Source organism: Pseudomonas sp. PA-5-4B (assembly GCF_021606215.1).
In the GTDB taxonomy this organism is placed as follows: domain Bacteria; phylum Pseudomonadota; class Gammaproteobacteria; order Pseudomonadales; family Pseudomonadaceae; genus Aquipseudomonas; species Aquipseudomonas edaphica.
In genome coordinates, this window is the sequence record NZ_WKDB01000052.1 from 1 (window position 1) to 48,454 (window position 48,454).

The following is a 48,454-nucleotide window of genomic DNA, read 5'->3' on the forward strand; positions in this document are numbered from 1 at the left end:
TCCCGTTTCCACATTCCTCGCCCTTCTACATTGCGCCTCCCTTCCCATCCCGCACGCCTCCTTGATCTCTAATCCTGCTGCTCCCACATCCAATGCCAACCCCACATAAGTGCCCTTCCCCAACCACTTCGACACCTGCGCCACGTCCCCGACCCGCTGCGCATACCCCGCAATCTCACCCTTATGCAGAAAGCTTTTGGTCGATATCCCTAGCACCTTCTTCAACGACTGTTTGCCCCGCAACCCCGTGCCAAACCGCGCCGCGCCTTGCAGTTGCGCGTCCAACTGCCGAAACAGCCCTTGGCGCTGACGAGCAAATTCTCCCCGCTCCAACCCACCGCCCTTCAACCGCTGATGCAAGCGCTCAATCGCTTCCAGGGTCTGCGCCACCTCATCCAGATGCCGTGCCCACGCCGACGTGGCGCTGCCGATACCAATCGACCCGTTCGCCAGCAAGCTCTGCAGCAAATCGTAGTTATTGAATACCGCTGAACCGGCCGATGGCTCCAGCCCCCAGCGAATCTGCTCGCCATAACGCATCAACCAAGCTTCTTCACTGCGACAGCTGAAGCTGAAGTCGTCAGGGATAATTACCAGTTGCCCCGGTGTTACCAGGCCAGTACGTAAGTGCCGGTTCAACACGTCAAAGTGATCAGAACGCTGACGATTTGGCGCCCCGCCCATCGCCCTGGATTTCAAACTGCCGTAGTCCGTTGTGCGGTCATTGATGAACCCCTGCGCCATGCCTTCCATCCCGGATGCAATGAAGATGGCGTCGGAATATAGGCAAGCACAGGCGGCCCGCACACAAGGGCGGGCGCGGGAAATCACATTTAGGAAGTTGCCTACTCGGCAGAGAAAAATCGCCTACAAAAACCCGCGATTAATACCCGGTCATCTCCAGATACCCCACACCACCGTCAAACTGCACCGGCCCTTCCCAGTACGGGATACTCAGGTTCATCCATGCCTTCGGGTTGACGGCCTGGGGCGTGATATCCAGTTGCTTGCCGGGAATTTTCAGTGACCAGCGCGTAGGAACAGTGCGCCCGTCAACCTAGGTGGTGGCCAGCGGTGTGAGTTGAATATCGGCGTTATGCAGGGTCTGGGTGTGCCCTTGCTGGTCGATCCAGGTGCCGGTCAGGTAACCCGCGCCGTCTTTTTGCCGCACGCGAAACAGCATCAATTGCTCGCCACGGTCCAGGTGCAGGGAGAACCAGTCCCAGCCGGTCTGGCTCGCGGCCAGGGGCTGGCTGCTCCATTCGCGGTCGAGCCAGGCCGGGCCGCTGACCTGGTAGGTGGTGCCGTCGAGCGTGACATTGCCTGCTGCGGTAAAAAACGGCTGGCTGTAGTAGTAGGACGCCTGGCCTTGATCGGATTTGCGGCTGTAGCCGTTATCACCTTGCAGCACCAGCGGGCGGCTGGAAGTCAGGTGCAAGTCGTAGGCAAACTGTGGGCCTGTGGCCTTGAGTTGCATATCGGCCAAGGCGCTGGCGGCATCGGGCCGGGTGGCAAAACTCCAATCGTCGAGCCAGGCAGTGAATGGCGCTGCCTGGGCGCCGGCCTGGCCAACACCGCCACGGGCGTAGCGCTCGGCGGCGTAATGCCGGGTGGCGGAGGTGACGGCGGCGTGGCCCAGCCAGATCGTCGAGTCACGCCAGCCCGCATGTACCGGCCCGGCCTTGAGCGCGTTGCGAAACAACGTCCATTGCACGCCGAACACATGGCCTTGGGCATCCTTGAGGTTGGCGGTGACGTACCACCATTCGATGCGAAAGCCGGGGTGCGGGCCGTGGTCTTCGGGAAAGCTGAAGACCTTGCCAGGCACCACCTGGGCGAAATCCGCCGCTTCACTGCCAAGGCCGGCGAAGCTTTCCTGCGGCGCGGGGGCTTTGTCGCAGGCGGTCAATAGCAACACGGCGGCCCAGCACCAGGGGTTAATCTTCATGGGCAAAGGTCCTCAGCAAATCCGCCGGGCGGCTGCGGTACAACTGCCACAGCGGCCAGGCCGAGGCCAGCAGCGTGGCAAGCATCGCCAGCCCCAGCAATTGCGCCAGCTGCCACGGGAACACTTGCAATGGCAGGCGCCAGCCGAACGCCTGCACATTGATCACCGCGTCCAGGCACCAGGCCAGCAGCAGGCCCAAGGGTAAGGCCAACACCAGCGTCAACACCGCCAGCAGCCAGGTTTGGCCGAGGTTGAGCAGCATCAGTTGCCGGCGCGTCACGCCCAGCGCCCACAGCGGTGCGAGTTGGCCAAGGCGGCTTTGGCTCTGGGTCAGCAGGCTGATAAACAGCGCCACACCGGCGACACCCAGGGTCAGGCTGTTGAGTGCCGCGGTGGCGGCGAAGGTGCGTTCGAACACCTGGCTCGACCAGCCTTTGAGCTGCTGCTGATCGACGATGCGGCTGTCCTCCAGGGCAAAGGCGCGCCGCACCTCCTGCACCAGCGCCGGCACATTGCCGGGCAGTACGCGCAGGTTGAAGCGCGCCGGTGCCAGGCCCGGCCAGTGCGCCAGCAGGTGTTGCGAATTGACCAGCAGATGGCCCTTGGGGTTGCCGTAGTCGGCGTAAACCCCCACCACTTTTGGCGACCACACGCCTTGCGGCGTGGGGAGCTTGATGGCGTCGCCCAGGCCCACCTTCAAGCGGCGCGCCAATTGCTCGCTGAGCATCACGCTATCGCCCTCCAACAGTTGATCCCACGGTGCGCTGACGGCTTGCAGCAGCGGCCAGTGCTGGCGATAGGTCGGATCGTCGACCACCCCGAACACATCCGCCGGCCAGCCCTGCAATTGCACCGCCACCTGCCAGGTGGGCAGCACCGCCTGCACCAGCGGTTGCCGCGCCAACCAGGTGGAAAGCTGCTCGGCCTGGGCCGGGTTTTGCGGGTTGAGGTACAGCTCGGCGGTAAGGCGTTGTTCCAGCCAGTTATTGAACGTCTGGCGAAACCCCGAAGTCATGGAGCCCGCACCAATGTTCGCCGCCAGGGCCAACAGCAACGCCATCAGCGCCAGGCTCAAGGCCGGCAACTGCTGGCGGCAGTCGGCAAGAAACCACTGGCCCAACACCGAACGGCTACGTCCAAGCACCGCCGTCAACAGGCCATTGAGCACCACCGGCAGGCCGAGCGCCGCGCCCAGCAGCAAGGCTGCCATCAGCACAAACCCGGCGGCGAGGCTGTTACCCCACCACAGCGCCAGCACTGCAATCGCCAACGCAGTAGCCGCCACCCAACCCTGACGTCGCAGCCAGCGCCCGTGTGCCTCATGCCAGGCCTGGGCATTGGCCAGCGCCAGCAAGGGCAAACGCGACGCGCGCCACAGGCTGCTGGCGCCCGCCAGCAGCGCGCCGAGCAGGCTCAAGCCCAAGCCGGCCAGCCACCACCACGGGCTGAGGTTTAATTGGCCCGCCACCTCGGCGCCATACAGCCCGCGCAGGCTGGCGGCCACATCCGGGAGCAACAGGCTGGCCAGCAGGTAACCACTGATCACACCCAACACGCCACCCAGCAACGACAACACGCCCAGCTCAACCGCCAGGCTGACGATCAGCAGGCGCGCGCTGACCCCGCAGGCACGCAAGGTACGCAGCAAGCCACGGCGTTGCTCCAGGGCCAGGCCGATGGCGGCGTGGACAATAAACAGGCCGACTACAAAGGATAAAAAACCCAAGGCATCGAGGTTCAGGTGAAAGCTCTCGGTGAGGCGCGAGAGGTTGTTGTCCTCGCCTTGCTTGAGTTGCAGCGCGGCGGGAGGCGTCGGGTGGGTGGCGGCAAAGGCCTTGTCCACCAGCAGGCGCGATAGACGCCCCGGCATGTCCAATAACGGTTGGGCGAAGCCGATATCGGTCAGCAACAGGCCGGGAGCCATGTCAGGCTGAACCTGCAATGGTGGCAACCGTTGGCCGTTCGCCGTCAACGGTCGCGCACCGGCCTGCAACCCCAAAGCCTGCAAGGTTTGCGCGGCGATCCAGGTTTGCCCAGGCGGGTTGAAAAACCCGAGCATCTGCGCCTGGCTCAAGCGCTGCCCCGCCACCGCACCGCCACCGGGCAAGGAAAACGGCTCGATGCCCATCAATTGCAGGCGCAGATCTTCATGCCCCTTGAGCTGCAGCCGCCCCTGCACCACCGGCGACACCGGCCAGCCGGCGCGGCGCAGTTCGGCAAACAGCGCTTGCGGGAAGCTCGCGCTGTCCGGCGCAGTCAGGCTGGCTTGGGGCTCACCGCCGATCAATTGGCTGGCACGTGCATAGCTGTCGCGCGCCTGGCTGTTAAGGGCTTGCACGCCGGTCAACAACGCGGTGGCCAGCCACAAGCCGGTGAGCACGCTGAAGAACTGCACCGGGTGTCGTCGCCAATGGCTCAACAATGCGCGCAGCGCCCAATAAAATACCCTCATCTCATGCGACCACACGACCACGCCGCAACACCACCTGGCGGTCCAGGCGCGCGGCGATGCGCGGGCTGTGGGTGACCATCAACAGGCTGGTGGGGCTGTCTCGCAGCAGGTCCAGCAGCAATTGCAGCACGTCATCGCTGGTGGCCTCGTCGAGATTGCCGGTGGGTTCATCCGCCAGCAACAAGCCGGGGCGCGAGGCCAACGCACGGCCCACCGCAACCCGCTGCTGTTGGCCGCCGGAGAGTTGTTCGGGATAACGCTTGAGCAAATCGCCCAGGCCCAGGCGCTCAACCAGTTGCGCCTGCCATTGCGGGTCGAAGCGCCCGGCCAGACGTGCCTGGAACGCCAGGTTGTCGTCGACACGCAAACTGCCGATCAGGTTGAACTGCTGGAACACCAGGCCGATTTCGGTACGCCGCCAATGCGCCAGTTGCGCCTCGCTCAGTTGGTCCAGGCGCTGCTCGCCCACCTGAACAGTGCCACTGTCCACACGGTCGAGCCCGGCGACCAGATGCAGCAACGTACTTTTTCCGCTGCCGGACTCGCCCATCAGCGCCAGGCTGCTACGCTCTCCCAGGTACAGGTCGACACCCGCCAGCACCGGCAGTGGACCTTGCGGGGTGGCGTAGCTTTTAACAACACCTTGCACCTGCAACATAAACACGCTCGTTTAAAGGACTGCAAACGAGCATAACGGCTGGTTGACGGCCCCACGCAAATTTTTCACATGGATTTCACCGCTTGCCCACCCTCGCCCCTCTAAATTGCCCGCCATGCGTCGCTAGACGGCAACTTGTTAGTTACCGCCCACGGCAACTTTTAACCGTCGGATGTTCAGCCAAAAGACAGCAGCGCTATGACACGCTCCGCTTCAACTACGGGCATCCGTCAGTGCGTTGCGCCTATTTGAATAAAACACTGAAGACAGTGCCCATGGTGAATGATGTGGTTGACCTTACCCTGACCAAACCGCGCTCACGCCGGGGCTATCTCAAGCGCCTGCGAAAGTGGTGGGCGGGCCTTGCCGTTATCGGCTTGCTGCTCGCCGGTTTCCTGGTGTGGCCGTTCTCGCCGCGCGACCTGAGCGTCGGCAATCGCCTGCTGACCTCGCAAGTGCTGCCGGCCTGGCGTAATGGCGACCTGATCGTGCTGGTGCGTCACGAAGAGCGCTGCGACCGCTCGCCCAATGCCTGCTTCGGCGCACCTGAAGGCCTGACGACCGTCGGCACCCAACGCGCTGAAGAAGTGGGCAAGGCCTTCAAACTACTGGGCCTGGAAAACAGCGACATCGTTGCCAGCCCGGCCTTGCGCACGGTACAGACCTCGCACTTCATGTTCGGCAAAGCCGAGCTGACCGCTGGGGAAAAGACCATCTGTGGCGAGGACATCGATGAAGAACTGCTCAGCCGCAAACGACCTGGTCGTAACCTCGTTTTTGTCACCCACAGCGGCTGTATTGCCGACTTCGAAAGCGCCCTGGGCTACCCCCATGCGACGTTCTCCGAGTACGGCAGTGCCCTGTTCGTGCGCGTACTGGCCAACGGCAAATTCGAGACGCTTGGCATCATGAAAGGCCCCGCCTGGGCCGCCGTACTTAAAAAGCTATAGACACTTTTTTACCTATAACTTTCTTCATGTTCAGCAAAACGACAGCCCTGTTCTGGCATGTTCAACTGCGCCCGCTACTATTGGACGTCATGAATACTTTCATCGACTTAGTGAACTTAGTGATTCTTCCTACAAACTTTTACACATCTGCTTACTTCGCCATTAAACGTCAAGGAGCGACGTTTTCATGACTCGACTGCTTAAACCCTTACCTCTATTGCTATTGGCCTTCGCGGTATTCTATCTACTGCCCATGGGCCTGCACGGTTTGTGGATCCCGGATGAAACCCGCTACGCCCAGATCAGCCAGGAAATGCTCCAGAGCGGCAACTGGGTCGCACCGCACTTCATGGGTGTACGCTATTTCGAAAAACCTGCCGCCGGCTATTGGCTGATCGCCCTCGGGCAGGCGGTGTTCGGCGAAAACCTGTTCGGTGTGCGTGTGGCTTCGGCCTTGACCACCGGCCTGAGCGTGGTGCTGGCCTACCTTATCGCCCGCCGCCTGTGGAACGACCCACGCAAAAGCTTCGCCTGCGCCCTGCTCTACATGAGCTTCGGGCTGGTGGCTGGGCAAGCAGGTTATTCCAACCTCGATCCGCAATTCACCTTCTGGGTCAACCTCAGCCTGGTAGCGCTGTGGTTTGCCCTCGACAGCCGCACGCCGCGTAGCCGCCTGGGTGCCTGGGCAGTGTTGGGCGTGGCCTGCGGCATGGGCTTTATGACCAAGGGCTTTCTGGCCTGGCTGTTGCCCGTGCTGATCGCCGTGCCCTATATCCTCTGGCAGCGCCGCCTGGGCGAATTGTTGCGCTACGGCCCGCTGGCCATTGTGGTCGCCGCGATCATGTGTGTGCCGTGGGCCTTGGCCATTCACTTGCAGGAGCCTGACTACTGGCGTTTCTTCTTCTGGCACGAGCATATCCGTCGCTTCTCTGCCGACAATGCCCAGCATGCGCGGGCCTGGTGGTTCTTCCTGCCGATCATGGTGGTCGCCTGCCTGCCCTGGGCGGCGTTGCTGCCGGCCACACTGATCAAGACCTGGAAAGACAAAGCCCAGCCGGCCATCGTGTTCCTGGCCCTGTGGTTGCTGTTGCCCCTGGCCTTCTTCAGCATGAGCCGCGGCAAATTGCCGACCTACATCATGCCGTGCCTGCTGCCACTGGCCTTGTTGATGGGCCACGCGCTGATCGACTTGATCCAGCAAGGCAAGGCCCGCGCGATCCTGATCAACGGGCTGGTAAACGCCGTGATTGGCCTGGCGGCGATGGTGGCGTTGATCTACCTGCAAATCAGCAACCCGATGTACGGCAACAGCCACGCGGAGATGTTCAGCCTGTCCCTGGCGTTTATCGTATTGCTGGCCTGGATCCTCGCCAACCTGCTGCAAGCGCTGCGCCCGCTGACCCTGTGGGCAATGCCGGCACTGGGCATCGGTTTGCTGGTGGCGTTGCTGCCGGCGGGCATGCCGGAAATGATCACCGATACCGAAATGCCCGACCAGTTCGTGCTTGAGCATCTGGACGAATTGCAACAAACCCATGCTTTGATCAGCAACGAGTTGGGCTCGGCGTCGGCCTTGTCCTGGCGCCTGGGTCGCACGGAAGTGGCGTTTTACGACACCGAAGGCGAGCTGCGTTATGGCCTCAAGTACGCCGACTCGGTGCACCGCAAGGTCGACCTGGACAGCGTGCAGACCTGGCTTGCGCAGGCGCGCCAGCAAGGTTCGGTCGGTGTGCTGATGCGCGTGCGCAGCACCAGCGAACACCGCGAAGAAGGGCAACTGCCACCGGGTGGCAAGCGCTATCGCAAAGGCGCCCTGCTCTTGATTATTTATCCGCAGCTTCCTTAACGTTACGCCTGCCTTGAGAGCCGCCCATGAGTGTCTTCAAAACCGAACGCGGCGCCCTGGTGCTGCTGCTGGGCGTCTCGGCGCTGCTCCTGCTGCTGGGCCTGGGCAGTCGCGACTTGTGGGGGCCGGAAACCCGCTGGGCCAATATTGCGTTGCAGATGCTGCAAAGCGGTGATTACTTCGACCCCTACCTCAAGGGCGCGCCCTACTACGACAAACCCCTGCCCTCCTACTGGCTGATCACCGGCTTCGCCAACCTGATGGGCGGGCTTGGCCCCTGGTCGCTGCGCTTGTCGTCGGTGATTGCGGCGTGGCTGAGCATCTGGCTGGTGTACCTGATCGGCGAACGCCTGTTTCGCAAAGGCACCGGGCTGATTGCCGGTTGGATGCTCGCCACCACCTTCTACTTTCTGTTCTGGGCGCGCGTGGCCACGGCCGATATCCTCACCGTGTGCGGCGTGCTGGCGGCGGTGTGGTGGTATTGGCGCGGGCCGGACGACACGCGGCTGGGGCGCTACACGGTGTTTTTCCTGCTGCTGGCGGCCACCTCGCTGTTCAAAGGCTTGATCGGTTTTGTGCTGCCGGGCCTGGTGCTACTGCCGCACCTGCTCAGCGAGCACCGCTACAAGCGCCACCTCAACCTGCGCCTGCTGCTGGCCATGCTGATTGCAGCGGCGTTTTATGCGATTCCCTTCGTGCTGTCCCACCTCTACGGCGCGCCGACTTACGGCGAGAGTGGCCTTGAACTGGTGTTCAAGGAAAACGTCGTGCGTTTCTTCGACCCGTTCGACCACATGGGGCCGATCTACACCTACCTGATCTACCTGCCTGCCTACACCTTGCCCTGGGCACCATGCTGGTTGCTGGGCCTGTGGCTGGCGCTGCGCAACTGGCGCCACACGCCACCGAACGTGCGCTGGCTGGTGTGGGGTCTGGGCCTGCTGTTTGTGTTCTTCACCGCCAGTGGCAGCCGGCGCAGCTACTACGTGCTGCCGCTGGTGCCTTTTGCCCAGTTGTTGGCGGCCTGGTGGTTGAGTGAACGCCTGGAGCAAAAAACCGCCAGCTGGCCGCGTTGGCAAAAAGGCTTCGGCTTCACTGCAGGCCTGCTGTTGCTGGTGCTCGGAGGGATCTATCCCTGGGTCAACGGCAATGGCGGCGTGACCCGCTTCGCCGACGACGTACAGGCCGAGGCGGTCAAAAGTGCGCCGTGGGCTCACTGGCAGATGGTGATGGTAGAAGTCGACAACAAAGTGCCGATGTACCTGCAAAATGGCGGCAAACCGTTCTACTACGTCAGCGAAACCCAGGACTTCCCGCGCCAGGGCGACAGCGCCGCCTTGATGGCCTGGCTGGAAAAAACCAGCGGCCAGGGCTTCGACCCGCAGCACACCATTATCGTCGCGCAGTATTCCAAGGAAGACCCGACGCCGCTGGCCTACCTGGGCGCGGATCACACGGTGATCACCACGCAGCCGGATAATGGCGAGCGGTTGTTCCAGAAGCGCTCGGGTGGCAGCGTGGCGTTTGTTCCAACGCCACGCTGACGGCATTATCGGCGTCACCCTGCCTGGAACGCCGCTAGCGCTTCTCAAACACGGCATAACCGACATAAGCAAAATCCGACAGCCGCCGCGCTTCAGAACCGGGGTAAGTGAAATGCTCACGTGTCAGGTAAGACGCAGGAAGGTCAGGAACGTCCTCCACCCTTCCGTCTATTTCGCCGTTACTGGCCGTGGAATGGGCGCCGCCTTGCTGATCAATGAATTCAAGGAGGTGTTCAGCATTCGCGGCACTGGCTGCGCGAACATCGGCGGGTAACCGGGGGTCGTTCCAGTCACCGCCTACGAGCACTTTGAAGGCGAGCCGTTCGTTCGCGTCGAGCACGTTATCAAGTGCCTTGAACAAGGGATTCACCGTGATTGCCTGCACCGCGCGTCGGTCACCTGCTGCGCGGCCGTGGGGGGCAGGCTTTGGCCAGACGACCCCACGACCGCCCTCCCCCAGTACGCGGTAGCCTTGCTCGGCGAACTGAGTCAGGCGGTCCACCTCGGACGCAAACCCCTTTATACCCTGCACGTCCAGGCGCCCATCCCCTGGATAACTGCCTTTGACCCGGCGCAGACAGGGGTCGTTGTCGATGTGGTGGATCACCCGCGCCAGGCGATACATGGCGTCGGCGCGCGACACGGGGTCTGGGTTGGCGGCGGTAAAGTCGCCCACCTGTCGCTTCAAGTGGGTGATCAGTCTGGTTTGGCGCTCACGCCTTTGTGGGTTCCAGCCATAGGCTCGCGACATGATGCCCGTGCCCAGCATGGGGTTGTCCTTGTAGATCTGCGTCGCTGAGCGTTGATCATCCGCCGGCCGTGTTTGCCCGCGCGTCGGCAGGCTGCAGGTGTCGGCCTCAGTGAGAGGGGCTGGCAACATCGGCGCGCGCGTCTGTATGAAAGGCTGAAAGTGTCCAAGCGTTGGGGTCATGAGCCAGGTTGTCCATCAAAATCCAACGGCGTCGAAACGCTGACGCCGACGTTTCAGGCGAAACTGCACAATGTGTTGGTGGTGACGGCAAAAAAGGTTCCATCGGAACCTGCGGTTGATGGCGATCGTTCCCACGCGCAGCAAAGGAACGCCTCTTGGGACGCGCTGCGTCTCTCCACCATTGCGCACTTGCGACGCGGAGCGTCGCGGGCTGCATTCCCACGCGGAGCGTGGGAACGATCAAATCGGAACCTGCGGTTGATGGCGTTTGGTCATGGTTTGTAAAGGGCCAGCAAGGCGTGTCCCTTTTAATTGCAGGACGTTTCCTAGACAATCCCTGCCGCCTTGTGCCTGTTGGAATCGATGGCTAGTCTGCGATCCGTCACTGCTCATCAGTGATCGGGTTTAGTCGCCCGCTAACATCACGCGCACGGTCTTCCGCCGATTTTTATGGTGGCTGTGCGTGGGGCGCCTTCGGGTGCGCCGGGTTTCGTGATGACCGGTCGACTAACCTGCGCACAGTCGCCACCCATTCGTTTAGTCGCGACGGGTGTCGACTCCTAATCATCACGGAGTTACACCATGAAAAAAGTCGTCCCCGACCCACCCCGCAACGCCAACAAAGACCGCGCCGCCTTCAATCGCGCCATCGACCATTACCTGCCCTCCAAAGGTGTTCAAATCGAAGACCTGAGCTTCGAAGATGCCCTGCTCTACACCGCCAGCTTGCTCGACAGCGCTTCAGCGACCGCGCTCAATTGCGGTGATCTGCTGGCCAGCCCCCAGCGGGCGAAGATTCTGGCGGTGTGGCATTTGCTTGAGATGGCCAAGACCACGGTGGACCGCTCTATCGAGTGCCTGAACCCGCCAAAACATCGCTCTGAATAAACTCGATTAACCCTGTGGGAGCGGGCTTGCTCGCGAATGCGGTGGGTCAGTCAACTTATCTGTAACTGATGCACCGCATTCGCGAGCAAGCCCGCTCCCACATTTGTCCGCATTTGCCCTTTTGAGATCGGTCCCATGCGTGGGCACGATCAGATCCGGCGGCGGCGGTTGAGTTGGGGGATGGCGGTTTGCGGCACTTCCACGCGCTGTACCTGGGCGGTGGTGCAGGCGGCCAATTGCGCCAACGTCGGCTGGCTGAACAGGGTGCGCGCATCCACTTCCAACCCTGCCTTGCGCATCCGCGCCACCAGGGTCACCGCCAACAATGAATGCCCGCCCAATTCGAAGAAGTGGTCGTGACGCCCTACCCGAGCAAGTTTCAACACGTCGGCCCAGATGCCCGCCATCAGGGTTTCAATCTCACCCACCGGCGGCTCATACGCGCGACTCACAACCGCCTCCAACCCAGGCTCCGGCAAGGCTCTGCGGTCGAGTTTGCCAGCCGGGTTAAGCGGCCATTCATCAAGCTGCACAAAGGCCGCCGGCACCATGTATTCAGGCAACTGTTCCAACACGTACGCACGCAAGGCTTCCAGGCTTGGCGCTTGCCCGCGCAGGGTAAAGTACGCCACCAAACGCTCATCACGAATCAGCACCGCCACGTCCCGCAGCGCCGGGTGCGCGGCCAGGCGCGATTCGATTTCGCCCAGCTCCAGGCGTACGCCCCGCAGCTTGACCTGAAAGTCATTGCGCCCCAGGAACTCAAGGTTGCCATCGGGCAAGTAACGCACCAGATCGCCGGTGCGATACAGCCGATCACCGGGCACAAACGGGCTGTCGATAAAGCGCTCGGCGGTCATCTGTTCCAGGCCCAGATAGCCCCGCGCAACGCCGACGCCGCCGATATGCAGTTGGCCGCTGACGCCCATGGGCACCGGCGTATCATGTTCATCCAGCACATACAGGCGGGTGTTGTTGATCGCCCGACCAATCGGCAGTTGCAGGGCCGGCACGGCGGCGCCGGGTTCCAGGGTCCAGGCGCTGCTGTCCACTGTGGCTTCGGTGGGGCCGTAGACGTTATGCAAGCGCACGTTGGGCAAGCGTGCCTGCACGCCTCGGGCCAGGGCTTCAGTGAGCTCACCGCCGCCGCAGAGCACGTCGGTGAGGCTGGTGCACAGCGCGGATTCTTCCAGTTCCAGAAACTGCTGCAACATCGCCGGCACGAACTTGATCACGCTGATCTGTTGCTCGCGGATCACCTGGGCCAGGTACGCCGGTTCACGGTGCCCATCGGGCCGTGCGAGCACCAGGCGCATGCCATTGGTCAGCGGCCAGAACAGCTCCCACACCGAGCCATCGAAGCTGAACGGCGCACGTTGCAACAAGGCGCCGCCCTGGGCATTCGGGCACAACCGGGAGCCCCAGTGCATCAGGTTGCTTAAGCCCCGATGCTCGATCATCACGCCTTTGGGCGTGCCGGTGGAACCGGAGGTGTACATCACGTAGGCCAGGTTGGCGACGCTCAAACCGGGCACCAACGGGTTGCCGATAGGTGCCTGGTTCCAGGCGCAGCGGTCGAAGTCGATTACCGGCATCGACACCTCGCCGGGCAAGTCACGGGTGGCCGCGTGTACCAGTAACGCCACGGGCTGGCTGTCGCTGAGCATGTAGGCCAGGCGTTCGCGCGGGTAGCCAGGGTCCAGCGGCACATAGGCGCCACCCGCCTTGAGGATCGCCAACAACCCCACCACCAGCTCCAGCCCGCGCTCGACGCACAGGGCCACACGCGAATCCGGCTGGACGCCGCGCTCGCGCAGGTGAAAGGCAAGCTGGTTGGCACGCTCGTTGAGCTCGCGGTAGGTCAACTGCCGTTCGCCGGCCTGCACCGCAATGGCATTGGGAATCTGCCGCGCATGGGCTTCGAACAGGGCTTGGACGGTGAGGGTTTCGGGGTAGTCGGTGTGGGTCGCATTAAAGTCCAGCAACTGCGTTTTCAGTTCGCTGGCCGGCAGCACCTGTACCTCGCGCAGGGGTGTGGTCGGCGCGTGTTCAAGGGCTTCCGCCAGGCCGCACAACACCGTCTCGATATAATCCAGCAAGCGCTCGGCACCGACCTTGCGCGGCGCCTTGGCCGTGAGGCGAAAGCCGCTGGCGACGTCGTCGACCGTCAGCATCAGCGGGTAGCTGAGGATGTCTTCGCTGCTGAGCAGCGCAATGCCCGGCACCAGGTTCAGGTCCCTGTCCGCCGCCGTGTGCCGATAGTTGAGCAGGCTGTTGAACAGCGGCGATGCACCGCTGCAACGCTGGGCCAGGGCCAGCGATGCCTGTTCATGGGCGACCAGCGCGCTCAGTTGCGCATGGGTGTCTGCCAGCGCAGCGACCACGCTTTGCCCGGCCAGGCGCACGCGCAGCGGCAAGGTGTTGATGAACATGCCCAAGGCACGGTCGGCGCCCTCGCCGGCTTGCAAACGGCCGAGCAACACGGTGCCGAATACCACATCATCGCGGCCCGCGACCCGGCTGAGTACCTGGGCCCAGGCCAGGTGAAACAGGCTCGCGGCACTCACCCCAAGCGCTCGCGCCTGGGCGCGCAGGCGCAGGTTGAGGGCGTCTGCCAGGGGCCGTTCGGCCGCTTCGATGTCGGCGCGATTGGCCTGGCGCTCCTGCAAGCCGAACGCCAGGGTCGGCTCGTCAACGTCGGCCAGGCGCTCGCGAAAGAACGCCTCATGGGCCGCCTGGCGCGCTGCCGAGCGGGCCTGCGCGACCACGTTGCGGTAAGGCACCGGTTCCGGCAATTGCGCCTGCTGGCCCAGCAAGTGGGCGCGAATTTCATCCACCAGCACAGTGGTCGAAGTGGCGTCATTGACCAGGTGATGGAAGCGCAACTTGGCGACCCAGCGCTGGTTGTGCGGCTCCTCGGCGTAATCCAGTGCCATCAGCGGCGCCTGGCGCAGATCCAGCGGTGCGTGCTGATCCTGCAGCGGTTCGACGCGCAACTGCGCCTGGCGCCACACCACTTGCATCGGTTGTTCAAGCGCATCCCACACCAGGCTGGTGCGCAGAATATCGTGACGGTTGATCACCTGCTGCAACGCTTGGGCAAACGCCTCCAACTGGTCGCGACGGACAAAACTGAACAGCGCATGTTGCTGGTAGGGGTCGCGCGCGTCCGTGAGGTGGTGGTACAGCAAGCCCTCCTGCAACGGCGCCAGCGGGTAGATTTCCTGCACATTGGCAGCCCCACCGGGGATGCCGGCGACGATACGATCCAGGCTCGGCTGGTCGAGTTCGGCCAGTGCGAGCATGTCCGGCGTGATGTGGCTGCAACCTGGCGCAATACGATTGCCCGGCACCTGTACCTCACTGCCTCCACTGACCGCCGCCAGCGCGGCGAGCGTCGGCTGGCCGAACAACACCTGCACATCGGCATGCAAGCCGGCCTGGCGCATGCGCTGCACCAACTGCACCGCCAACAGCGAATGGCCGCCCAGTTCAAAGAAATGGTCATGGCGCCCCACTTGCTGCACCTGCAATAGTTCAGCCCAGATCTGCGCCAGCAGGGTTTCCGCGCCTTCGTACGGTGCTTCGAACTGGCGCGTGACAAAGGCTTGCTGGGTGGGCGCAGGAAGCGCCTTGCGGTCGAGCTTGCCGTTGGCGGTCAGCGGCATCGCCTCCAACTGCACATAGGCTGCCGGCAGCATGTAATCGGGCAGCGAGGCTTGCAAATGGGCGCGCAACGCTTCGATTTCGACGTTGTGCCGGGCCACAAACCAGGCCAGCAGTTGGCCTTCGCGACACTGCACCACGGCTTCCTGGACCGCCGGATGGCTGGCCAGCGCGGACTCGATTTCCCCCAGTTCGATGCGCACGCCACGGATTTTCACCTGGTCGTCATTGCGGCCCAGGTACTCAAGGTTGCCGTCGGGCAGCCAGCGCACCAGATCACCGGTGCGGTACATCCGGCCCGCGGTGAACGGGTCATCCACAAAGCGCTCGGCGCTCAGTTCAGGCTGGTTCAGGTAACCCCGCGCCACACCCTTGCCGCCGATATACAGCTCCCCCGCCACGCCAATCGGCACCGGGCGCCGCTGTTCATCCAGCACGTACACCGTGGCATTGTCGATCGGCGCGCCGATGTGCAGCGCATGGCCCGCCTCGACGCGCCCGGAGGTGGCGACCACCGTGGCTTCAGTGGGGCCATAGTTGTTGATCACGTCATAGGTTTGTGCGCGGCTGAAGCTGCGCAGGCGGTCGCCGCCGATCAGCAGGGTGCGCAGGGTCGGGTGTTGCAGGCGCTGGCTGAAGGCGTACTCGGCCACCGGCGTCGGCAAAAAGCACACGTCCAACGGCTGCGCACGCCACCAGTTGAGCAGCGCATCAATGTCCTGGGCGTCGTCCTGTGCCGGCGGCAAGTGCAAGGTCGCGCCCACGCACAACGCCGGCCACACTTCCCAGGCCATCGCGTCAAAACCGAAGCCGGCCACGCTGGCCGTCTGGCTGCCCGCGTGCAGGTTGAAGGCGCGGCAGTGCCAGTCCACCAGGTTCGACACGGTGTGGTGCTCAACCATCACGCCTTTGGGCAAACCGGTGGAGCCTGAGGTGTAGATCACATACGCGAGGTTCGACGGCGTGACCGCCACCGGTGGGCTGTCGCTGCGGCCATGCGTCGGCAGGTCCAAACGGATTATCGGCACGTCGAGCATCGGCAGGCGCGCCAGCACGTTGTGCTGGGCCAGCACCGCCACCGGGGAACTGTCGTGCAGCAGGTAGCTCAGGCGCTCGGCCGGGTGAGCCGGGTCCACCGGTACGTAGCAGGCGCCGGCCTTGAGGATCGCCAGCAACCCGGCCACGGTGTCCAGCCCGCGCCGCGCCACAATCGCCACACGGTCATCCGGCTGCACGCCATGTTCGAGCAATTGGTGGGCCAGGGCATTGGCCTGTTGATCGAGCTGGGCGTAGGTCAATTGCCGGTCCTGATGCACCGCCGCAATGGCGTCAGGCGTGCGCGCTGCTTGCGCCTCGATGCGCCGATGCAGGGTTTGCGCGCTGGCAGGCGCTTGTGCGGTGGCATTCCACTGCTGCAACCGGAGCTGTTCGGCCGGCGTCACCAAGGCAAACTCAGCCAGCGTCAACGCGGTATTCGCCAACCCCTGTTCCAGCAGCCAGGTAAAGCGCTGCGCCAACGCCTGCACCTCGTCCTCGCGAAACCACGCCTCGTTATACACGCAGTGCAGGCAAGCAGTGTCCTGGTAACGGTTGCTGCGCAGGTGGAAGGCAATCGGCAGCGGCTCGTGGTAGTTGGATACCTTGACCGCGCGGGCCTGGACCTGGCCGAAGCGCAGGTCGTGATCGTCCTGCTCAAAGGACACCGACAAATCAAACAACTGGCCACGATCGGTACGTCGCAGGCCCAGTTCACGGTTCATCTCGCTCAGGGGAAAACGCTGGTGGCGAAAGTCCTGCTTGAGCTGGTCACGCACACCGCGCACTACCGCGCTGAACGGCAATTGCGCATCGAACTGGAAACGCACTGCACTGACCTGGGTGAACAAGCCCACGGTGGAACGAAAACGTGCGTTGGAACGGTTGAGAATCGGCAGCCCCACCACCCACTCTTCACGCTGGCTGGTGCGGGTGAAATACACGTACAGCGCCGCCAGCAACACATGGAAGGCCGAGGCCTGGTAACGGTTGGCGACTTGCTCCATGCGGTTGAGCAGCGCCACCGGGAACGGCTCCACCCAGGTGTTGCTCGACGCCGGGGCATTGTGGCGCGGCGTCAGCAGCGGCTCGGGCAGCACCTGGTATTTGTCCAGCCAGTAGGCGCGGTCACGGGCGTAACGGGCCGATGCCTGGTAACGCAGGTCCGTGTCGATAAAGTCGATATAGGACGGGGCGTACGGCTCCGGTTGCCGCCCCTGTTCAAGGTCGGTGTACAGCCGGGCCAGGGATTGCAGCACCTGGCCAAAGCCCCAGCCATCGAGAATCAGGTGATGGGCCTGGATGCCGAGGCGGTAGTGGTCGTCATCGAGCTTGACCAGGACAAACCGCAATAACGGTTCACCACTCATCGCATAGGGCCGGGCCATTTGCGCTTGCATCAGCGCCTGGCTCGCGGCCTGCGGGTTGTGCAGCGCGCAGAAGTCGTGCCGTTGTACCTGCACCGTCAGCGCAGCGTCGAAGGTCTGTCGAGGCAAGCCGTCGGTATCGGTGTGCAACTGGGTGCGCAAGGCATCGTGCTTGGCCACCAGCAACTCGACGGCGCGCTGGATCAGTTCCGGCACCAAGGGGCCGGCGAAATCCATATAGCCGCCAATGTTGTACAACGGCGAGTCGCCTGCTCGCAGTTGGTCGAGCCAGATGTCCTGCTGGGCGGCAGTCAGGGGGAAGCTTGGGGAATGCTTCATAAGATCCTTCTCAATAGGAGTCCGGCACGGCCGCACACGGGCCCATTTCGCCAAAATTGCCGGATTTGAGCATGGCGACCCGAAGGTGTCTGTCACCCGAAACCCGGACATTCATATGGATGGAAACGGGCTTGGCTGATGGTTGACTGCTGGAACGATTAAAGCGCTGTAGGAAATTGACTACACATGGCCGCAGTCAGTTTTTCTCAACACGCCCCAATTACTTATTTTTACTATAAATATCAATTGGTTAATCAGCTCTAATTTTTAGCCATGGTTTTTCGTTGGCGGAATTCTCCGTCTGAAACGTCGAATTAATGACGTAGTTTTTATGGCAGCTTGTGTCCCTCGTTTCCGCTACATACGTAGGACAAATCGCTATGGCTAAATAAAATCTCGAACGCCGAATGACGCTGAAGAAGAGTCACGTTCAAGGAGTACGGGCCGCCCCACACAGACCCAGGGCACCCGTTGACGGTTTTCGACATCAAGGATGAGATGGCTATGAGTCTGACTTCTAGTATTGGCGGCGCCCACAGCCCGCAGTTCTACGCCGAAATGGGTGAATTGATTTCAAACAGCGGCCAGGAAAATTTCGCCGCCAACATGCTGCATCTGGTGGATAAATGGGTGCCGATTCACTTGGTCGACCTGAGTGAATGGACCCTCGACGAACTGCGTGACAGCGCGATCGATATTCAGCTGCTGGGCAGCGCCGGGTTGAAAAAACACCTGCTGGCGCCCCAGCCCGTACATGCGTTGAACGACCACCCGCTGCTACGGGAAATGCTGCGCATGCAAGACCCGTTGCTGATCCAGATGAAGGCCAAGGCCAACAGCGCACACCCACGTGGCACCTCGCACCAGTGCAACCTGGTCTCGCGCCAGGGCAACCGACGCTGCGTGATTTCGTTCTACCGCCCGCCGACCCAGCAAGGCTTTTCCCTGGCAGAACTGTCGTTTCTCAAGTGCTTGTCGGACACCCTGTTGCCGTTGATGGAACGGCATGCGCGGATTTTGCGCCAGGCCCCTCACAGCCAGGCCGAACCAGCCCACAGCCAGCTGGAACAGTCACAGTTGCAGCGCGAGTTCTACAAGCGCCTGTCCCTCAGCGATATCACCCTGTCGGCGCGTGAGCAGGAGGTGTGCCTGGGCCTGTTGACCGGCGGCACCGTGCCGCAAATGGCGGAAAAACTCAGCGTGAAAAACAGCTCGATCGAAACCTACCTCAAGCGTGCCGCCGCCAAACTGGGCGTCAGCGGGCGCCATGGCCTGGCCAAATGGATGGTTGGCGCCTGATGAAAAAATTCACCCTCACCACCGTTGGCATGGCCTGGGTGCTCAGCGGTTGCTCGCTGATCCCCGAGTATCAGCGGCCCGCTGTGCCGGTGCCGGCGCAGTACCCACAAGGCGGGGTCTACAGCCTGGCGCAAGCCGGCACTGTGGCGGTCGAGCCGGACTGGCAGCAGCTGTTCCACGACCCGGCGCTGCAACAGCTGATTGGCGCAGCACTGGCCAATAACCGCGACCTGCGGGTAGCGGCGCTGAATGTGCAGGCGTTTCAGGCGCAGTACCGCATCCAGCGAGCGGACCTGTTCCCGGCGATATCGGCCAGCGGCGCCGGCAAACGCCAGAAAGTACCGGGCGATCTGACCGGCACCGGCAAGTCGGCGATCACTTCCAACTATTCGGCCACCCTGGGCCTGAGTGCCTATGAGCTGGATCTGTTCGGACGGGTGCGCAGCCTCAGCGAGCAGGCGATGCTCACGTATCTGGGCACCGAAGAGGCGCGGCGCAGCGCGCAACTGAGCCTGGTGGCCAACGTCGCCAATGCCTACCTGACCTGGCGCGCCGACCAGGAGCTGCTGACCCTGGCGCAACAAACCCTGACCGCCAACGACCACAGCTGGCAGCTCACCAGCCGCAGCAAAACCGCGGGCAAGGCCTCGGCACTGGATGTGGTGCAAGCCCGCACGGCAGTAGAAAGCACCCGCGCCAGCGTGGCCCGCTATGAGCGCCAGGTCGCGCAGGATGTCAACAATCTGGCCCTGCTGGTGGGCGGCCCGGTGGATGAAAACCTGCCGTCGCGCCCGCTCGCTGATGACCTGGTGGCGCGCCTGCCCGCAGGCTTGCCCTCCGACCTGCTGCAACGGCGCCCGGATATCCTCCAGGCCGAATACCAACTGCAAGCCGCCAACGCCAATATCGGCGCGGCGCGGGCAGCATTTTTTCCGTCGGTGACGCTCACCGCCAACGCCGGCAGCACCAGCAAGGAGCTGTCGGGGCTGTTCAAGGGTGGCGCGGGCACCTGGACCTTCCAGCCGCAAATCAACCTGCCGATCTTCAACGCCGGCAGCCTGCGCGCCAGCCTCGACTACGCCAAACTGCAGAAAGACATTACGGTGGCGCAGTACGAAAAATCCATTCAAACGGCGTTTCAGGAAGTCGCCGACGGCCTCGCCGCCCGGCAAACCTTTAACGACCAGTTGGACGCGCAACGGGATTTCGTCGCCGCCAACCAGGCCTATTACGACCTGGCCCAGCACCGCTACCGCAGCGGTGTGGACAGCAACCTGACGTTCCTCGATGCGCAGCGTTCCTTGTTCAGTTCGCAGCAGGCGCTGATTGTCGATCGGCTGGCGCAACTGGTCGCGGAGGTGAACCTGTACACGGCTCTGGGCGGCGCCTGGAGCGTCAACCCATTGATTTCGCTGACTGATCGTTCCCGCGCTCCGCGTGGGAACGCATCCCGTGACGCTCCGCGTCACAGCTCACAAGGCTCACATAAGCGCTGACATCGGGACGCGGAGCGTCCGGGGCGGCATTCCCACGCAGAGCGTGGGAACGATCAGTTCTGCCAGCGCAACGCCAATGCCGCCGGGCGGCGTATGACCTGCTCCACCGTTACTGTCCACAGCCGTTGGGCGCCCTCGAACCTGGCCACTTCAGGCCCGTCGAGGATCAGCGAAGTGCGCCCGGCAACCTGCAACACATCGCCCGACTCAAAATCAATAAACAGCAACCCCGCCACCGGGTTGAGCTGCAAATTGCCCAGGGTATTGAAGAACAGGTTGCCGGCAAAATCCGGGATGGTCAGCACGTCACCCTCAACCCGCACAAACCCCGTATTACCGCCTCTGTGTGAAACGTCCACCGAGCGTGCGCCATCCACGTCGGCGTAGCTGGCGACGAAGAAAGTGTCGGCGCTGCGGATCAACATTTGTGCCGCAGCGTCCAGGCTGTTGAGGCGCTCGACCGTGGTGCCGGGCTTGCGGGCGATGCCGTCGACGGGCCGCAACTGGATGTATTTGGGGCAGTTGCCATAGGTGTGCACCACATCGACCGAAAAACCTTCGTGGTCCAAACCACCGATGCGGCCGTTCATGCGGTTGCGGCGCCGGGTGTTGAGGTCAATGCCGAGCAAACCCACGCTGGCACCTAAGTGCAAGGCGCCAAGCGCCGGGTCGCTTTTGGACGGCAAACTGTCGATCTGCAAGGTGTGTGGGTCGGGTGAATGCGCAAAGCCCGGCGCGCCTTCAAGCATGGTCGCCCAGGGAATGCCCTGGGGATCCACTACGCCGAGCATCAGGTAGGGCAACAGCGGGTAGAAGTCGCGATGCTGCTCCGGCAAGTGATCGCGAATCACCTTGAGCCCGACCACGGCCATGCGCTCAGCCGCACCAGCGCTTGCTTGCAGGTGCCGTTCGCCGGCATGCCAGGGAGATTGTTCGACTGGGTTCATGTTGAGCACCTCAGGTTGGATGCGCCCATGCTGCGCCCCACCTGCCAACGTGAGAATGCCCACACTTGGCAATCCACTATTTCACCGACTGAAATGCCGGATGCTCACGCAGCGCCGCCACACAGTGGTCGACAAAACTGCGTACGCGCATCGGTGCGTTGCGGCCCTCGCGGTACACCACATGCACCGGCAACGGTGGCTGTTCAAAGTCAGGCAACACACGGCGCAACTGGCCGCTCTGCAGGTGCTGGTGCAGCGGGTAACTCACGCAACGAATCACCCCCGCACCCTGCACCGCCGCATTGATTGCACCTTGCACGCTGGCACAGCTCAAGCGCGCGCGGGCCTTGAGCTGCAAGCCTTGAAAATCCCAGGCCACCAGGTCGGCACTGGCAATCAGCCGATGCTTTTTAAGCTCGCTCGGATGTCGGGGTTCGCCATGGGCGGCGAGGTAATCGGGGCTGGCGCAGAGGATATGCCGCACCTGCCCCACCGGCCGAGCGATCAGCGATGAATTGGGCAATTCGCCGACCAGGATCGCCACATCCAGCCCCTCTTCGTGCAGGTTCGGGTAGTAGTCGTGGTAGCGCGCCACCAGGCGGACGTCGGGGTAGTTGTCCATATAGCTGGCCAATACCGGCGCCATCACATAACGGCTGAACAGAAACGGCAAGAACACCTGCAAATTGCCCTGGGCCTGCACGTGCAAGCCCTTGGCTGAAGCCTCGGCGGTCTCGACGGCTGCCAGCAACCGCACGCAATCGGCCAGATAGGCGCTGCCCGCTTCGGTCAGGCTCACGCCGCGTGTGCTGCGTTGCAACAACGGCACCCGCAGGCGGGCTTCCAGGCGAGCAACCGCACGGATCAGGGTCGGGCCGGAAACCTGGGCCTGGCGCGCCGCCGAAGCCAGGCTGGGCTGATCAGCCAGCGCTGCAAACAGCTGCATGTCGCGATAGCGTTCCATCAGCCGCGGCGCTTCATCGCCGGGTTCAGGGCAGCGTCCTGCCCGAGGCGATGGGTGAGGAAGTCCACAAAGGTATGGACCTTGGCCGGTACGCGGCCGCTTTTCTGGAACACCACCTGGATCGGCAGCGGTGGCGGTTCAAAAGCCTCCAGCACAACCTCCAACTCCCCCGCCGCCACCGCTGCCGCGACCTGATAAGACAGCACCCGCGTCATGCCCCAACCCAGGCGCGCCAGGTTGATCGCCGCATTATTTGCCGTGACCACCAGACGCGGCTCGATGGGTACCGTCAACGGCTGCCCGGCGTCGACGAACGCCCATTCACTTACCAGCTGGCTGGAGGATGACGTGACGATCTTGGCTTCACGCAACTGCTCAGGCCGTTGCGGCCGACCGTGCTGGTCGAGGTAACCGGGCGATGCACACACCACCCGGCGCACTTCCCCGACCTTTATGGCCTGCTGTCCAAGTTCTTGCAGATGACCGATACGCACGGCCACATCGACGCCTTCGTCGGTCATGTTAACCACACGGTCGACCAGTAAGGCGGTGATATTTACCAAGGGAAAGCGGTCCAGGTAATCCCCCAGCACCGGCGCCACATACAGCTCGCCGAACAGCACCGGCGCGGTCACCGTCAGGTGGCCGCCGGGGATGGAGTAGCTGCCCGCCGCCGCTTCCTCGGCTTCATCGAGCTCGGCCAGGATGCGTCGGCAATCTTCCAGGTAACGTTGGCCGGCTTCGGTCAGGTGCAGGCTGCGGGTGGTGCGTGCCAGCAACTGCGTGCCGATACGCTGTTCCATGGCGGCAATCGCTCGGGTGACGCTGGGCGGCGAGGTTTTCAGGCGCCGCGCAGCGGCAGCGAAGCCCTCCTCCTCGGCCACCGCCAGGAATACCTGCATCTCATGAAATCGATCCATCGGCACGCCTTCTCATTAGCTGAAAACTACTCACCCGTGGCGAGGGAGCTTGCTCCCGCTGGGGCGCGCAGCGGCCCCCAAAAAAATGACCGCGTATTGCCTGAATTAATGCGCTGCCCTTATTGGGGCTGCTGCGCAGCCCAGCGGGAGCAAGCTCCCTCGCCACAGGGGGTTCACATTACTTTGCTTGCAGACCCACGGCGCTGCGCGGCATGCCGACAAACCCCGGCAACGCCTCGATGCGAGCAAGCCAGGCACGCACTTGAGGGTAGTCGGCCAACGACACATTGCCTTCCGGCGCGTGGGCCACGTAGGTGTAGAACGCCACATCGGCGATGCTCGGCTGCTCACCGACCAAAAAGCGGCTTTGGCTCAGTTGTTCGTCCACCAGCTTGAGCAGCGCATGGGAACGGCTGATGGCCGCGACGGTATCGACTTCGGCACCAAACACCACCGCCAACCGCGCAGCAGCGGGCCCGGCGTGCAGTTGGCCGGCAGCCGCCGACAACCAGCGCTGCACGCGAGCCTGGCCGACAGGGTCGCTCGGCAGCCACTGGCCGTTGCCATATTGGTTGGCGAGGTACACCAGAATCGCGTTGGAGTCGGCCAACACCGTGCCGTTATCGTCAATCACCGGCACCTGGCCAAAGCGGTTGAGGTGGGCGATAAAGTCCGGCGCTTTTTGCGCGCCTTGCTTGAGGTCGACCAGGATAAATTCACTGGGCAAGCCCAGCAACGACAACATCAGCTCGACCCGGTGTGAGTGGCCGGACAAGGGGAAACCATAAAGCTTGATCGCAGGCTGGGACATGAGAGGCTCCAAAAGTGGGGGTGTTGACGCCACACATACTCCACCGCTGCCCTGATCGATGGAATCACCAGACTTTACAATCGAGCATTTCACTCGATGAAACAATCACTCGCCAAACAATTCCACGATCAGGTTGAACAAGGTGGTCTTCACCGCATTGTCCAACTCGGTCCAGGCCAACCCCGTGGTGGCCTGAAACCCACCCAGTTGCAAAGGCCGCGACACGCAATTGACTGGCAACGCCCGCGCCGCCTGCTGCGGCAACACGCCGATGCCCAACCCGGCGGAGACCAGCGCGAGCATGGTGGTGAACTCACCCAGTTCGCTGGCGATGTCCAAGGGCATGCCGACGGCCTGGATAAACTCATCGTAGAACCCCGGCGCGTAACGCCTGGCGAGGATATACACCGGCCACGTGAGCAGGTCGGCAGGCTGGATGGACTCCAGGGCCGCCAAAGGGTGGTCCATCGGCAGCGCCACGCAGAAACTCTCACGCAAGACCGCACGGGTCTGCACGCCGGGGTGGGCGGCCGGCAAGCGCATCAGGCCGAAATCCAGTTGGCCATTCTTTAACGCGGCGGCTTGGTCGGGGCCGGGCATGTCCTTGAGTTCCAGTTCGATACGCGGGTAACGCTGATGCACCGCGCGGATCAGTTGCGGCAGCAATTGCGGCAATACCGAGGACACAAACCCCAGGCGCACCCGGCCGATTTCACCGCGGTGGGATGCCCGCGCCGCCTCTGCCGCCCGAGCGGCCTGGTGCAAGGTGGCCTGGGCCTCAGGCAAGAACGCCCGCCCCGCTTCGGTGAGTGTGACCGAGTGGCGGTTACGATCCAGCAGGCGCACGCCCAAGCCGCTTTCCAGCACCTTGATCTGCATGCTCAGCGCCGGCTGCACGATCGACAACTGCGCCGCTGCCCGACCGAAATGCAGCTCCTGGGCGAGCACCACAAAGGCGCGCAAGTGCTTTAACTCCATTAAATTCTCTCAGCTATCAGAAACGGTTATCACAAACGGTGATCACCCGATCACAAATGAAAATTGGACGCTGCCCAGCGCCTGGGGTGAAGTAAGCCCAATTCATACACGATATGACGGGACGTGGCCTATAACAATCCGAACACGGACCCCACGTATCTGCTGCTGGTCGCGCTGGTCACGATTATTGGATAGATATTGTTGATCACCCACCGCAAGGTCCATCCCTTTGTCGCCCTGGAGTTCATCATGCTGCTGTCGTTGGTAGTGTGAAGCGTTAGGAGAGGTAGCTCATGCAAAGCGTTCTAGACAACTTCCGCCTCGATGGCCGGCTGGCGCTGGTCACCGGCTCCAGTACCGGTATCGGCCTGGCGATTGCCCGCGGCCTGGCCCAGGCCGGGGCGCAGGTGGTGCTCAACGGGCGCAACCGCAGCACCTTGCGCGATGCGGCGGCGCTGCTGGCGGCCGAAGGGTTGACGGTGCACACCCAGGCGTTTGACGTGACCGACAGCACGGCGATCCAGGCCGCCGTGGCGGACATCGAAGCGCGCCTCGGCCCGCTGGAGATCCTGGTGAACAACGCCGGCATGCAACGGCGTGGGCCGCTGGAGGACTACAGCGAGCAGCACTGGCGCGAGTTGATCAGCACCAATCTGGACAGCGCCTTTCTGGTTGGCCAGGCCGTGGCGCGGGCGATGATCCCGCGCAAGCGCGGGCGCATTATCAATATTTGTTCGGTGCAAAGTGAGCTGGGCCGCCCCGGCATCGCGCCGTATGCGGCCAGCAAAGGCGCGCTGAAGATGCTCACCAAGGGCATGGCCATCGATTGGGGCCCGCATGGGTTGACGGTCAATGGCATCGGCCCCGGTTATTTCAAGACGGAGTTGAACGCCAACCTGGTGGCCAACCCCGAGTTCAGCGACTGGCTGGTGCAACGCACACCGAGTCGCCGCTGGGGCGACGTGGCCGAACTGGCCGGTGCCGCCGTGTTCCTTGCCAGTGACGCTGCCAGCTTCGTCAACGGCCATATTCTGTACGTCGACGGTGGTATCACCGCGTCGCTGTAAACCGGAGAACTGTATGCACGCTATCGTTTGTCACGCCTCCAAAGACCTGCGGGTCGACCCCCAGGACGAACCGCAATCCCTGGCCCCCGATCAACTGCGCGTGCGCATTGCGCGTGGCGGCATCTGCGGTTCGGACCTGCATTACTACCAGCACGGCGGCTTCGGCACCGTGCGCCTGCGCGAGCCGATGGTGCTCGGCCACGAAGTGTCAGCGGTGATTGATGCCGTGGGTGCGGACGCCGGGCTGTTCAAGGTCGGCCAGCGCATCAGCGTATCGCCCTCGCGCCCGTGCGGCGGTTGCCGCTACTGCCATCAAGGCCTGCCGAATCACTGCCTGAATATGCGTTTCTACGGCAGTGCGATGCCGTTTCCGCATATTCAGGGCGCGTTTCGCCAGAGCCTGGTGATCGAGACGCATCAGGCACATCGGCTGGCCGACCACGTGAGCCTGGCCGAAGGTGCGCTGGCCGAGCCGTTGTCCGTGGGTTTACACGCGATTCAACGCGCCGGCGCGGTGTTCGGCAAACGCGTGCTGGTGACCGGCTGCGGCCCGATCGGCAACCTGCTGATTGGCAGTTTGCGGGCTGCCGGGGCGGGTGAAATCGTCGCCGTGGACCTGTCTGCCAGCGCCCTCGCCTGCGCCGAAAAAATGGGCGCCACGCGCACCCACAACATTGCCGACGGCGCGGAGGCACTCAAGCGCTACACCGCCGAAAAGGGCTATTTCGAGGTAATGTTCGAAGTCTCCGGAAGCGCCCAGGCCTTGCGCAATGGCCTGGAATGCATCGCGCCACGGGGTGTGCTGGTGACGGTCGGACTCGGCGGCGATGTGTCGTTGCCATTGAACCTGCTGGTGAGCCGCGAGATCGACTTGCGCGGCACCTTCCGCTTTCACAGCGAGTTTGCCCAGGCGGTGGATTTGCTCAATCGCGGGATCATTGATGTGAAGCCAGTGATCTCCCACACGGTGCCGTTTGAACAGGCGGTGCAGGCGTTTGAACTGGCGGCGGACAAGACCCAGGCGATGAAAGTGGTGCTGGATTTTGGTGTGGCTGACTGAGCTTGATTCACCGTTGTGGCGGCCTTCTGGCAGGCCGGGGCCCGGTCAAATGTGGGAGCTGGCTTGCCTGCGATTGCATCACCTACGTGTACCTGATGTACCGAGGTGTCCGTATCGCAGGCAAGCCAGCTCCCACAGAAAAGCGCCATGTGGGTTGAGCAGCGGGCATCAGGTGACGGAACGGCCAGACCAGCACCTGAGGTTCAAGCGCGCTCTTCAAGCCGATCGCGCAAAAACCGATGGCTGTTGGAAAACAACCGACGGTAGGTGAGCAGCACCGCACCTACCGTGCCCAAGGCCGAGGAGGCGGCGATCAGAAACATGATCACGATCTGGTAACGCACCGCGTCCACCGGGCTTTCGCCGGCCAGTACCTGGCCAGTCATCATGCCGGGCAGGCTGACGATGCCGACCACGGTCATCTGGTTCAGCGTCGGGATCATCCCGGCGCGCACGGCCTGGCGGATCGCCTCCTGGGCAGCCTCCCAGCGTGAACCGCCCAGTGCCAGGATCATCTCGATGGTGTTGCGCCCCGAGGTCAGTTCCTGGGTCATGCGCTCAATGCCCAAGGACACGCCGGTGAGGGTATTACCGAGGATCATGCCGAGGATCGGAATCGCATACTGCGGCTCGTACCACGGATGGATACGGATCACCGCAAACAACCCCACCGCCGTGACCAGCCACGAACTGCCCCACACCGACAGAATGCTGTCGACCCGTTGCCCACGGTAAGTGCGGCGCCCACGCCCCGCTGCGGATAACCCGGCGATCAAAGTCATCGCACACATCAGCGGCAGCACCACATACCAGTAGGCAAACTCGAACACCCAACCCAGCAGGTAACCGATGGCCAGCAATTGCACCACGGTACGCACGGCCGCCCACAGCAATTGGCGGCCCAGGCCCAGACGCAGCAACAGCGACAGCGCGCCGTTAATGAGGATCAGCGAGGCGGCGATGCCCATGTCCAATGCCGTGAGGTTTTGATAGTTCATGGCTGGGCGGCTCCGCTCAGGACACCGGCACTCATGTGCAGGTGAATGGCGCTCATGCGCCGGGCCTGGTCGAGGTCGTGGGATACCCAGATATAGGCGCGGGCATTGTCGGCGGCATACCAGGCGCTGATCAGTGCCTCGACATCGCGCGAGGACGTGGGGTCGAGGGCGGCCGTCGGTTCATCCAGCAACAGCACTTCGGGGTTCAGTTGCAAGGTGCGGATCAGTGACACCACCTGGGATTCACCACCGGACAGGTCGCCGGCGTTTTTGCCCAGGAAGTCCGGGCTTTTACCGGCATGTTCCAGCAGTTTGGTCACCGCTTGCAGGTCGAAGCTGCGCGTGTGCAGGGTCTTGAGGCTGAACGGGAAACGCAGGTTGTCCTCCACCGTGCCCGCCAGCAGCGCCGGGCGTTGCGACAGGTAGCTGATGTGGCTGCGATAGTGGGGAATCTGCGCATTTGCGATCGGCTGGTTGTTCCACAGGATCTGCCCCGACGTGGGCGCATCCAGCAACGCCAGCGCGCGCAGGAACACGCTTTTACCGGAGCCGGAGGAGCCGGTGATGGACACACGGTCGGCGCGTTTCAGGCTGAAATCCGTGGGTTGCAGCAACGCCACTTGGCGCCTCTCGTCCCTGCGCGTGAGGGCGCGGGTTTCGATCAATACGGTGTCGGTCATCAACTCGTACTCGGCTTAACGGCTTGCAATCGACTACTCCACTGCCTATATTTCGTGCCTGGCGCACTCCACGCCACCTTCCGCGGAAAGGGCTGCGCCCAGGATCCTGACTGAATATCACATTTCTACGACTCCCAACCTGAAAGCGGAAAAGGTTTGTGCAAGGAGATCGTATGTCGCAACGCCTCTTATCCTCGACTACCGACGGCCGCCTCAACCTTGAGCAACAGCGCAAGCGCGCCAAGGAACTGTTGCCACGCCTGAAAACCCTCGATCCGCACGCCACCTTGTCCCAGGCCCAATGGCAGGTCGCCAGGCAGCTGGGTTTCAGCAGTTGGCCCAAACTCAAGGCGCATGTCGACGCCATCGACTTCGCCGCCCGCCACCCGGACTTTGCTGCCAGCGATGAAGCCCGCACCACCCACTGGCGCTGTGGCAGTGACATTGCCCACAGCCTGCAACTGGCCGGGTTCAAGGGGCAGTTCCGCATGCTCACCGATCCGTTATGCATGGGGCCGGTGCGCGACCTGCCCAGTGAAGATTTCCGCGCGATGCGCAGTGCCTTTATCAGCCAGGCCTTTGCCCTGGACGCTGCTGAAGTAACCCACCGCGTCAATGATGAATACGACCACCTGCAGGCCCTGGCCAGCGCCGCTCACAGCGTGCTGTGGTGCGAAGCGGACGCCTATGATCAGCTGTTTCTGGTCCGCGCGCTGGCCGGTCTTGAGCGCGCGCCGAAAAAGCTCGAGCTGATCGAAGTCGACCGTATTCCGGGTGTCGAACGCTTTATCGGCATCGGCCAGCTGGCGCCCGATGTATTGGCGTGGTTGTGGCCCCAACGACGCTTGATCGATGACGCAGCGGTGCAACTGGCCCGACAGGCCTGGGCGGCTTACTGCGACAGCTCGCCGGTCAAGCTTGCGCAACTGGCCCACGGCAACCACCCGGCCCTGCCCTTTCTAGCCAACGCGTTGCTGCGCCAGTTGCAGGAGTTGCCCGGTATTGAGGATGGCCTGTCACTGACTGAACGCTTGTCGCTGCGCTACATCGCCGAGGCCGGGCCGGTGCCGTTCGGCCGGGTGTTCGCCGAACTGATGGCCAAGCGTGAGCCGCTGCCGTTCCTGGGCGACATGATGTTCCACTCGTTGTTGCGGCCATTGATCGACGGCCCGAACCCCTTGCTGGTCGAAACCGCGACCGAACGCGACTGGCCGCGCCGCGAACTGGCATTGACGCCACTGGCGCACCAAGTGCTGGGCGGCGAGGCTTATTGGTTGGACCACGCCGGGCATGAGCGCTGGGTCGGCGGCGTGTGCCTCAAGCCTGGCCAACCGCATTGGGCACTGGCCCACAACAGCCTGCCGGTGTGGCGCACCTGAGGCCGGCTCAGCGCTTGGGCGATAAACCGACGGCGCACGCCATCACTGCCGGGTCGCCCAGGTAAACGCTACGCGCAGCCGTCGAGGGTGCAGCGACCCGGCTGTCGACAGCGCGCAACATCGGTCGCTCAACCGTCGGCAGACTATGCAGGGGGTCGACAATCTCCATGCAGCGGCGCAGGGAGTTGAAATCCGGCGACTGCGACAGTGACAGGTGCAAGGTCTGGCTCACCGACACCGACACCACCGAGCTCTGTGCGCATTGCCCGTCGTAGATCAGCGTATGGCGAATCAATGGGTTGTCATGGCAGTACTTCAACAGGTTGACCTGCCGCGAACGCACCAGCGCCGTATTGATGACCAACAGGTCGAATGCCACGCAACCGGAGCGCGTCAACGCCTGCAATTCGTCGAACGAACTCAAGGGGGCGATGCGGTGGTAGCCCAGCTGGTTGAGCATTTTCTCCAGCTTGATCCGCTGCAGCAGGTCTGCATCGGCAATCAGAAGGCGTAAGGCTTTATTGGACATAGGGTAAACCTGACAGTTGGGCATCAGCGTCGATCATTCAACGTCGAACACGGTAACTGTCGGGGCTCGAACATGCCTTTAAGGCGATTCTGAAACGGGCGCTGCACGCTTTTAAGAATCGCCTCAAAGCCCTCGCACTCACCCGCCCCTACCATGGCTGCGTTCCCACACGTTGCCATGGAATTTTTGTGTTCATGTTTTTACTCAGAATGATGCTGCTGGCCGGCGGGCTGCTGGTGCTCGCGCCACCGCCAGCCAGCGCGGCGCTGAAGATCGAAGGCACACGCCTGATTTATTACGGCCAGGACAAGGCCGCCGGCATCAGCGTGGTCAACCCGGCCTCACAGCAAGTGGTGGTGCAAACCTGGATCACCAGCGAGGACGAATCAGCCGACAGCCCCGTGCCGTTTGCTGCCACCGAGCCGTTGGTGCAACTGGGCGCCGGCGAGCATCACAGGCTGCGCATCTTGTATGCCGGTGAAGGTCTGCCCGCCGATCGCGAATCGCTGTTCTGGCTCAATATCATGGAGATTCCGCTCAAATCCGCCGACCCCAACAGCGTGCAGTTTGCGATACGCCAACGGCTCAAGCTGTTCTATCGGCCACCGGCGCTCAAGGGTGGCTCGGCCGAGGCGCTGCAGCAGTTGGTGTGGAGCCGCGATGATCACAGCGTCATCGCCCACAACCCAAGCGCATTCCACCTGTCGTTGATCAATGTGCAGACGGACACCCAGCAGCTCAGCGACTACCTGCTGCTCAAACCCCTTGAGAGCAAGCGCCTGAGTACAGCGACTGCTTTACCTACAGGATCCACCCTTCACTTCACCGACATCAACGATATCGGTTTGCAGGCCCGCCATAGCGCGGTGCTCAAGTGATCAATCGCGGGAAACTTGCATTTATGTCTCTCACCAAACGTTTACTGCCCCTTCTACTGTGCGGCTGCGCGGCCCTTCCTGCCACAAGCTATGCACTGTCGTGCGTGGAAGATGGCAGCGGCGCCTATGTCGATATCAACCCGCTTGGCACCTCATTGGCGGTTGCGGCTGATGCACCGGACGGTACGATCATCTGGGAGTCGGGCCCACGCTCCACGAATGTGTTGTGCAAGGACGACCGCAACCACGGCCGCGAAGAAGTGTATTTCTACGTCAACCCGGCCAACGTCAGCATCGGCCAAGGCATCCGCGTAGGCATCCGCTACAACAACGCACCCATCACCCAAAGCACCGGTAAGGTCGGCACCGGTTTTTACTCGGACCGCGGTTGCAACTGGTCCAATTGCACAGGCTGGGACAAAGCGCGCTTTACCCTGAACTTCAGTGTATTCATCGAAAAATACGGCAAGACACCGCCCAGCGGTCAAGCCAGCACCCTGGCTCAATATCGCGTGTTCCAACTCGACGGCGTACGCGGGCTCAACACCAACCCCAACAGCAACCTCAACTACATCGTCACCGGCATGAACGACATCCGCTTCGTGCCCTGCGCGCCCGAACTGACCATTACCCCCAGTGTCGTCAACTTCCCCACCCCATCACGCAAGGCGCAGGTCGGCGCCGTGGCCAGCACCGCGAACTTCAACCTCAGCCTGCGCAAAGTCTGTGACACGCCCTACACCGTCAATGCACGCTTCGCCACCACCCCGGGTGGCGGCAGTGTCATCAACGGCTTGCTGGTGCCGGCCAACAACAGCTCGGTGGGCATCTCATTGTCTCGCGCCGACAGCGATCAGCGCCTGCCCTTCAATGACTGGTTTACGTTGCAGACACTGATGGGCTCCGGCCAGGCACGCAATGATTTTCGCGCCGACCTGAGCTGGCGCACCCTGCCGATTCCGGGGGCTTTCGAAGCCGCAGTGGTGGTGGACATGTTTTACAAGTAGCCGACGACTTTAAGGATCGTCTTATGCCGTTGGCATTGATATGCCACTACTCTGCGCCGATGCGATTGAAAAGTTACCTGCTCCAGATCAACCCCGTCCTCTCCCGACCCGAAGCAGCCAGAAGGCTGCTTCGTATTTTTGCGAGCGTGCTGCTCGTGGGCATCCTGAGCGGGGTCTATACCTTTCTGCTGTCGACCTTCAACAACGACATCTCCCAGCGCCGCGGCTACATGAGCAGCGCCATCGCCGAAGCCCATACTTTTTTCACCAACCGCGAGGCGCTGCTGCAAAGCCTGAGCCTGTCGGCGGTGCGCAAACAGTCCAGGCTCTACCCCTCCTCCGAGGAAGAACAACACCTGGAACTGGGCAACACACCCGGCAACCAGTGGAGCATCTGGCTGACCGCACGCATGCGCGACTACCTCAAGGCCAAGCAGCTCAACCTGCTGTATGTGAACGCCGGCCCCAGCCCACAGGTGACGCGGCTGTACGACGCCACCGCGCAGGTACTGCCGATTTCCAAGTGCATGCTCAACCGCCTCAAGGCCCTGCAGCACAGCGACCCGGCCACACTTAACGAGTTGTGGCTGAGCGACAACACCGAAGGCCATTCGCACCTCTACATTTTCATCCGCCTCGACGAGCGCGACCCTGAGTCCGGCTGGCTGGGCCTTGAGATGGAAAGTCGTGAAGTGTCTTCAACCCTCAGCGACCAAAGTGCCGGTGAGTTCATGATGCTCAACTCCCAGGGCATGTTGGTGTTTACCAACAGCACCGACACCCAGCTCAAGCAACAACATTTGCGGCCCGGCGAAGAAAGCTTTTTCGGCTTTGTCGGCAACGGTTTGCTGCCCGACCACCTGGTGATTCGCAAGCACTTGAAGTCTTCGGAATGGCAACTGATGTATTCCATCGACCTGCGCGCGGTGGTCACCGGCCTGTGGAAACAGCTGCTCGGCTCGCTGCTGTTCTGCCTGATGAGCCTCACGCTGATCTGGCTGGTGATGCGCCGCGTCGACCAGCGTTTCATTATTCCGTCGATCCATCGCATCCAGGCGTTGATCGAAAGCGAAGCCTTTGGCCGCGATGTGATTCAGATCGCGCCCGTGGCCCTTTGCGTGCTGCGCCGCACCGACGGCCAGGTGGTGCTGGAAAACACCCTGGCCCAGCAATGGTTGGGCAACGGCCCGGAGCGCGAGGCACTGCGGGCCGGCTGGATCGAGCAAGCCTTCGCCCAAGGCCCATGCGAACGCAGTGATTACTTTGAAACCATCGACGGCCGCCACCTGTACCTGAGCAGTGCCCCCACCCGCTATAAAGGCGAGGACGTGCTGTTTTGCGCGTTCAGCGATATCAGTGCGCGCAAGCAAGTCGAAGCAGCGCTGGAAGAAGCACGCCACTCGGCGGACGCTGCCAACGCCGCCAAGACCCTGTTCCTGGCAACCATGAGCCATGAAATCCGCACGCCGCTGTATGGCGTGCTCGGCACCCTCGAATTGCTGGCGCGCACGCAACTGGATGCCCAGCAAAGGGACTACCTGCACGCCATCGAAGGCTCGTCGTCGACCTTGTTGCAGTTGATCTGCGATGTGCTCGATGTGTCGAAGATCGAAGCCGGGCAGCTGGCGCTGGAAATGAGCGAGTTTTCACCGCTGGATCTGGTCCACGAAATCATTCAGGGCTATGCCGCAGCCGCCCAAGGCAAGGGCTTGCAGTTGTATGCCTGCTTCGACCCGAAGCTGCCCGAAAGGTTGATCGGCGACGTGACGCGCATTCGCCAGATTCTGAATAACCTGCTCAATAATGCGGTGAAGTTCACCGACTACGGCCGCGTGGTATTGCGGGTAAAGGTACTGGGCCGTGACGGTGAACGCTCCAGCCTGTTGTGGCAGGTCTCGGACACCGGCAAAGGCATCGCCCAGGAAGACCAGGCGATGATTTTCGAACCGTTTTACCAGAGTGAAGGCAACACCAATGTGGTCGCCGGCACCGGCCTGGGCCTGCCGATCTGTCAGCGCCTGACCGAATTGATGAACGGCAACATCCGCATGGTCAGCGAGTTGGGCCTGGGCAGCAGTTTCAGCCTGATCCTGCCGCTGGAAGAAGCGCCGACCACGCCGATGACCGCGCTGTTGGCCGAGACCATCTATGTAGCGTCGCCGATCCCGGAACTGGCCAACTCCGTCAGCGGCTGGCTGCGCCGCTGGGGTGCCAGGGCCCAGGCCGGCCTGCCGACGTTGCCGGACACGCATCTGCTGCTGCAAGTGCACCCCGGCAGCGTCGACCCATTGCTGGCGCCCGAATGGCCGGGGCCGGTGATTCACGTGAGCAGTAATGCCTGCACCGCCGTGGAAGCCGAGGCCGGCGCCTGGCACGTCAACCTCAACCACCTGGGTGCGATTCATCAGGCCGTGAGCCAGGCGCAAGGGCTGTGGGTGGCCCGTGCCGATGAGCAAACACGCCAGCGCGACCTGAACAAACTCAACCTGCACTTGCTGGTAGCCGAGGACAACATCATCAACCAGCTGATTTTGCGTGACCAACTCGAAGAACTCGGCTGCACCGTGGAGCTCGCGGCCGATGGTCAGGAAGCGTTGCAGCTGTACACCGCCGGTAGCTTCGACGTGGTGTTGACGGACGTGAACATGCCCCACATCAACGGCTATGAACTGGCACGCGAACTGCGCCGCCAAGGCTGCCCGTTGCCGATTATCGGGGCCACCGCCAACGCCATGCGCGGCGAGGCCGACCTGTGCCTGGCCGCCGGCATGAACCATTGCCTGGTCAAACCCTTTGCGTTGCGGGCTCTATTCAACTCCCTGGCGCCTTATGCACGGATCACCCATGAAGCCCCTTAGTATTTTGATTGTTGAGGACCATCCCCTGCAGCACATCTACCTGCAGCACTTGCTCAGTGAGTTGGGGGATTTCAGGCTGGAAACCGCCGAGGACGGCAAAGAAGCGCTGGAGCGTTTACGCCAGCGCGATTTCGACCTGGTACTGACCGACCTGCTGATGCCCGGCATGGACGGCGTGCAATTTATCCAGTGCCTGGCCAACTTGCGCAGCAAGCCGGCCCTGGCGATCATGAGCGCCGCCTCGCGGCGCATGCTGATGGCAGCCAGCCTGGTGGCGAAAAACCTCGATGTGGAAGTGATCGGGCTGATCTCCAAGCCCGTTAACGCCGAAGCCTTACGCAATCTGGTCGATCAGCTCAGGAACACGGTGCGCAAGCCCTCCCCCGAACTGCCCGAGCACATGGACATCGACCGCCATACGCTGGTGCAGGCCATGAGCAGCGGCCAGTTGCAGGCCTGGTTCCAACCAAAAAAATCCCTCGCCAACGGGCGCATCGTCGCCGCCGAAGCCCTGGTGCGCTGGATGCACCCCGAGCAAGGCGTGATGCTGCCGGCCGCGTTCCTGCCGGCGATCAAGGCCTTCGAGCTGGAAGAACGGCTGTTGTGGCTGGTACTCAAACAGGCGATTCACGCCCAGGAGCAGTGGCGCCAACGCGGCTATGAAATCCCGGTGGCGATCAACCTGCCCACCCACCTGCTCAACAGCCATGACCTGGCGGACCGCCTGCTGGAGTTTGTGCTGCACCACGACGGCATTCCCGGAATGATCTGCTTCGAGTTGATGGAATGCTCGGTGCCACAGGACATCAGCAACTTCTACGCCGGGGCCTGCCGCTTGCGCATCAAAGGCTTCGGCTTGTCCCAGGATGATTTTGGCAAGGGCTACAGCTCATACCTCAACCTCGTCTCAACGCCGTTTACCGAACTGAAGATCGACCAGGCATTGGTGCAGGGCAGCCATGACAACGAAGGCATCGCCCAGGCGCTGGCGAGCATCATCGCGCTGGGCCGCAAGCTCGGCCTGACAGTGGTCGCCGAAGGTGTGGAAACGCCTGCGCAATTGGCGCTGCTGCGCAAAATCGACTGCAATCAGGTGCAGGGTTTCCTGATCTCCCACGCGGTGTCTTCGGACCAATTTCAGCAACTACTGAACAATGATGGCCCCGCGACATCTCACTAGCTGGAGGCCCCGGATTATTTGCCCTTTATAAAGCGCAAGCTCCATCCAGTGCCGATTTGTCCTGCGCCTGCGGAAACCCCTGATGAAGCACAACAACGCGATACTCGAAGCCTTTACCCGCAGCTCCGTACGCTTGAACAAAGGCCTGATGGTGCTGATTGGAATCGCGTTGCTGCTGCTCCTCACCAACTACTGGTCATTGCAACGCGGGATCGAAACCCGTTATGGCGCAACGCGCTTTCATTTTGCGCGGCTAATGGAAAACCTCAGCGAGCAGCAAACCTATCTCAAGAGCTTGACGCACCCAGGCATCCAGGCCGAATTGCTGCGGGCGACCAGCGTGCAGGTCAGCCTCAAGAGCCGAATGGTCGAGAACCGCCGCACGTTATATGAAGGCCAGAAGTACTCGTTTTCGGTACCGTTCGACGTCAAGTTCGATGAGCAGCAGGTCGGCGTAGCTGCCCGGCCACCGATTTTTGCCCTGGGCGCGCACCTGACCAGCTACTACAGCGCCTTCTGGTCTTCGTCACCGTACGAGGCACCGCAAACTTATCTGTTCAATCGCCAGACCCACTACACCATCACCATTCCCTCCGTGGGCTATCAGCGTCGCGAAAGCACTGAAGAGACCGGCAACCAGGTGGCGCTGGTCAATGCTGTGCAGCAAAGCCTTGCGCAGACGCCACAGGTACTGGAGCAGGATTGGGTGTACTGGAAAGCAGGGCCGGAGCCCGAGCACTTGCTGGCCTACATTGGCCTGTCACTCGACGGCCAGGGCCAGACGGTGATCGGCACCCTGCTCGACCTGTCGCAGGTCGACGATGTGCAGCGCGCGCTGGATCACTCCGCGTTTGATCGCTTCACCTTGTTTGCGCCCGACGGCACCCGTTTGGTAGGGCCAGCCACCGAGCCGTCGCTCAGCAATGGCGTGCACTTCACGGCACATGGCTTTGAATTCAAGATTACCCAGGCTGGCGACCGGCCCTGGAGCGCAGTCTATGGCCTGAACTACTCGCACTTCTTCCACTCGGCCTTATGGCCATTGAGCACCCTGGCGCTGCTGCTGGTCAGCCTGATAACCCTGGGCTGGGCCGGCAGCCGCTGGTACCGGCGCCAGGTGATCAGTCCGGCGCGCCTGGCCCACGAACGCATCGCCGAAAGCGTGGCGTTCAGCCGCGTGATCATCGACACCGCGCCCACCGGTTTGTGCGTGGTGCGGCGCAGCGACGGCAAGGTGCTGATCGAAAACCAGCGCGCCCAGCAGTGGCCGGGCACCGCACGTCTGGTGGCGGCCATGGCCGGTCAACACGACGGCGTCGAGAACGGCGAAAGCCACTTGGAGATCGAAGGCCGGCACCTGCAAATCGGCTTCGTGTCGACCCGTTATCAGGCCGAGGACGTGCGCCTGTATGCCTTCAACGACATCACCCGGCACATCGAAGACGCCCAGGCGCTGGAAGAGGCACGTCACGCCGCCGATACCGCCAACGAGGCCAAGACGTTGTTCCTGGCGACCATGAGCCATGAGATCCGCACCCCGTTGTATGGCGTGCTCGGCACCCTGGAATTGCTCGGCCTGACCGATCTGGATCCGCATCAGAAGACTTACCTGCACACCATTCAACGTTCGTCCGCCACGCTGTTCCAGCTGATCAGCGATGTGCTGGATGTGTCGAAGATCGAGTCCGGGCAAATGGCAATAGAAGCCGTGGACTTCTGCCCGCTGGACATGCTCGAAGACACCTTGCATACCTACGCCGCTTTCGCCCAGCGCAAGGGTCTGCAACTCTACAGTTGCATCGACCCGCAGTTACCGGACTGCCTGATGGGCGACCCGATGCGCATTCGCCAGATCCTCAATAACCTGGTGAGCAATGCGATCAAGTTCACCGACATCGGGCGCGTGGTGATTCGTGCCCGGGTGATGGCGTTGGACGCTGAGCATGTCGACCTGGAATGGCAAGTCACCGACTCCGGCGTCGGCATTCCCGAAGCGCAGCAGGCCAAGCTGTTCGACCTGTTTTACCAGGCGCCGGACACCGCCAGCGAAGGCGGCGCCGGGCTGGGACTGCCCATTTGCCGCTGGCTGGCGCAGATGATGGACGGTGAGATACGGGTGGTCAGCGAGCCGGGGCTGGGCAGCAGCTTTACCCTGAAAATGCGCCTGCCGCTGTGCTGCGGCACGCTGACCAACCTGCCGCTGATCGAACCCAGCCCGACGCCGGTGTACGTGCAGGCGCCGGTGCGCGAACTGGCGCAGTCGATGAGTGACTGGCTCAATCGGCTAGGCATCGCAGCGGCCTTGGCGGCGACCACCCAGGAAAAAGACAGCCGCCACGCGGTGCTGGTGGACCTGCTGCCCAGCGAGCCCGCCAAGCCATGGGGCGGCCAACGCGTGCTGTGCCTGCCGGGCGCACACAGCCCGCCGCTGCACACGGCGCAAGGCTGGGTGGTCGACCTGCACGATGTGCGCAGCATCGCCAGCACCGTGTCCCTGGCGCAGCACGGCAAGCATGAGCAACCCGCAGCGGCCCGGCCACAAAGCATCGGGCAGTTGGGGTTGCGCATCCTGGTGGCCGAGGACAACCCGGTCAACCAGGCGATCATCAAGGAACAGCTCGAAGCGCTCGGCTGTTCGGTGAGCCTGGCCGCCAACGGCGAGCAGGCGCTGCAACAGTGGCAACCCCAGGCGTTTGACCTGGTGCTGACCGACGTGAATATGCCGTTGATGAATGGCTATGAACTGGCCAGGACCTTGCGTGAGCATGACCCGCACCTGCCGATTATCGGCGTGACCGCCAACGCCATGCGCGAGGAAGGCGTGCGCTGCCTGGCGGTGGGCATGAACGCCTGGATCGTCAAGCCGTTAAGCCTGCAAACCCTGCGCGGGCAGTTGATCAAGCTGTGCAAGGTCAAGCCGGCGCCGGAGCCTGCCACTGCGTCCTGCGACGACAGCGTGCAGCTGTCGGACAAGATGCGCCCGCTGTTCATCAGCAGCGTGCAGCAGGACTTGCAGCGTATCGATACCGCCCTGACGCAACGTGATGCCCACGGCCTGGGCCAATTGCTGCATTCGGTCGCCGGCGCCCTGGGCGCAGTCCAGGCGCTGAACCTGGCCCAAGCGTGCATCGAACTGGAAAGCGCACTTAACCGCGGCAGCCTCGACACGGCACTTGAACTCAAGGTGAAGGCGGTGATGCAGCGTCTGTCGGCCGTTCTGGAAACTCTCCAGCCCGGGCACTCTTCACTCACTTGAACTGGCACTACGGACGGCCCTTTATGAAAAAATTCAACGTGGTAATCGCGGACGATCACCCGATCGTATTGCTGGGTGTTCGCGAGTTGGTGGAGCGCGACACACGCTTCCAGGTGGTCGGCGAGGCCGTGTGCTCGGCCGGCCTGATCGCGCTGTTGCAGCACCAGGGCGCCGACATTGTGATCACCGACTACAACATGCCGGGCGACTCGCCCTACGGCGACGGCCTCAAATTGGTGGAGTACCTCAAGCGGCATTTTCCGCAGGTGCAGATCCTGATCCTGACGATGATTTCCAACCACCTGATCCTCACCCGCCTGCAAGAGCTGGGTGTGGTCGGCATCATCCAGAAAAGCCAGTTGCACACCGAGATTCAATTGGCGCTCAAGGCGATCGCCCAGCAGAGCGCCTATCGCAGCCTGGAACCGCCAAAAACCTCGGTGATCGAGACCCTTACGGCGATTGACGAGCGCTTTACCAGTTTGTCGCCCAAAGAGTTCGAGATCTTGCGCTTATTTATTTCCGGCATGAGCGTCAGTGATATTGCGCGCAGCCAGAATCGCAGTTCAAAGACCATCAGCGCGCAAAAGATCTCGGCCATGCGCAAACTTGAAGTGAGCAGTGACCAGGACCTGCTCGCTTATTGCCTGGCACGTAACATTTTCAACTAACCGACAACTAGCAAGCCATTTAAAACAATGGCTTCGCCCTTTATTTACTGAGTATTCACACGCCCTTGCACCGCTCTAAACCGTCCGTTCCCTGACTTATAAGAATCGTCTTATTCGCTCGCTTGCCCTCGCCGCTTATTCTCCTCTCGCAGTTCAACAACAGCATTTTCCAACTAACACTAACGGACATCATCATGAAGAAGTTTTCCCTGGCTGTTATCGCCTCGGCCATTATCGCCGCTTCCGGCAGTGCATTTGCCGTCGACCCGGCACCGACGCCGACCCTGGGCGGCAGCGGTAAAATCACCTTCACCGGCGTGATCAACAACGATGCCTGCTCGGTCGACGGCGCCAACTCCGACCGCACCATTTCGGTGGACATGGGCAACGTGTCGATCAAGGACATGGGCACCGCCGAAAACCCAACCGCAGGCCGTGTCACCGCCAAAGACTTCAACCTGAACGTCAACTGCAACCAGGGCACCAAAGTCGCGATGATCTTTGACGCCAACAACGGCGGTTCGGGCCTGGTCACCGGCAAAAAAGTCCTGGCCCTGAACCCGGGTTCGGCCACTGCACAAAACGTCGGTATCGCCCTGCTCGACAGCAAAGGCAGCCTGATCGACCTCAGCTCTTCCAGCACCGCGCGCATCGAAAGCACCATGCACGGCGCCGGCACTACTGGCGGCGACGCCACCCTGAGCTTCGCGGCCGCCTACGTCACCACCGCAGCCGCCGGTTCGTCCACCGCCGGTCGCGGTGATGCCACCCTGCCGTTCATCCTGCAATACGAATAACTCGGCGCCCCAGGCACCGAACGCGCGAGGCCCTGCGGCCTCGCCATTGTCTTTTGATTACACCGGATAACCCTCATGCCGCCTCGTTCTATCGCCGCATGCTTGGGGCTACTGGGCTTGCTTATGGCTGCCCAGGCCGCCGCCAGCATTTCATTGAATGCCACCCGCATCGTGTTTGATGGCGACCACAAGGAAGCCAATATCACCGTGCGCAACGGCAACCAGGATGTGTTGATTCAATCCTGGGTCGACATGAACGACGCCAGCGCCAGCCGCGCGCCGTTTGCCGTCACCCCGCCATTGGCGCGGGTATTCGCCAAGGAACAACAATTGCTGCGCATTCTGTACGAAGGCAAAGGCATGCCCACGGACCGCGAGTCGGTGGTGTGGCTCAACGTGCAGGAAATCCCCAAGGCCAGCGCCGCCGAGAACACCTTGCAGTTGGCCATCCGCCAGCGCATCAAGATTTTTTACCGCCCTGCCGGCCTTACCGGCAGCGCGCTGCAAGCGCCTGCGCAACTTGAATGGACACTGGCCAAACACGGCGGCCAGACCCTGCTGCAGGTGAAAAACCCGACGCTGTATCACGTGTCCATGGCCGACATCAAAGTACAGTCGGTGCTGGCCAGCGACTCCACCATGATTGCGCCTGGCGAGCAAAAACAGTTCCCGATCGCAGCAGCCATCGCCAACGGCCCGGTGCAACTGTCGTTTTCCAGCATCAATGACTATGGCGCGCAGAACCACTACAGCGCGCCCCTGTCGAGCGGCGCTGCGCTACCTGCGCACGCGACTGAATCGCGCCTCAAACCCTAAGTAGCTTCTCTAAACCACAGGCTCACTTCGCGTGCGTGTTTGCGTGCCCGGCTGTCCGTCAATCAGGGATGTCATAGGTCTTCGCATGTCTTTTCTTTCCAGCAACAGGCCCGCACGTGGCGTACTGAAGTTGAAGACGCTGTCGCTCGCGATGGCTGCCAGCCTGCCGACCTGGGCGGTGGCCGATGACGCAGCGCAAAGCTTCAACACCACGTTCCTGCAGGGCTCGCAGTCGCCAGTCGATTTGCAGCAACTACTCTCAGCCAACAGCGTGCTGCCGGGCAATTACCGGGTCGACCTGTACAGCAACGAAGTGCTGGTGGGCCGGCGTGATATCGACTTCAAACGCAACCCGAACAACGGCCGGGTCGAAGCCTGCCTGACCCTCGACCTGCTCAAGCAATTGGGCGTCGACATGGGCCGATTGCAGGCCGAAGGCAAACTCGACCCGCAGCAACCGCAAGAGTGTTATGCCCTCGCGGACATGATCGAAGACGCCAGCGTGCGTTACGACAGCAGCCGCCTGCGCCTGTTGGCAAGTATTCCGCAAGTGGCCATGCAGCGCGGCCTGCGCGGGTATGTCGACCCGCAGCTGTGGGACGACGGCGTGCCGGCCGCGTTCATCAACTACCAGCTCAACAGCAGCCGCACCGCCGGCGACTATAAAACCCGCATCGCCAATAACCTCGGGCTGCGCAACGGCATCAACCTGGGCGCCTGGCGCCTGCGCAACGAATCGAACATGAGCAGCGGCACCGACCGCTCGAACACCTTCACCAGCAACCGCACCTACGTGCAGCACGACGTGACCGCGATCAAGGGCCAGTTCAGCGCCGGCGAGATTTTCTCCGACACCGACCTGTTCGACAGTGTGCGCTATCGCGGCCTCAAACTGGCCTCCGACGACGGCATGCGCGCCGACAGCGAGCGCGGCTACGCGCCGGTGATTCGTGGCGTGGCGCAGACCAACGCGACCGTAGAGATCCGCCAGAACGACTACATCCTCTACACCGCCAACGTCGCGCCCGGCCCGTTCGAGATCAACGACATCTACCCCAGCGGCTCCAACGGCGACTTGCAAATCACCGTGATCGAAGCCGACGGCAGCCGGCGGGTGACGATGCAGGCGTTTTCCAGTTTGCCGATCATGGTGCGTGAAGGCCAGGTCAAGTACAGCCTCTCGGCGGGCACGTTCAAGAGCAATGCCGACGGCCTGGGGAGCCCACGCTTTCTCAGCGGCACGCTGGCATATGGCTTGACCAGCAACCTCAGCGGCATCGTCGGCCTGCAAGCCAGCGAGGACTACAGCGCGCTGTCGATCGGCGCTGGCAGGAACACTGCGTTCGGCGCCTTCTCCCTGGATACCACGCACTCGTCCAGCAAAGCGCGCGGGCAAACCCATCAGGGCAGCAGCGTGCGGGCGTTGTACGCGAAGACCTTTGCCGGCACCGACACCAACTTCACCCTGGCCGCCTACCGTTACTCCACCGAAGGCTACCGCACCCTCACCGACCACGTGGAAGACAACAGTGAAGACGTGCGCGTGCGCACCGGCCACTCGAAAACCCGTACCGACCTGACCATCAACCAGAGCCTGGGGCGTAACAGCCAGTTCGGCAGCCTGTACGTCAATGCCAGTGACCAGCGCTACTGGAACCGTGGCGGTTCGCGCAGTTTGTCCGCCGGCTACACCGGCAATTGGGGCGACCTGAGCTACAACCTTGGCGTGACGCGCACCCAGCAGATCGTCACCTATGGTGAGCCCAGCAGCGACACCCAAGTGAACCTGTCCGTCTCATTCCCACTGGGCAGCCAGGCCCGTGCGCCGCGAGCCTTTGTCACTACCAGCCATCAGCGCGGCGACACCACCACGCAAGCGGGTATCAACGGTTACGTCGCCGATACCAGTGACACCTTCTATTCGGTGCAGGCGGGCCATAGCGATACCAGCGGCGACTCCGGCTCGGTGAATATCAACAGCCGCACCTCTATGGCGGATGTGAGCCTGGGTTACAGCCAGGGCCAGGGCTATAACTCGCAGAACCTCAACCTCGCTGGCTCCGTGGTTGCCCACGCAGGCGGCATCAACCTGGGGCAGACCGTCAGCGAAACCTTCGCCCTGGCTGAAGTGCCGGGTATCTCGGGGGCTAAAATCGGCAGCTACAGCGGCGTCGAGACCGGCTACAACGGCTATGCGGTGATCCCCACGGCGCAACCTTACCGGGTGAACTGGATCAGCCTGGACACCCGCGACCTGGGCGGCGATGTGGAGATCACCAACGCCACCCAGCAACTGGTGCCGCGCCGTGGCGCTATCGTGGTGGCGCGTTACAGCGGCACCACCGGGCGACGGGTGTTGTTCGAGTTGTTTGATGCGCAGCACAAGCCATTGTCGTTCGGGGCTTCGCTGGAAGACTCGGCAGGTAAGCAACTGGCGATTGCAGATCCGAACGGGAATGCGCTGGCGCTGGTGGAGCAGGATCAGGGCACGCTGATCATCAAGTGGGGCGAGCAGCGCTGCAGTGCAAGCTATGCGCTACCGCCGCAGAACAAGGCGTTGAACTATGAGCGGCAGGCGTTGGTGTGTGGGCCTTGAGGGGTGGTGGCTCGTCTGCTTTTCTGTGGGAGCTGGCTTGCCTGCGATGCAGACACCTCGGTGTATCAGGTAAACCGAGTTGATGCCATCGCAGGCAAGCCAGCTCCCACCTTTGACCGAGTATGGCTCTGTTGTTGCTGTCGCTGTTGCTCCGGCCCTTACATCCTTTTCGATGACGAAGTCAGCGGTCTTTTGATCTGCGCTTTTGATCTTGATCTTGATCTTGATCTGAAATCGCCCCGTCAAACACGATGGCCGGAATCTGACAGGGATTTGGGGGGTAAACCGGCAGGGATGCCGGTTTAGCCGCGCTGGGCCAAGGATGGCCCATCGCGGCGGCCCCCCAAATCACTGGCGGATTGCGGGCATGCCGAGCCATAGCGAGGCACCGAGTGTTGGGGCGAGGACCTTTTGCTTACTTTTGACTGGGCCGGCATTCCGGTCCTTGCAAAAGTGAGCCGCCGTAAGGGCGGAACCATAGGCCGCCGTTACCGCAGCAACGGATATGTACACCTACCCCCCCAAAAAAACATTCGGGATTGATGTATAGCCTGATTAGGCTAAGGTGCTGCCCACACGCGTCCACCGCCGAGGCATCCCATGCGCCACCTGATTTTCGCCAGTGTCTGCCTGCTGACCACCGCCCTGACCGGCTGCCAGCAGACCCCGCCGGCCAACGACCAACTCGACGCCGTGCTCTGGACCCAGACCTCCATCGAGCACGAGTTGATCTACCGCCAGCTGTTCGCCAACGCCACCCGCCAACTCGACGTGGCCCTGGCCGACCCGACCTGGGATGCCCTGCCCTTTCCACCCCGCAACCTGAACGGCTTGCCTCCAGCGGTGGTGGTGGATATCGACGAAACCCTGCTGGACAACGTGCCGCTGAACGCGCGCGACATCATTAACAATCAAATCTATTCCTACGATCGCTGGAACACCTGGGTCGACCAGGCCAAGGCCCAGGCATTGCCGGGCGCAGTGGCTTTCCTGCAAGCCGCCGAGCAAAAAGGCATCAAGGTTTACTACCTCACCAACCGCGAACACAGCCAGGTCGCGGCCACTGTCGCCAACCTGCGCCTGCGTGGTTTTCCGGTGACCAGTGACACGCAGGTCCTGGCCGCCAGCACGCCAATCGGCCATTGCGAAAGCGCCGGCTACGGCAAGACATGTCGCCGTCAGTGGGTCGCCAGCCATGCCCGCGTATTGCTGATGGCCGGGGACTCGCTGGGTGATTTCGTGCAGGCCGAACACAACACCCTCGCCGCCCAACGCGAGGCGGTGGAGCCCTATGTGAGCTGGCTGGGGCAGCGCTGGTTCCTGCTGCCAAACCCGAGTTACGGCAACTGGTACAGCGCGCCGTATGGGGATGATGAGAAATTGCCGTTTGAACAAAAACGCAGGTTCAAACAGCAGGCATTGCAGTTGGAAGAATAGGAGGCTGGCTGGGGCTCAGGCTTTGATGTTCTGCCGAATGTTCCAGCCAAACTTCACCGGCCCGCCGTCCTTGGCGCCGTCGGCCTTCTGCGGCTGGTAGCTGACGTCGACGCTGGCGAAATTGAGGGCGACGCTGTCATGCACGACGTCGGTGTTGCTTTCAGCATTCGTGCTGTAGGACACCACCATGACTTCCTTCAGGGTAATCACCAGATACTCCACCGGGCTCGCACCGCCGGCCTTGCGTACCACCAACCTGGCCTCGGGGTAATGCTTGCCGCTGGCGCAGGCCATCATCAGGTTGGGGCTGGATTTATCAAGCGGTTTGGTCAGGTTCAGGTTGGCGATATTGACCTTGCCCGCACCGCCGCCCGTACCGCTGTGCATCGAACCCGACTGCGACATGCCCCACGCCCATTGGGTGATGTCGATCTCGTCGCGATGGGCCTGGTCCCTTGATTCACCCTTGATATCACCCAGCTTCAAAAACATATCGACTGCCATGTTTGCTCCTTGCCTTGGTATGCGTCGGTAGTGACGTGGGGCGCACTTTTCCTCAGCCGCAGCGGTGCGCGCAAGACGCAGAGGGCAGTTAGAGATGCACCCGACGTTAAATGGCGAACCTTCCGACATTCAGCGCCACCTCCTCATCTTTAGGCTCTCGACTCCCGCAAAAACAGGAGTTAAGGATGACGGCTTCCCTGCTCAGAGATGGATTCCCTTCGGCGCACCGCACCACACGTCAGCGGATTGAAAGCAGTATTGATCTGCGCAAGTTGTTCTTCACCATCGATAGCGACCCGGCACTGATTGGCGCGGGCGTGGTGTATATCGATGGCATGTTTAACGTGGTGGTACTGCGCGAGTTTCAGGCGATTTGCAGTGTGCGGCCGATCAAGGTCGTGCTGCGTGAGGCTCCGAAACATGTGGGGCCGGTGGAGTTCAAGCGGATGTTGGAGCATGAGCCGCGAGAGTCGGAATGGGTGGCTGAAGCGCTTGGCACGGCGGTGACCTGTACGGGGGCGATTCTGAGTTGGGTAGTCATTACCAGTGGCGTGATGTTGATGCCCTTTACGGCGGGGACGAGCGCGGTAATTACGTTTATCGGCAAGGCTGCTCTGGCTGCCAGTATGACCCAATGCGCCATCGGGTTAGGTCGAACCAGTGTAGAAGCGTTTGCGCCCCAATACCTTGATCTTCTGGATAACGAAACCTGGTATCAGGCCGTTGTTACGACGCTGGATGCCATTGCATTACTTGGCGTCGCCACTTCTGCCTTGATCACAATCAAAACAATAAACACAGCAACAAGAGTCACTGGCAAACCTCTCAAACAAGTACTCAAAGGTCTGAACCGGCAAGAACGAGCGAGACTGAATGATGAATTGCTCAGGCTTCGTGATCCTCGATTAACCCTAAAAATCCTCAAGGTGAAACAAGCCACCGGCGTATTACCAAAACGAATCAGTGCCACAGAAATGCAACTTGCTACCGCCAATCACATAAAAGACACCTTGGCTGCAACCCTGGGTTTCGCGAGCAGCTCGATGCCAGGAAATATCAAGACGTGGGCTATTGGTATCTACGAGGAAGTCAGCCAGTGAGCAAGCATGTACCAAAAAAAGGTCTTAGCGGATCCGAAAAGGATGAAATATATGAAGATCGCAAAGCCCTGACCTCTGAGGATCGCGCTTACGCATACTTCTATTTTGAGAACCCACAAACGTTCAGGAGACGCTACGCGCTAGTGATTGGCGCCGATCTAATTACCGGCTGCTCCACGATTGCAATGACTGCCGTCTTACTGTTGCTGACCTTTCTCTCCAGACTTCCGGAAGACCTTGCAATTAAGATCTGTTTTCTCGGCAGCATCGCAGCAGGCCTTGTCCTGTTTTTTTCCAAGGCTCAGGTCAACTATGGGCATATCCGCGCGGTATGGACCAGTGTCGGTATTTACTTAATTTGCTTGCTGATATCCCTACCCGCAATTGCGTACCGCCCGCCGCTTTTTCTCTACGCTATGTCACTGCTTAGCCCACTGACCGGCCTGCTGATCCTCAACAGCAACCGCTGCCGCGAACTGCGCCACAAGATGGTCGAAATCCGCCTCAAGCGCGAAGACATCATCGCCACCCTGAAAAAACAGGGCCGCTGGAAATGGTGGTGAGCGCCCTGCCACCTGTATTCGCTCAACGCCCATCAAGCC

At 61.9% G+C, this 48,454-nt stretch carries 35 protein-coding genes and 2 pseudogenes; 22 read left to right on the plus strand and 15 right to left on the minus strand.

Annotated elements, in window-relative coordinates:
- From GIW28_RS22245 to GIW28_RS22260, 4 genes and pseudogenes are all read right to left on the minus strand, one after another.
- Nucleotides 1–744, minus strand: a 744-nt coding sequence (locus GIW28_RS22245; RefSeq protein ID WP_236490414.1) for a hypothetical protein, incomplete at its 3' end; no start/stop codon positions are given.
- Between the two features lie 139 nt (nucleotides 745–883).
- Nucleotides 884–1,948, minus strand: a pseudogene (locus GIW28_RS22250) (lipocalin-like domain-containing protein).
- Complete coding sequence (locus GIW28_RS22255) at nucleotides 1,938–4,400, minus strand: ABC transporter permease (protein ID WP_236447725.1); 2,463 nt, start codon at nucleotides 4,398–4,400, stop codon at nucleotides 1,938–1,940. Before GIW28_RS22255 ends, GIW28_RS22250 begins: the two are co-directional and overlap by 11 nt.
- A gap of 1 nt (nucleotide 4,401) precedes the next feature.
- Nucleotides 4,402–5,058 carry an ABC transporter ATP-binding protein gene (locus tag GIW28_RS22260; RefSeq protein ID WP_017139562.1) on the minus strand — a complete coding sequence of 219 codons (657 nt, stop codon included), beginning with the start codon at nucleotides 5,056–5,058 and terminating at the stop codon, nucleotides 4,402–4,404.
- 275 nt (nucleotides 5,059–5,333) lie between these two features.
- Here GIW28_RS22260 and GIW28_RS22265 point away from each other — a divergent pair, with 275 nt between their 5' ends.
- From GIW28_RS22265 to GIW28_RS22275, 3 genes are all read left to right on the plus strand, one after another.
- On the plus strand, nucleotides 5,334–6,008 hold the full coding sequence (locus GIW28_RS22265) for a histidine phosphatase family protein (protein ID WP_026013879.1): 675 nt from the start codon (nucleotides 5,334–5,336) through the stop codon (nucleotides 6,006–6,008).
- Nucleotides 6,009–6,195: 187 nt separating this feature from the next.
- Nucleotides 6,196–7,854 (plus strand): lipid IV(A) 4-amino-4-deoxy-L-arabinosyltransferase, encoded by a 1,659-nt coding sequence (gene arnT / locus GIW28_RS22270; RefSeq protein WP_236447724.1) that lies wholly within the window; start codon nucleotides 6,196–6,198, stop codon nucleotides 7,852–7,854.
- A gap of 26 nt (nucleotides 7,855–7,880) precedes the next feature.
- Nucleotides 7,881–9,398, plus strand: a complete 1,518-nt coding sequence (locus tag GIW28_RS22275; RefSeq protein WP_177034829.1) for an ArnT family glycosyltransferase — start codon at nucleotides 7,881–7,883, stop codon at nucleotides 9,396–9,398.
- Nucleotides 9,399–9,432: 34 nt separating this feature from the next.
- Here the strand turns inward: GIW28_RS22275 and GIW28_RS22280 are convergent, their stop codons facing one another.
- Nucleotides 9,433–10,278, minus strand: a complete 846-nt coding sequence (locus tag GIW28_RS22280; protein WP_143521906.1) for a hypothetical protein — start codon at nucleotides 10,276–10,278, stop codon at nucleotides 9,433–9,435.
- Between the two features lie 633 nt (nucleotides 10,279–10,911).
- Here GIW28_RS22280 and GIW28_RS22285 point away from each other — a divergent pair.
- Nucleotides 10,912–11,217 (plus strand): DUF6124 family protein, encoded by a 306-nt coding sequence (locus GIW28_RS22285; protein ID WP_099549967.1) that lies wholly within the window; start codon nucleotides 10,912–10,914, stop codon nucleotides 11,215–11,217.
- A gap of 149 nt (nucleotides 11,218–11,366) precedes the next feature.
- Here the strand turns inward: GIW28_RS22285 and GIW28_RS22290 are convergent, their stop codons facing one another.
- The gene (locus GIW28_RS22290; protein ID WP_236459092.1) at nucleotides 11,367–17,624 is read right to left on the minus strand and encodes a non-ribosomal peptide synthetase; all 6,258 of its coding nucleotides are present in this window, start codon (nucleotides 17,622–17,624) and stop codon (nucleotides 11,367–11,369) included.
- A gap of 504 nt (nucleotides 17,625–18,128) precedes the next feature.
- On the opposite strand from GIW28_RS22290, the gene GIW28_RS22295 reads away from it, so the two are divergent.
- Together GIW28_RS22295 and adeC are read left to right on the plus strand one after the other, a co-directional pair.
- Complete coding sequence (locus GIW28_RS22295; protein WP_026013880.1) at nucleotides 18,129–18,923, plus strand: helix-turn-helix transcriptional regulator; 795 nt, start codon at nucleotides 18,129–18,131, stop codon at nucleotides 18,921–18,923.
- The gene (gene adeC / locus GIW28_RS22300; protein WP_236447684.1) at nucleotides 18,923–20,419 is read left to right on the plus strand and encodes an AdeC/AdeK/OprM family multidrug efflux complex outer membrane factor; all 1,497 of its coding nucleotides are present in this window, start codon (nucleotides 18,923–18,925) and stop codon (nucleotides 20,417–20,419) included. Before GIW28_RS22295 ends, adeC begins: the two co-directional genes overlap by 1 nt.
- Nucleotides 20,420–20,472: 53 nt before the next feature.
- Here adeC and GIW28_RS22305 read toward each other — a convergent pair whose 3' ends face one another.
- The 5 genes from GIW28_RS22305 to GIW28_RS22325 form a co-directional block, all read right to left on the minus strand.
- Nucleotides 20,473–21,366 carry a pyridoxamine 5'-phosphate oxidase family protein gene (locus GIW28_RS22305; protein WP_177034826.1) on the minus strand — a complete coding sequence of 298 codons (894 nt, stop codon included), beginning with the start codon at nucleotides 21,364–21,366 and terminating at the stop codon, nucleotides 20,473–20,475.
- A gap of 76 nt (nucleotides 21,367–21,442) precedes the next feature.
- Nucleotides 21,443–22,330, minus strand: coding sequence for a LysR family transcriptional regulator (locus GIW28_RS22310; protein WP_236447685.1), 888 nt, complete (start codon nucleotides 22,328–22,330; stop codon nucleotides 21,443–21,445).
- Nucleotides 22,330–23,250: a LysR family transcriptional regulator gene (locus GIW28_RS22315; protein WP_017139575.1), complete on the minus strand. Its 921-nt coding sequence runs from the start codon at nucleotides 23,248–23,250 to the stop codon at nucleotides 22,330–22,332. The genes GIW28_RS22310 and GIW28_RS22315 overlap by 1 nt, the downstream gene beginning before the upstream one ends.
- 178 nt (nucleotides 23,251–23,428) lie before the next feature.
- On the minus strand, nucleotides 23,429–24,061 hold the full coding sequence (locus GIW28_RS22320) for a glutathione S-transferase family protein (RefSeq protein ID WP_017139576.1): 633 nt from the start codon (nucleotides 24,059–24,061) through the stop codon (nucleotides 23,429–23,431).
- A 105-nt stretch (nucleotides 24,062–24,166) separates the two neighbouring features.
- Complete coding sequence (locus GIW28_RS22325) at nucleotides 24,167–25,039, minus strand: LysR family transcriptional regulator (protein WP_138450273.1); 873 nt, start codon at nucleotides 25,037–25,039, stop codon at nucleotides 24,167–24,169.
- 123 nt (nucleotides 25,040–25,162) lie between these two features.
- Here GIW28_RS22325 and GIW28_RS22330 point away from each other — a divergent pair.
- The 3 genes and pseudogenes from GIW28_RS22330 to GIW28_RS22340 form a co-directional block, all read left to right on the plus strand.
- Nucleotides 25,163–25,279 (plus strand): annotated as a pseudogene (locus GIW28_RS22330) (hypothetical protein); the annotation flags it as partial.
- 53 nt (nucleotides 25,280–25,332) lie between these two features.
- The gene (locus GIW28_RS22335) at nucleotides 25,333–26,106 is read left to right on the plus strand and encodes a glucose 1-dehydrogenase (RefSeq protein WP_236448083.1); all 774 of its coding nucleotides are present in this window, start codon (nucleotides 25,333–25,335) and stop codon (nucleotides 26,104–26,106) included.
- Nucleotides 26,107–26,119: 13 nt separating this feature from the next.
- Complete coding sequence (locus tag GIW28_RS22340; RefSeq protein WP_138450272.1) at nucleotides 26,120–27,166, plus strand: L-idonate 5-dehydrogenase; 1,047 nt, start codon at nucleotides 26,120–26,122, stop codon at nucleotides 27,164–27,166.
- 203 nt (nucleotides 27,167–27,369) lie between these two features.
- Here the strand turns inward: GIW28_RS22340 and GIW28_RS22345 are convergent, their stop codons facing one another.
- Entirely contained in the window at nucleotides 27,370–28,164 is a 795-nt protein-coding gene (locus GIW28_RS22345; RefSeq protein ID WP_017139579.1) for an ABC transporter permease, read from the minus strand.
- The gene (locus GIW28_RS22350; RefSeq protein ID WP_236448082.1) at nucleotides 28,161–28,844 is read right to left on the minus strand and encodes an ABC transporter ATP-binding protein; all 684 of its coding nucleotides are present in this window, start codon (nucleotides 28,842–28,844) and stop codon (nucleotides 28,161–28,163) included. Before GIW28_RS22350 ends, GIW28_RS22345 begins: the two co-directional genes overlap by 4 nt.
- Before the next feature lie 173 nt (nucleotides 28,845–29,017).
- Here GIW28_RS22350 and GIW28_RS22355 point away from each other — a divergent pair, with 173 nt between their 5' ends.
- Nucleotides 29,018–30,223 (plus strand): DUF1835 domain-containing protein, encoded by a 1,206-nt coding sequence (locus tag GIW28_RS22355; protein WP_236459114.1) that lies wholly within the window; start codon nucleotides 29,018–29,020, stop codon nucleotides 30,221–30,223.
- A gap of 7 nt (nucleotides 30,224–30,230) precedes the next feature.
- Here GIW28_RS22355 and GIW28_RS22360 read toward each other — a convergent pair whose 3' ends face one another.
- Nucleotides 30,231–30,752: a hypothetical protein gene (locus GIW28_RS22360; protein ID WP_017139582.1), complete on the minus strand. Its 522-nt coding sequence runs from the start codon at nucleotides 30,750–30,752 to the stop codon at nucleotides 30,231–30,233.
- 194 nt (nucleotides 30,753–30,946) lie between these two features.
- On the opposite strand from GIW28_RS22360, the gene GIW28_RS22365 reads away from it, so the two are divergent.
- The 10 genes from GIW28_RS22365 to GIW28_RS22410 all read left to right on the plus strand — a co-directional run bounded on the left by GIW28_RS22365 (nucleotide 30,947) and on the right by GIW28_RS22410 (nucleotide 46,248).
- Entirely contained in the window at nucleotides 30,947–31,630 is a 684-nt protein-coding gene (locus tag GIW28_RS22365) for a fimbrial biogenesis chaperone (RefSeq protein WP_178111066.1), read from the plus strand.
- A 23-nt stretch (nucleotides 31,631–31,653) separates the two neighbouring features.
- Nucleotides 31,654–32,637, plus strand: coding sequence for a fimbrial protein (locus GIW28_RS22370; protein ID WP_026013883.1), 984 nt, complete (start codon nucleotides 31,654–31,656; stop codon nucleotides 32,635–32,637).
- A 59-nt stretch (nucleotides 32,638–32,696) separates the two neighbouring features.
- A complete protein-coding gene (locus GIW28_RS22375) occupies nucleotides 32,697–35,495 on the plus strand; it encodes an ATP-binding protein (protein ID WP_138450264.1) in 2,799 nt (932 codons plus the stop codon).
- The gene (locus tag GIW28_RS22380) at nucleotides 35,482–36,675 is read left to right on the plus strand and encodes an EAL domain-containing response regulator (protein WP_017139586.1); all 1,194 of its coding nucleotides are present in this window, start codon (nucleotides 35,482–35,484) and stop codon (nucleotides 36,673–36,675) included. The genes GIW28_RS22375 and GIW28_RS22380 overlap by 14 nt, the downstream gene beginning before the upstream one ends.
- Nucleotides 36,676–36,757: 82 nt before the next feature.
- The gene (locus tag GIW28_RS22385) at nucleotides 36,758–39,931 is read left to right on the plus strand and encodes a hybrid sensor histidine kinase/response regulator (protein WP_236447253.1); all 3,174 of its coding nucleotides are present in this window, start codon (nucleotides 36,758–36,760) and stop codon (nucleotides 39,929–39,931) included.
- Between the two features lie 23 nt (nucleotides 39,932–39,954).
- Nucleotides 39,955–40,602 carry a response regulator gene (locus GIW28_RS22390; RefSeq protein ID WP_099549954.1) on the plus strand — a complete coding sequence of 216 codons (648 nt, stop codon included), beginning with the start codon at nucleotides 39,955–39,957 and terminating at the stop codon, nucleotides 40,600–40,602.
- Nucleotides 40,603–40,796: 194 nt separating this feature from the next.
- Nucleotides 40,797–41,399 carry a fimbrial protein gene (locus tag GIW28_RS22395; protein WP_017139590.1) on the plus strand — a complete coding sequence of 201 codons (603 nt, stop codon included), beginning with the start codon at nucleotides 40,797–40,799 and terminating at the stop codon, nucleotides 41,397–41,399.
- A gap of 75 nt (nucleotides 41,400–41,474) precedes the next feature.
- Nucleotides 41,475–42,215, plus strand: a complete 741-nt coding sequence (locus GIW28_RS22400) for a fimbrial biogenesis chaperone (RefSeq protein WP_017139591.1) — start codon at nucleotides 41,475–41,477, stop codon at nucleotides 42,213–42,215.
- A gap of 85 nt (nucleotides 42,216–42,300) precedes the next feature.
- On the plus strand, nucleotides 42,301–44,811 hold the full coding sequence (locus tag GIW28_RS22405) for a fimbria/pilus outer membrane usher protein (RefSeq protein ID WP_236447254.1): 2,511 nt from the start codon (nucleotides 42,301–42,303) through the stop codon (nucleotides 44,809–44,811).
- A 600-nt stretch (nucleotides 44,812–45,411) separates the two neighbouring features.
- Nucleotides 45,412–46,248 carry a 5'-nucleotidase, lipoprotein e(P4) family gene (locus GIW28_RS22410; protein ID WP_236447255.1) on the plus strand — a complete coding sequence of 279 codons (837 nt, stop codon included), beginning with the start codon at nucleotides 45,412–45,414 and terminating at the stop codon, nucleotides 46,246–46,248.
- A gap of 15 nt (nucleotides 46,249–46,263) precedes the next feature.
- Here the strand turns inward: GIW28_RS22410 and GIW28_RS22415 are convergent, their stop codons facing one another.
- Complete coding sequence (locus GIW28_RS22415; RefSeq protein WP_099549950.1) at nucleotides 46,264–46,752, minus strand: Hcp family type VI secretion system effector; 489 nt, start codon at nucleotides 46,750–46,752, stop codon at nucleotides 46,264–46,266.
- 185 nt (nucleotides 46,753–46,937) lie between these two features.
- Between GIW28_RS22415 and GIW28_RS22420 the strand changes: the two genes are divergently transcribed.
- Nucleotides 46,938–47,852 (plus strand): NAD synthetase, encoded by a 915-nt coding sequence (locus GIW28_RS22420; protein WP_236447256.1) that lies wholly within the window; start codon nucleotides 46,938–46,940, stop codon nucleotides 47,850–47,852.
- Entirely contained in the window at nucleotides 47,849–48,415 is a 567-nt protein-coding gene (locus tag GIW28_RS22425; protein ID WP_236447257.1) for a hypothetical protein, read from the plus strand. Before GIW28_RS22420 ends, GIW28_RS22425 begins: the two co-directional genes overlap by 4 nt.
- Nucleotides 48,416–48,454: the final 39 nt, after the last annotated feature.

Coding starts and splice junctions, on each gene's coding strand:
- GIW28_RS22375 (WP_138450264.1), top strand. CDS start 32,697: ATGCGATTGAAAAGTTACCTGCTCCAGATCAACCCCGTCCTCTCCCGA.
- arnT (WP_236447724.1), top strand. CDS start 6,196: ATGACTCGACTGCTTAAACCCTTACCTCTATTGCTATTGGCCTTCGCG.
- GIW28_RS22405 (WP_236447254.1), top strand. CDS start 42,301: ATGTCTTTTCTTTCCAGCAACAGGCCCGCACGTGGCGTACTGAAGTTG.
- GIW28_RS22390 (WP_099549954.1), top strand. CDS start 39,955: ATGAAAAAATTCAACGTGGTAATCGCGGACGATCACCCGATCGTATTG.
- GIW28_RS22290 (WP_236459092.1), bottom strand. CDS start 17,624: ATGAAGCATTCCCCAAGCTTCCCCCTGACTGCCGCCCAGCAGGACATC.
- adeC (WP_236447684.1), top strand. CDS start 18,923: ATGAAAAAATTCACCCTCACCACCGTTGGCATGGCCTGGGTGCTCAGC.
- GIW28_RS22345 (WP_017139579.1), bottom strand. CDS start 28,164: ATGAACTATCAAAACCTCACGGCATTGGACATGGGCATCGCCGCCTCG.
- GIW28_RS22350 (WP_236448082.1), bottom strand. CDS start 28,844: ATGACCGACACCGTATTGATCGAAACCCGCGCCCTCACGCGCAGGGAC.
- GIW28_RS22410 (WP_236447255.1), top strand. CDS start 45,412: ATGCGCCACCTGATTTTCGCCAGTGTCTGCCTGCTGACCACCGCCCTG.
- GIW28_RS22365 (WP_178111066.1), top strand. CDS start 30,947: ATGTTTTTACTCAGAATGATGCTGCTGGCCGGCGGGCTGCTGGTGCTC.
- GIW28_RS22385 (WP_236447253.1), top strand. CDS start 36,758: ATGAAGCACAACAACGCGATACTCGAAGCCTTTACCCGCAGCTCCGTA.
- GIW28_RS22295 (WP_026013880.1), top strand. CDS start 18,129: ATGAGTCTGACTTCTAGTATTGGCGGCGCCCACAGCCCGCAGTTCTAC.
- GIW28_RS22395 (WP_017139590.1), top strand. CDS start 40,797: ATGAAGAAGTTTTCCCTGGCTGTTATCGCCTCGGCCATTATCGCCGCT.
- GIW28_RS22355 (WP_236459114.1), top strand. CDS start 29,018: ATGTCGCAACGCCTCTTATCCTCGACTACCGACGGCCGCCTCAACCTT.
- GIW28_RS22420 (WP_236447256.1), top strand. CDS start 46,938: ATGACGGCTTCCCTGCTCAGAGATGGATTCCCTTCGGCGCACCGCACC.
- GIW28_RS22285 (WP_099549967.1), top strand. CDS start 10,912: ATGAAAAAAGTCGTCCCCGACCCACCCCGCAACGCCAACAAAGACCGC.
- GIW28_RS22310 (WP_236447685.1), bottom strand. CDS start 22,330: ATGGAACGCTATCGCGACATGCAGCTGTTTGCAGCGCTGGCTGATCAG.
- GIW28_RS22325 (WP_138450273.1), bottom strand. CDS start 25,039: ATGGAGTTAAAGCACTTGCGCGCCTTTGTGGTGCTCGCCCAGGAGCTG.
- GIW28_RS22415 (WP_099549950.1), bottom strand. CDS start 46,752: ATGGCAGTCGATATGTTTTTGAAGCTGGGTGATATCAAGGGTGAATCA.
- GIW28_RS22260 (WP_017139562.1), bottom strand. CDS start 5,058: ATGTTGCAGGTGCAAGGTGTTGTTAAAAGCTACGCCACCCCGCAAGGT.
- GIW28_RS22275 (WP_177034829.1), top strand. CDS start 7,881: ATGAGTGTCTTCAAAACCGAACGCGGCGCCCTGGTGCTGCTGCTGGGC.
- GIW28_RS22340 (WP_138450272.1), top strand. CDS start 26,120: ATGCACGCTATCGTTTGTCACGCCTCCAAAGACCTGCGGGTCGACCCC.
- GIW28_RS22280 (WP_143521906.1), bottom strand. CDS start 10,278: ATGTTGCCAGCCCCTCTCACTGAGGCCGACACCTGCAGCCTGCCGACG.
- GIW28_RS22255 (WP_236447725.1), bottom strand. CDS start 4,400: ATGAGGGTATTTTATTGGGCGCTGCGCGCATTGTTGAGCCATTGGCGA.
- GIW28_RS22315 (WP_017139575.1), bottom strand. CDS start 23,250: ATGGATCGATTTCATGAGATGCAGGTATTCCTGGCGGTGGCCGAGGAG.
- GIW28_RS22380 (WP_017139586.1), top strand. CDS start 35,482: ATGAAGCCCCTTAGTATTTTGATTGTTGAGGACCATCCCCTGCAGCAC.
- GIW28_RS22265 (WP_026013879.1), top strand. CDS start 5,334: ATGGTGAATGATGTGGTTGACCTTACCCTGACCAAACCGCGCTCACGC.
- GIW28_RS22370 (WP_026013883.1), top strand. CDS start 31,654: ATGTCTCTCACCAAACGTTTACTGCCCCTTCTACTGTGCGGCTGCGCG.
- GIW28_RS22400 (WP_017139591.1), top strand. CDS start 41,475: ATGCCGCCTCGTTCTATCGCCGCATGCTTGGGGCTACTGGGCTTGCTT.
- GIW28_RS22320 (WP_017139576.1), bottom strand. CDS start 24,061: ATGTCCCAGCCTGCGATCAAGCTTTATGGTTTCCCCTTGTCCGGCCAC.
- GIW28_RS22305 (WP_177034826.1), bottom strand. CDS start 21,366: ATGAACCCAGTCGAACAATCTCCCTGGCATGCCGGCGAACGGCACCTG.
- GIW28_RS22335 (WP_236448083.1), top strand. CDS start 25,333: ATGCAAAGCGTTCTAGACAACTTCCGCCTCGATGGCCGGCTGGCGCTG.
- GIW28_RS22360 (WP_017139582.1), bottom strand. CDS start 30,752: ATGTCCAATAAAGCCTTACGCCTTCTGATTGCCGATGCAGACCTGCTG.